Annotated in this window: 57 protein-coding genes (1 of these 57 running past the window's edge); 28 read left to right on the forward strand and 29 right to left on the reverse strand. The window is 63.9% G+C overall.

All coding sequences use genetic code 11. From position 1 onward, the window contains the following. From ACFQU1_RS14955 to ACFQU1_RS14990, 8 genes are all read left to right on the forward strand, one after another. Window positions 1–1566, forward strand: the 3' portion of a protein-coding gene (locus tag ACFQU1_RS14955) for a molybdopterin cofactor-binding domain-containing protein (RefSeq protein WP_378133861.1). The gene continues 603 nt to the left of window position 1, outside the view; 1566 of the gene's 2169 nt are visible here — the last part of the coding sequence; its start codon lies off the left edge, out of view; the stop codon is at window positions 1564–1566. Next, complete coding sequence (locus ACFQU1_RS14960) at window positions 1563–1922, forward strand: c-type cytochrome (protein ID WP_378133863.1); 360 nt, start codon at window positions 1563–1565, stop codon at window positions 1920–1922. Before ACFQU1_RS14955 ends, ACFQU1_RS14960 begins: the two co-directional genes overlap by 4 nt. After that, window positions 1849–3171, forward strand: coding sequence for an FAD-dependent oxidoreductase (locus ACFQU1_RS14965; RefSeq protein ID WP_378133865.1), 1323 nt, complete (start codon window positions 1849–1851; stop codon window positions 3169–3171). The genes ACFQU1_RS14960 and ACFQU1_RS14965 overlap by 74 nt, the downstream gene beginning before the upstream one ends. A gap of 20 nt (window positions 3172–3191) precedes the next feature. After that, complete coding sequence (soxX, locus tag ACFQU1_RS14970; protein ID WP_378134078.1) at window positions 3192–3617, forward strand: sulfur oxidation c-type cytochrome SoxX; 426 nt, start codon at window positions 3192–3194, stop codon at window positions 3615–3617. A gap of 60 nt (window positions 3618–3677) precedes the next feature. After that, entirely contained in the window at window positions 3678–4124 is a 447-nt protein-coding gene (locus ACFQU1_RS14975; protein WP_378134080.1) for a SoxY-related AACIE arm protein, read from the forward strand. Continuing rightward, window positions 4121–4441, forward strand: a complete 321-nt coding sequence (gene soxZ, locus ACFQU1_RS14980; protein ID WP_378133867.1) for a thiosulfate oxidation carrier complex protein SoxZ — start codon at window positions 4121–4123, stop codon at window positions 4439–4441. The genes ACFQU1_RS14975 and soxZ overlap by 4 nt, the downstream gene beginning before the upstream one ends. After that, a complete protein-coding gene (gene soxA, locus ACFQU1_RS14985; RefSeq protein ID WP_378133869.1) occupies window positions 4441–5226 on the forward strand; it encodes a sulfur oxidation c-type cytochrome SoxA in 786 nt (261 codons plus the stop codon). The genes soxZ and soxA overlap by 1 nt, the downstream gene beginning before the upstream one ends. Before the next feature lie 146 nt (window positions 5227–5372). Then, a complete protein-coding gene (locus ACFQU1_RS14990; protein ID WP_378133871.1) occupies window positions 5373–5717 on the forward strand; it encodes a hypothetical protein in 345 nt (114 codons plus the stop codon). A gap of 351 nt (window positions 5718–6068) precedes the next feature. Here ACFQU1_RS14990 and ACFQU1_RS14995 read toward each other — a convergent pair whose 3' ends face one another. The 5 genes from ACFQU1_RS14995 to ACFQU1_RS15015 form a co-directional block, all read right to left on the reverse strand. Then, window positions 6069–6767 (reverse strand): GntR family transcriptional regulator, encoded by a 699-nt coding sequence (locus ACFQU1_RS14995; RefSeq protein WP_378133873.1) that lies wholly within the window; start codon window positions 6765–6767, stop codon window positions 6069–6071. A gap of 105 nt (window positions 6768–6872) precedes the next feature. Further along, window positions 6873–7574: an RraA family protein gene (locus tag ACFQU1_RS15000; RefSeq protein ID WP_378133875.1), complete on the reverse strand. Its 702-nt coding sequence runs from the start codon at window positions 7572–7574 to the stop codon at window positions 6873–6875. A gap of 31 nt (window positions 7575–7605) precedes the next feature. After that, window positions 7606–8670, reverse strand: a complete 1065-nt coding sequence (gene leuB / locus ACFQU1_RS15005) for a 3-isopropylmalate dehydrogenase (protein WP_378133877.1) — start codon at window positions 8668–8670, stop codon at window positions 7606–7608. 242 nt (window positions 8671–8912) lie between these two features. After that, the gene (locus tag ACFQU1_RS15010) at window positions 8913–9557 is read right to left on the reverse strand and encodes a DUF1109 domain-containing protein (protein ID WP_378133879.1); all 645 of its coding nucleotides are present in this window, start codon (window positions 9555–9557) and stop codon (window positions 8913–8915) included. Next, complete coding sequence (locus tag ACFQU1_RS15015; protein ID WP_378133881.1) at window positions 9557–10141, reverse strand: sigma-70 family RNA polymerase sigma factor; 585 nt, start codon at window positions 10139–10141, stop codon at window positions 9557–9559. Before ACFQU1_RS15015 ends, ACFQU1_RS15010 begins: the two co-directional genes overlap by 1 nt. Window positions 10142–10303: 162 nt before the next feature. Between ACFQU1_RS15015 and ACFQU1_RS15020 the strand changes: the two genes are divergently transcribed. Further along, a complete protein-coding gene (locus ACFQU1_RS15020) occupies window positions 10304–11077 on the forward strand; it encodes an alpha/beta fold hydrolase (RefSeq protein ID WP_378133883.1) in 774 nt (257 codons plus the stop codon). 319 nt (window positions 11078–11396) lie between these two features. Here the strand turns inward: ACFQU1_RS15020 and ACFQU1_RS15025 are convergent, their stop codons facing one another. The 5 genes from ACFQU1_RS15025 to ACFQU1_RS15045 all read right to left on the reverse strand — a co-directional run bounded on the left by ACFQU1_RS15025 (window position 11397) and on the right by ACFQU1_RS15045 (window position 16271). Continuing rightward, window positions 11397–11624 (reverse strand): ArsR/SmtB family transcription factor, encoded by a 228-nt coding sequence (locus tag ACFQU1_RS15025; protein ID WP_378133885.1) that lies wholly within the window; start codon window positions 11622–11624, stop codon window positions 11397–11399. Further along, complete coding sequence (locus ACFQU1_RS15030) at window positions 11625–12350, reverse strand: FCD domain-containing protein (protein ID WP_378133887.1); 726 nt, start codon at window positions 12348–12350, stop codon at window positions 11625–11627. It lies immediately after the preceding gene. A gap of 122 nt (window positions 12351–12472) precedes the next feature. Next, window positions 12473–13498: an ABC transporter permease gene (locus tag ACFQU1_RS15035; protein WP_378133889.1), complete on the reverse strand. Its 1026-nt coding sequence runs from the start codon at window positions 13496–13498 to the stop codon at window positions 12473–12475. Further along, entirely contained in the window at window positions 13495–15027 is a 1533-nt protein-coding gene (locus ACFQU1_RS15040) for a sugar ABC transporter ATP-binding protein (protein ID WP_378133891.1), read from the reverse strand. The genes ACFQU1_RS15035 and ACFQU1_RS15040 overlap by 4 nt, the downstream gene beginning before the upstream one ends. Window positions 15028–15059: 32 nt before the next feature. Beyond that, window positions 15060–16271: a substrate-binding domain-containing protein gene (locus ACFQU1_RS15045; protein WP_378133893.1), complete on the reverse strand. Its 1212-nt coding sequence runs from the start codon at window positions 16269–16271 to the stop codon at window positions 15060–15062. 224 nt (window positions 16272–16495) lie between these two features. Here ACFQU1_RS15045 and ACFQU1_RS15050 point away from each other — a divergent pair, with 224 nt between their 5' ends. The 9 genes from ACFQU1_RS15050 to ACFQU1_RS15090 all read left to right on the forward strand — a co-directional run bounded on the left by ACFQU1_RS15050 (window position 16496) and on the right by ACFQU1_RS15090 (window position 25998). After that, window positions 16496–18073: a sugar ABC transporter ATP-binding protein gene (locus ACFQU1_RS15050; RefSeq protein ID WP_378133896.1), complete on the forward strand. Its 1578-nt coding sequence runs from the start codon at window positions 16496–16498 to the stop codon at window positions 18071–18073. Beyond that, the gene (locus tag ACFQU1_RS15055; RefSeq protein ID WP_378133898.1) at window positions 18070–19083 is read left to right on the forward strand and encodes an ABC transporter permease; all 1014 of its coding nucleotides are present in this window, start codon (window positions 18070–18072) and stop codon (window positions 19081–19083) included. The genes ACFQU1_RS15050 and ACFQU1_RS15055 overlap by 4 nt, the downstream gene beginning before the upstream one ends. Beyond that, window positions 19080–20129: an ABC transporter permease gene (locus ACFQU1_RS15060; protein ID WP_378133900.1), complete on the forward strand. Its 1050-nt coding sequence runs from the start codon at window positions 19080–19082 to the stop codon at window positions 20127–20129. Before ACFQU1_RS15055 ends, ACFQU1_RS15060 begins: the two co-directional genes overlap by 4 nt. 83 nt (window positions 20130–20212) lie before the next feature. Continuing rightward, window positions 20213–21436 (forward strand): sugar ABC transporter substrate-binding protein, encoded by a 1224-nt coding sequence (locus ACFQU1_RS15065; RefSeq protein WP_378133902.1) that lies wholly within the window; start codon window positions 20213–20215, stop codon window positions 21434–21436. 52 nt (window positions 21437–21488) lie between these two features. Then, window positions 21489–22778: a histidinol dehydrogenase gene (gene hisD, locus ACFQU1_RS15070; protein WP_378133904.1), complete on the forward strand. Its 1290-nt coding sequence runs from the start codon at window positions 21489–21491 to the stop codon at window positions 22776–22778. Between the two features lie 30 nt (window positions 22779–22808). Next, window positions 22809–23855: a LacI family DNA-binding transcriptional regulator gene (locus ACFQU1_RS15075; RefSeq protein WP_378133906.1), complete on the forward strand. Its 1047-nt coding sequence runs from the start codon at window positions 22809–22811 to the stop codon at window positions 23853–23855. 8 nt (window positions 23856–23863) lie between these two features. Further along, entirely contained in the window at window positions 23864–24508 is a 645-nt protein-coding gene (locus ACFQU1_RS15080; RefSeq protein ID WP_378133908.1) for a hypothetical protein, read from the forward strand. Further along, window positions 24466–25356: an N-acyl homoserine lactonase family protein gene (locus tag ACFQU1_RS15085; RefSeq protein WP_378133910.1), complete on the forward strand. Its 891-nt coding sequence runs from the start codon at window positions 24466–24468 to the stop codon at window positions 25354–25356. The genes ACFQU1_RS15080 and ACFQU1_RS15085 overlap by 43 nt, the downstream gene beginning before the upstream one ends. 168 nt (window positions 25357–25524) lie before the next feature. Continuing rightward, window positions 25525–25998, forward strand: coding sequence for a GMC oxidoreductase (locus ACFQU1_RS15090; protein ID WP_378133912.1), 474 nt, complete (start codon window positions 25525–25527; stop codon window positions 25996–25998). Window positions 25999–26122: 124 nt separating this feature from the next. On the opposite strand, the gene ACFQU1_RS15095 is transcribed toward ACFQU1_RS15090, so the two are convergent. From ACFQU1_RS15095 to ACFQU1_RS15145, 11 genes are all read right to left on the reverse strand, one after another. Next, window positions 26123–27436: an MFS transporter gene (locus tag ACFQU1_RS15095; protein WP_378133914.1), complete on the reverse strand. Its 1314-nt coding sequence runs from the start codon at window positions 27434–27436 to the stop codon at window positions 26123–26125. 82 nt (window positions 27437–27518) lie between these two features. Next, complete coding sequence (locus tag ACFQU1_RS15100) at window positions 27519–27821, reverse strand: TRAP transporter small permease subunit (protein WP_378134082.1); 303 nt, start codon at window positions 27819–27821, stop codon at window positions 27519–27521. 84 nt (window positions 27822–27905) lie between these two features. Continuing rightward, window positions 27906–28337 (reverse strand): cupin domain-containing protein, encoded by a 432-nt coding sequence (locus ACFQU1_RS15105; RefSeq protein ID WP_378133916.1) that lies wholly within the window; start codon window positions 28335–28337, stop codon window positions 27906–27908. Further along, complete coding sequence (locus tag ACFQU1_RS15110) at window positions 28324–29049, reverse strand: aspartate/glutamate racemase family protein (protein ID WP_378133918.1); 726 nt, start codon at window positions 29047–29049, stop codon at window positions 28324–28326. Before ACFQU1_RS15110 ends, ACFQU1_RS15105 begins: the two co-directional genes overlap by 14 nt. Beyond that, a complete protein-coding gene (locus ACFQU1_RS15115) occupies window positions 29046–29378 on the reverse strand; it encodes a hypothetical protein (RefSeq protein WP_378133920.1) in 333 nt (110 codons plus the stop codon). The genes ACFQU1_RS15110 and ACFQU1_RS15115 overlap by 4 nt, the downstream gene beginning before the upstream one ends. Next, a complete protein-coding gene (locus ACFQU1_RS15120; RefSeq protein ID WP_378133922.1) occupies window positions 29375–30754 on the reverse strand; it encodes an acyclic terpene utilization AtuA family protein in 1380 nt (459 codons plus the stop codon). The genes ACFQU1_RS15115 and ACFQU1_RS15120 overlap by 4 nt, the downstream gene beginning before the upstream one ends. Window positions 30755–30972: 218 nt before the next feature. Then, window positions 30973–32001: an ABC transporter substrate-binding protein gene (locus tag ACFQU1_RS15125; protein ID WP_378133924.1), complete on the reverse strand. Its 1029-nt coding sequence runs from the start codon at window positions 31999–32001 to the stop codon at window positions 30973–30975. 48 nt (window positions 32002–32049) lie between these two features. Then, complete coding sequence (locus ACFQU1_RS15130) at window positions 32050–33072, reverse strand: ABC transporter substrate-binding protein (protein ID WP_378133926.1); 1023 nt, start codon at window positions 33070–33072, stop codon at window positions 32050–32052. Window positions 33073–33106: 34 nt separating this feature from the next. Beyond that, a complete protein-coding gene (locus tag ACFQU1_RS15135) occupies window positions 33107–34012 on the reverse strand; it encodes an SMP-30/gluconolactonase/LRE family protein (protein WP_378133928.1) in 906 nt (301 codons plus the stop codon). A gap of 16 nt (window positions 34013–34028) precedes the next feature. Further along, on the reverse strand, window positions 34029–34838 hold the full coding sequence (locus ACFQU1_RS15140; protein WP_378133930.1) for an HpcH/HpaI aldolase/citrate lyase family protein: 810 nt from the start codon (window positions 34836–34838) through the stop codon (window positions 34029–34031). A gap of 30 nt (window positions 34839–34868) precedes the next feature. Continuing rightward, a complete protein-coding gene (locus ACFQU1_RS15145) occupies window positions 34869–35801 on the reverse strand; it encodes a hydroxyacid dehydrogenase (protein WP_378133932.1) in 933 nt (310 codons plus the stop codon). Between the two features lie 709 nt (window positions 35802–36510). On the opposite strand from ACFQU1_RS15145, the gene ACFQU1_RS15150 reads away from it, so the two are divergent. Together ACFQU1_RS15150 and ACFQU1_RS15155 are read left to right on the forward strand one after the other, a co-directional pair. Beyond that, on the forward strand, window positions 36511–37518 hold the full coding sequence (locus tag ACFQU1_RS15150; RefSeq protein WP_378133935.1) for an ABC transporter substrate-binding protein: 1008 nt from the start codon (window positions 36511–36513) through the stop codon (window positions 37516–37518). A 32-nt stretch (window positions 37519–37550) separates the two neighbouring features. After that, window positions 37551–38177: a glutathione S-transferase family protein gene (locus ACFQU1_RS15155; RefSeq protein WP_378133937.1), complete on the forward strand. Its 627-nt coding sequence runs from the start codon at window positions 37551–37553 to the stop codon at window positions 38175–38177. A 66-nt stretch (window positions 38178–38243) separates the two neighbouring features. On the opposite strand, the gene ACFQU1_RS15160 is transcribed toward ACFQU1_RS15155, so the two are convergent. The 4 genes from ACFQU1_RS15160 to ACFQU1_RS15175 all read right to left on the reverse strand — a co-directional run bounded on the left by ACFQU1_RS15160 (window position 38244) and on the right by ACFQU1_RS15175 (window position 41965). After that, window positions 38244–39149 (reverse strand): ABC transporter permease, encoded by a 906-nt coding sequence (locus ACFQU1_RS15160; protein ID WP_378133939.1) that lies wholly within the window; start codon window positions 39147–39149, stop codon window positions 38244–38246. Beyond that, entirely contained in the window at window positions 39103–39948 is an 846-nt protein-coding gene (locus tag ACFQU1_RS15165) for an ABC transporter ATP-binding protein (RefSeq protein WP_378133941.1), read from the reverse strand. Before ACFQU1_RS15165 ends, ACFQU1_RS15160 begins: the two co-directional genes overlap by 47 nt. 150 nt (window positions 39949–40098) lie before the next feature. Further along, entirely contained in the window at window positions 40099–41004 is a 906-nt protein-coding gene (locus ACFQU1_RS15170) for a LysR family transcriptional regulator (RefSeq protein ID WP_378133943.1), read from the reverse strand. A gap of 55 nt (window positions 41005–41059) precedes the next feature. After that, window positions 41060–41965: a LysR family transcriptional regulator gene (locus ACFQU1_RS15175; RefSeq protein WP_378133945.1), complete on the reverse strand. Its 906-nt coding sequence runs from the start codon at window positions 41963–41965 to the stop codon at window positions 41060–41062. Between the two features lie 224 nt (window positions 41966–42189). Here ACFQU1_RS15175 and ACFQU1_RS15180 point away from each other — a divergent pair, with 224 nt between their 5' ends. Beyond that, window positions 42190–43110, forward strand: coding sequence for an amidohydrolase family protein (locus tag ACFQU1_RS15180; protein WP_378133947.1), 921 nt, complete (start codon window positions 42190–42192; stop codon window positions 43108–43110). Window positions 43111–43370: 260 nt separating this feature from the next. Further along, a complete protein-coding gene (locus tag ACFQU1_RS15185) occupies window positions 43371–44282 on the forward strand; it encodes a LysR family transcriptional regulator (protein WP_378133949.1) in 912 nt (303 codons plus the stop codon). A gap of 61 nt (window positions 44283–44343) precedes the next feature. Here ACFQU1_RS15185 and ACFQU1_RS15190 read toward each other — a convergent pair whose 3' ends face one another. Genes ACFQU1_RS15190 through ACFQU1_RS15205 form a run of 4 tightly spaced genes read right to left on the reverse strand, consistent with a single transcriptional unit; the run spans window position 44344 to window position 48525 of the window. Next, a complete protein-coding gene (locus ACFQU1_RS15190) occupies window positions 44344–45780 on the reverse strand; it encodes an FAD-binding oxidoreductase (protein ID WP_378133951.1) in 1437 nt (478 codons plus the stop codon). A gap of 1 nt (window position 45781) precedes the next feature. After that, window positions 45782–47056, reverse strand: coding sequence for a TRAP transporter large permease (locus tag ACFQU1_RS15195; RefSeq protein WP_378133953.1), 1275 nt, complete (start codon window positions 47054–47056; stop codon window positions 45782–45784). Further along, window positions 47053–47565, reverse strand: coding sequence for a TRAP transporter small permease (locus ACFQU1_RS15200; protein ID WP_378133955.1), 513 nt, complete (start codon window positions 47563–47565; stop codon window positions 47053–47055). The genes ACFQU1_RS15195 and ACFQU1_RS15200 overlap by 4 nt, the downstream gene beginning before the upstream one ends. 6 nt (window positions 47566–47571) lie before the next feature. Continuing rightward, complete coding sequence (locus tag ACFQU1_RS15205; protein ID WP_378133957.1) at window positions 47572–48525, reverse strand: DctP family TRAP transporter solute-binding subunit; 954 nt, start codon at window positions 48523–48525, stop codon at window positions 47572–47574. Between the two features lie 425 nt (window positions 48526–48950). Between ACFQU1_RS15205 and ACFQU1_RS15210 the strand changes: the two genes are divergently transcribed. The 6 genes from ACFQU1_RS15210 (at window position 48951) to ACFQU1_RS15235 (ending at window position 54745) form a co-directional block, all read left to right on the forward strand. Beyond that, entirely contained in the window at window positions 48951–49778 is an 828-nt protein-coding gene (locus tag ACFQU1_RS15210; protein ID WP_378133959.1) for an SMP-30/gluconolactonase/LRE family protein, read from the forward strand. 113 nt (window positions 49779–49891) lie between these two features. Then, window positions 49892–50641, forward strand: a complete 750-nt coding sequence (locus tag ACFQU1_RS15215; protein ID WP_378133961.1) for an RraA family protein — start codon at window positions 49892–49894, stop codon at window positions 50639–50641. 725 nt (window positions 50642–51366) lie between these two features. Next, window positions 51367–52641, forward strand: coding sequence for a tyrosine-type recombinase/integrase (locus ACFQU1_RS15220; protein WP_378133963.1), 1275 nt, complete (start codon window positions 51367–51369; stop codon window positions 52639–52641). Between the two features lie 79 nt (window positions 52642–52720). After that, window positions 52721–53116, forward strand: coding sequence for a hypothetical protein (locus ACFQU1_RS15225; protein ID WP_378133965.1), 396 nt, complete (start codon window positions 52721–52723; stop codon window positions 53114–53116). 120 nt (window positions 53117–53236) lie between these two features. Then, window positions 53237–53458 carry a hypothetical protein gene (locus tag ACFQU1_RS15230; RefSeq protein ID WP_378133967.1) on the forward strand — a complete coding sequence of 74 codons (222 nt, stop codon included), beginning with the start codon at window positions 53237–53239 and terminating at the stop codon, window positions 53456–53458. Window positions 53459–53536: 78 nt separating this feature from the next. Then, window positions 53537–54745, forward strand: coding sequence for an integrase arm-type DNA-binding domain-containing protein (locus ACFQU1_RS15235; protein WP_378133969.1), 1209 nt, complete (start codon window positions 53537–53539; stop codon window positions 54743–54745). The last annotated feature ends 509 nt before the right edge of the window (window positions 54746–55254 follow it).

Here is a 55254-nt window from a genome sequence, read left to right on the forward strand (position 1 = left end):
GACACCGTCGACAAGCTCACGGGCAAACAGGTTTACGGCACGGATATCGTGCTTCCCGGCATGGTCAATGCCGCGATCAAGGCCTGCCCCGTCTTCGGCGGCAAGATCGCGAGCTTCGATTTCGCGGCCGTATCCGGCATGCCGGGCGTGCGCAAGGTCGTGCAGGTGGACGATGCGACGGTTGCCGTCGTCGCCGACACCTGGTGGCGAGCCAAGACGGCGCTCGATGCCCTGCCGGTCGTCTGGGACGAGGGGCCCAATAAGGATGTCTCGAGCGCCTCGATCGCCCAGATGCTCGAGGCGGGGTTCGACGCCGACGATGCTTTCGTCGGTAGCCAGCAAGGCGACGTGAAGGCGGCGCTCGCCGGGGCGGCCAAGACGGTGACGGCTGTCTACAGCTTCCCCTATCAGAACCACGCCACCATGGAGCCGATGAACGCCACCGCGCTCTATACGCCGGAGAAATTGGAGGTCTGGGTCCCGACGCAGAACGGCGAGGCGAGCCTGGCGGTCGCCGCCGAAGCCGCCGGCCTGCCGGTCACCCAATGCGACGTGCACAAGATCCATCTCGGCGGCGGATTTGGCCGGCGCGGCAATTTCCAGGACTATGTGCGCCAGGTGGTCGCGATCGCCAAGGAGCTTCCGGGCACCCCCGTCAAGCTCATCTGGTCGCGCGAGGAAGATATGCTGCACGGGGCCTATCACCCCACGACCCAGTGCAAGATGACCGGGGCGCTCGATGCCGACGGCAATCTAACGGCGCTGCATATGCGCATCTCCGGCCAGTCCATTCTGGCGGCGGTGCGGCCGGAAGGCATGCAGGGCGGCAAGGATCCGGTGGTCTTCCAGGGCCTCAATGCCGGCGGGGCCGAAGGCTCCCTGGGCTATTCGGTCGATAATCTCCTGATCGACCATGCCATGCGCAACCCGCCGATCCCGCCGGGCTTCTGGCGAGGCGTCAATCTCAACCAGAACGCGGTCTATGTGGAATCCTTCATCGACGAGCTCGCCCATGCCGCCGGACAGGATCCGCTCGCCTTCCGCCGCAAGCTGATGGCGAAGCATCCCAAGCACCTCGCGGTGCTCGAAGCCGTCGCGACCCGCATCGGCTGGGAGAACCCGCCGCCCCAGGGCGTGCATCGCGGGCTTGCCCAGATCATGGGCTTCGGCAGCTATGTGGCGGCCGCCGCCGAGGTCTCGGTCACCAACGGGCAGCTCAAGATCCATCGCATCGTTGCCGCCACCGATCCCGGCCACGCGGTCAATCCGGCGCAGATCGAGCGGCAGGTGGAAGGATCCTTCGTCTACGGCCTCTCCGCCTGCCTCTACGGCGAATGCACGGTGAACGGCGGCCGCATGGAACAGGAGAACTTCGACACCTACGAGGTGATGCGCATGGCGGAGATGCCTGCGGTGGAAACGGTCATCACGCCCTCCGGCGGTTTCTGGGGCGGCGTCGGCGAACCGACCATCGCAGTGGCGGCTCCTGCGGTGCTCAATGCCATCTTCGCGGCGACAGGCAAGCGCATCCGCACCCTGCCGCTGAAGAATCACGATCTCGCGTGAGCGAGGCCGTGAAGCATCGCCGGGCGGCGTTACGCGCCCGCCGCGCGGCGCGAGGGGGGCTTGCCCTCTTCGCCGCCCTCTGGGTCGCAGCGCCTCCAGCGGCCCGGGGGGCGCCCCCGGCGGGTGCGGCCGCCTGTTCCGGATGCCACGCGCCGGTGCCTGGAGGGGCCATCCCGAGCCTGCAAGGCCTTTCCGCCACCGACATCGAGACAGCCATGACGGCTTTTCGCTCTGGAGAGCGCGAGGCAACCGTCATGGATCGCATCGCCAAGGGCTTTTCCGATGAGGACATCCGCACCATCGCCGAATGGCTCGCCGCGAACAGGGAGCAAGCGCTCCGCCCCACCCAGCCGTAGGGCCGTTCTCAAAGGGCTGGCGGCCGGCAGCGCGACGATCCTCGCCGCTCCGCCGGTCGTTGCGCAGGCACGTCCGCCGGTGGTCGTCGTGGGCGGCGGCTTCGCAGGGGCGAGCTGCGCCCGGGCGCTGCAGCGCCAAGATAATGCGTTGGCCGTCACCCTGGTCGAGCCGAACCCGCGCTACACCGCCTGCCCCTTCAGCAATGAAGTCATTGCGGGCCTGAGGGAGCTCGAGGCGCAGCAGTTCGGTTACGACGGCCTGCGGCGGGACGGCATCACGGTCGTCCAGCGGTCCGTCACCGGCCTCGACGCGCAGGCCCGTCGCCTGAGGCTCGATGATGGCTCCGACCTAGACTATGCCCGGCTCGTCCTGGCGCCGGGGGTCGATTTCGACTTCGAAGCGATCCCGGGCTATGACGCCGCCGCCGAGGCCTTGCCGCATGCCTGGAAGGCCGGCGAACAGACGCTGCTGCTGCGCCGCCAGTTGGAGGCGATGGAGGATGGCGGCCTCGTCGTCATCGCCGCGCCAGCCAATCCCTTCCGCTGTCCGCCGGGTCCCTACGAGCGCGCCAGCCTGATCGCGCATTATCTCAAGGCGCACAAGCCGCGCTCCAAGCTCATCATCCTCGACGCCAAGGACGCATTTTCGAAGCAGCGGCTGTTCGAGGCCGCCTGGCAGGAGCTCTATCCCGGCCTCGTGGAATGGGTCTCCCTGTCCTTCGGCGGTCGTGTCACCGAGGTCGATGTCGCGACGAAAACGCTGGTCACCGAATTCGGCAGCCATAGTGCCGCCGTCGCCAATGTCATCCCGCCGCAGAGGGCCGGCGCGATCGCCCGGACGGCCGGCGTCGCCGATCGCACGGGATGGTGCCCGATCGATCCGGTCACCTTCGAGTCCCGTCTCGTACCCGGCGTCCATGTCATCGGCGATGCGGCAATTGCCGGCGCCATGCCGAAATCGGCCTTCGCGGCCAATGCCCAGGCCAAAGCCTGTGCCGCCGCCGTCGCGACCCTGCTCACGGGCGAACAGCCGGCGCCGCCCAAGCTGATCAACACCTGCTATAGCCTCGTGGCGCCGGATTACGGCATCTCGATTGCCGGCGTCTACCACCCGAGCAATGGCCTTTTGGCCGAGGTGGACGGCGCCGGCGGGGTCAGCCCACTCGACGCCCCGCCCGATTTTCGCGCGCGTGAAGCCACCTATGCCGCGGCGTGGTTCGAGACGATTACCGACGAAGCCTTCGGATGAGGCGGCTTGGTATGGGCCCGATGCTTCTTGCCCTCGCCGGCGCCCCGGCGGCCATGGCCGAGGAACCGCTCAGGACCTACGCGGTCACGGGCGATGCGATCCGGCTGTCGCTGACCGGCCGCCCAGGCGATGCCGAGCGTGGCAGAAGCCTTGTCATGGATCGGCACAAGAGCCTCTGTCTCCTCTGTCATTCCGGCCCCTTCCCGGAGCCGCATGCCCAGGGCACGCTCGCGCCGAGCCTCGCCGGGGTCGGCGGAAGGCTCTCGGAGGGCCAGATCAGGCTGAGGGTCGTGGACATGAAACGGCTCGATCCCGACAGCATCATGCCGGCCTATTACCGCGTCGATGGCGGCGAGCGCGTCGGCGAGGCCTGGCGGGGCCGGCCGGTGCTCGCGGCAGACGAGATCGAGGATATCGTCGCGTTTCTCGTTACGCTGAAGGAATGAGTCATGGGCGTGGAGAAGGGCGCAGAGTTGGGCGCAGTTTTGCCTGAGGATGCGGTGCCGATGCGGCGGCGGGATCTGCTCGCGGCGTCCGCCGCCTTCGTCGTCACGCTGACACTGCCGCGGGTGGCCCTCGCCCGGCCGTCGCTCGCCGATGCCATACACGGCTTCACCGGCGGGGCACCGATCAATGCCGGCAAGGTTCGCCTTGCCATCCCGCCGCTCGTCGAGAACGGCAATGCGGTCGGCGTGAAAGTGACGGTCGAAAGCCCCGTGACCGAAGCGGAGCACGTCAGGCGCATTGCCCTGTTTAACGACAAGAACCCGCAGGCGGACGTGGCCGTCTTCCGGCTGGGGCCGCGGTCCGGCCGGGCGGAGGTGTCGACCCGCATCCGGCTCGCCACGTCGCAGACGATTGCGGCTGTCGCCGAGCTCAGCGACGGCAGCTTCTGGTCGAGCGAGGCCGAGGTCATCGTCACGCTCGCCGCCTGTATCGAGGATCTGTCATGACCCGCGCTCTCATCAACGTACCGAAGACGGCCCGGCGCGGCGAGATCATCGAGATCAAGGCGATGGTCGCCCATCCCATGGAGACCGGCCACCGGGCCGACGCAAAGGGCGCGCCGATCCCACGCAATATCATCCACCGCTTCGTCTGCAGCTATGACGGGGAAGAGGTCTTCTCCGCCGATCTCTTCCCGGCTGTCTCGGCCAATCCCTTCATCGCCTTCACGACGGTCGCAACGCGAAGCGGTACGCTCACCTTCGCCTGGACCGGCGACGATGGCCAAACGCAGGTGGCGACCGCCACGATCACGGTGACCTGATGCCGAAGGCATCGCGGCTCCTGGCCGGCTTCGTCGTCTTCGGGCTCGGTGGGCTCGTGGCGATCGCCGGCGAGATCGCGCCCGCCGACAAGCGCTCCGGCTTCGATTTCATGACGCCGGAAAACCGCGCCATGCAGCAGGATGACATGAGCAATCCCGGCATGTTCTCGGTGCTCGAAGGCGAGCAGCTGTGGAACGAGCCGGCCGGTGGGGCGGGCCGCAGCTGTGCCAGCTGCCACGGTGATGCGACCCAAAGCATGCGCGGCGTCGCAGCCCGCTATCCTGCTTTCGAAACCCAGTCCGGCCGGCCGATCGACCTTGCCGGGCGTGTCGATCTCTGCCGGCGGACGCAGCAGCGGGCGGACCCCTTGCCCTTCGAGAGCCGCGAATTGCTGGCGCTGACCGCCTATGTCGCGCACCAGTCGCGCGGCATGCCGGTCTCGCCGCCACAGGACAAGCGCCTCGCCGCCTTTCGCGAGAATGGCCGGCGCCTTTATGAGCGCCGCATCGGCCAGCTCGATCTCTCCTGCGCGACCTGTCACGACCAGAACTGGGGACAGCGGCTCGGCGGCAGCGTCATCCCGCAAGCGCACCCGACCGCCTATCCGCTCTATCGCCTGGAGTGGCAAACGGTGGGGTCGCTGCAGCGGCGCCTGCGCAACTGCATGATCGGCGTGCGGGCAGAGCCGTTCTCCTACGGCGCGCCCGAACTCGTGGAGCTCGAGCTCTATCTGATGGAGCGGGCGAAAGGTCTTCCCATCGAGACGCCCGGCGTCCGCCCCTGAGGGCGGCGATCGCCCGGCCAATATGTCTCAAGATGTAGCATTCGCCCGACGTGAGACATCCTCCGACACTTTCGGGTGTGGCGCGGCACAGTTCTGCGACCTCTTTTGTGCAGAATGAGCCGATCCACAAATGGGGAGATCGAGCGATGAACCGACTGCCCAACGACTATTCCGCAAGAGGCCTTGCGGACGAATGGCGCGAACCGTCGATCCGCAGCGACGAAGCCTTCGCCAGCTGGACGGAGTGGACTGACCGGACAAGTGCCAAGCCTGCCGACGCCATCATGGACGCGCTCGTCATTCTCGGCGTTCTGGTGATCGTCGCGCTCGGCGCGATCTCCGGGGCGCCTGCGAGCGGTCCGGCCTTCGATGATGGGCAACTCACGCAACCCGCGGCGGTGGTGCCCGGTCATCACAAGGTGCATTTCATTTCCCTTCCCGGGGAGGGGAACGCTGCCGGCGACAAGGGCGAGGACTGCCTCGGCGCGTAGTGCCCGAAGCGGATCGGTCAACCAATGCTGGGTCGGCCCAAGTGGCGCAGCCCTGGCCGTTCGGCTTGTGGGGGAGGGCGATCGTCTCGACGCGACCCGTCCGGGCGGCTCGAAATCCTGTGGGCCGCAAGTATCGCAGCACGGGAATCTTAGTAGGGCGAAGAGGCCGCGACCCCGAAGAAGCCGCGATGTTCAAGGATCTTCGGGGCCTTCGCGAGTCCGGTCTGGTCGTTCAATACGACTATGGCAACCGTGCCGAGCTGATGCTACGCCGAGCGGATCTTGACGGGAGGTTTCCCGGACCGCTGGACCTTGTCGCGCATTGTGACAAATAGCCGTCGCCAACCGTGCTCACCGACGCATCGTCTCCGACTCCATCAACACTTCCAGGCGCTGCTTGCGCGCGGTGCGGATGTGGGTTCGCGCGGCGGTCTCCGCGGCGTCGGGATCGCGGTTGCGGATGGCCTTGACGATAGCCTGGTGTTGCTCATGCCATTCGCTCAAGCGGAGCTGATCACCCGTCAGTCGTGGCAGCAGCGAGATGGTCGAGGCGATGTTCTCAAGGCTGCGCAGAAGAAAACGGTTATGAGCTGCGAGATAGATGAGGCCATGAATCTTGTCGCTGATACGTGAGAACGACTTGGCGTCGTTCATCGCAGACGTGGCTTTGTCCATGAGCTCGGCGAGCGCTTCGATCTCCACCTCGGAGGCGTGCTGGGCGGCAAGCCTTGCTGCAGTCCCCTCCAACGCTTCGCGGATCGTGTAGAGCTCCATGATCATCTGGTGATCGAGCTCCATGACCGTGAGCCCGCTCCGCGGCACATGGGTCAACAGGCCCTCGGCTTCGAGCCGATAGATCGCCTCGCGCACGGGCGTGCGCGACATGTTCAGCCGTTCGCTCAGATCCGTTTCGGTGATGCGCGTGCCGGAGGTCAGGGTGCCGTCGCAGATCGCATCCCGGAGCCGCAGATAGGCCTCCCGCGCAAGATCGCGCGGCGCGAGATTGGCCTTGGCCGGTTTCGGGCGAGAGGTCGAGCGTGGCGTCTTCATTCGCGTGGGTGCCCCGAGCTTTCCACGGGAGTTAACTGTGGCCAGAGCGGAACACAACGGACGAGATGTCGCCGCTCCCGCGCTCTTGCGCGACGCATCGCCCCGTCAAGACCGTCTGGCGATCGCGTCGAAGGCTGGCCCCTTGCGGAGCTTCTTGCGGCGGCTGACATCCTGGATGGCGGCGAGCGGCGCTCGCTCGCGGATAAGGATCTCCTGCTCCCGTTCGAGCTCGATGATCTCCGCAACCTCTGGAATAAGGACGTCGGCGATCTCGTAGGGCGCGACGACGATCCCGTCGGCATCGCCGACGATGAGGTCGCCTGGCCTGAGATAGGCGCCGGCGCATTGCACGGCTGTGTCGACATCGATCACATCGAGCTCGGTATGAAAGGGCCTTGCCGTCGCGCCGCGGGCGAATACCGGAAAATCGAGGTCCCGGAGCTCGAGCACGTCGCGGATGCGGCCATCGGTGACGACCCCGGCAAGCCCGCGGTACATGCAGAAATGGGCGATATTTTCACCCATCAGCCAGCCGCGTCCGCCCGTCGTTGCGATGATGAGGACATCGCCGGGGGTGAGCTGTTCGGCAGCAGTGTAGATCGAGTGGCCCGAATGTTTCATTCCCGACTTCGGGGCAAGCTGCATGGTCCTGACACGCCCCGCCAGCCGCCAGGTCGGATTGACGGGATGAACATCGTCCATCCACGCGCCGAGGCCGAAGCGGTAAAGTCCATCGGTTACGAGGCTCGACGACGTGGTCCGATAGAAGGACATCGCCTCTTCGGATAGCGGCGGTAACGAGGCCATGGCATTCCTCCCTGTCTTATTATGGCTATGGCTAGAGCGCCGCGGCGACCGCATCGCCCATTTCGCGCGTTCCGACGACCGTCGTGCCGGGCTCGGCGATATCTGCCGTGCGCAGACCCGCGGCTAGCACGCGGCGCACCGCCTGCTCAATCTGGTCGGCTGCATCCGGCAAGTCGAAACTGTAACGGAGCATCATGGCCGCCGAGAGGATAGTCGCGAGCGGATTGGCGATATTGCGGCCGGCAATATCCGGCGCCGAGCCGTGGATCGGCTCGTATAAACCCTTTTTGCCTTCGCCGAGCGAAGCCGAGGGCAGCATGCCGATGGAACCTGTGAGCATCGCCGCCTCGTCGGACAAGATGTCGCCGAACATGTTTCCGGTCAGGATGACGTCGAAGTCTTTGGGCGCGCGCACCAGGGCCATGGCGGCCGCATCGACATACATATGTGTAAGCGCCACATCCGGATATTGCTTGCCGATTTCCGTCACCACCTGCCGCCACAGCACCATCGTCTCCAGCACATTGGCCTTGTCAACGGAGCAGAGCTTGCGACTGCGGCCCCGCGCCACCCGGAAGGCGACATGGGCGATGCGGGCGATCTCCGATTCCTTGTAGCGCATGGTGTTGATCGCTTCGCGCTCGGCCCCCTCCTGCTCGACGCGGCCGCGCGGCTCGCCGAAATAGATGTCGCCGTTCAATTCGCGCAGGATCAGCAGGTCGAGCCCGTCCACGACCTCCGGCTTCAGGGTAGTGGCATTGCGCAATTCCGGCAGAAGCTTGGCGGGGCGGTAATTGGCGAAGAGGGCGAGCTCCTTGCGCAGGCGCAGGAGCCCGAGCCCGGGACGTTTGGTGCGCGGCAACGCCTCATATTGCGGCGCGCCGGCTGCGCCGAACAGGATCGCATCAGATCGCCGGCAGAGCGCGAGCGTCTCGGGAGGCAGCGGATCGTCCGCCGCATCGACCCCCGCCCCGGCGATCGGCGCTTCCTCCATGTCGAAGGCAAGACCCGCCGATGAGAGCGCCTTGAGGATCTTTACGGCTTCGGGCACGATTTCCTTGCCGATGCCGTCGCCCGGGAGCAGTGCGATCTTCATCCGAGAATGCCCTCTGGAACATTTGAGGATCGGGCCGGCACCGACGACGCCCGCCCGGTTGATCAGCAGCGCTGAGTGGATACGGCTGCATACGCCAGAGTAGTATCGCTTTTCACGCGAAGTCCAGTCGCCGGGCAGCCGCGATCCGGCAGAACAAGGCTTCAGCCCCTCCGCGTGATCCTACCGGCGTCAGCCGGTCTGTCATTCGGTCGTGAAATTCGATTTCGGCAGTCTTGCCAAGTCTACCATCGCAGGTATCGCCGGCCAGCCGCCGCACCCAAGAGGCAGACCGTGCCGATGGCAAGGCCGTACCAGACAAGAACGAACAGCGCGCCGTCGTTTTTGCATGCCACGGCATAGGCGCAGGCGCCCAGCGCTCCCGCCAAAAGGCCCGACGAAACGCCCGCCAAAGTGGGCCTTGTGACGACGGCGCCTTTCAGCGTCCTTAACATGATCGCGAGAGCCGGGAGGGAGAGTGCCAAGATCGACAAAAAGCAGATGGGAACAGAAGCGGCGTCTCTTCCAAAGAGGGGAAATCCGCTCGTATCCACAATGGCGCCGACAAGCAGCGCGGCCATGCCTGGCAGCAGTGCTAGCGCAGCCCAGCGGCTCGATCCGGGCACGCCCTCATGCCGGACGACGACGAACGCGCCGCTCGCGAGCAGGATCATGACCCCTGCCTTGTAGTGGAACGGATCGGAACGGAGAACCGTGTCCCAATCCACATCTCGTCCGCCGACCAGGAGAACGAGGCCAAGGGCGAGCACAAAGGCGATGAGCGACGCTCCAAGAAGCGTTCTTCCAAATTCTGTGCCTGCGCACCTGGACTCAGACCTTGCTCCGGCTTCGCGTGCAAGACATCGGATCATGGCGTTCGTGTCAGTCATCAGCATTCTCCGGCCGATTGTGGGTCCGGTCCGGCAGCCAGTTTCGAGAGTTTTTTCAAAGCCCGGTGCATGGTCATGCGGATCGTGCCCTCGCTTGCATTCAGCCGGGCAGCGGTTTCCTTGATCGACGCACCGTCCACGGCGAGTGCCTCGACGACCCGACGCTGCCCCGCCGGCAAGGCCGCCAGAGCCCGGTCGATGTCGCGGTCGATGAGTCCGCTTTCGTCCGGCGCGTATTGGTCGATGACCTCGATCCAATCATCAAAGGCGAGATCGACTCTTGTGCGGCGCTCACGCAAGCGGCGCCTGACGGCGTCGGTCAGCTTGTAGCGGACGATGGCGTGAAGCCACGGCAGAAAAGGCCTCTGATCATTCCATCGCCGTCGCATCGTGTGAAGGCCGATGAGGATTTCCTGCACGACGTCTTCCGTCTCGGAAGGCGGCAGGCCCAGATGCGAGGCGCGGCCTCTTACCGTCGTGCGCAACACACGGGCGACATCTTGCAGGAGCCGCTCATAGGCCACCGTGTCACCCTTGCGCTCGGCCCGCATGGCCGCCGACCATCTGTCTTCCTTCGAATCCATAGACGTCTATTCGCTCACACGCGGGTTTCGTCACACCTCGACTAATTTTTTCTGCGGATTGGTCAAGGCATCACGATACAGTGATGGCGTTGCGATAGCAGGCGCCGCGACGAAAAAACTCCTGAATCCCGCAGCCGATTACAGCATTTCAGGAGCAGTTACATGATGAATAGGCGTGTTTTCTCTGCGGCCCTTGCGGGCGGCGTCGCCGCTTCGCTGGTGTCGACCCGCAGCATGGCTGCCGCCACACCGGCAAAGGTCCGCAATGTCGTTCTGGTACACGGCCTGTTTGCCGACGGCTCTTCCTGGAGTGCGGTCATCGCGCGATTGCAAACGGCGGGGCTCAACGTCACGTCAGTCCAGAATCCCTTGACCAGCCTGCCCGAGGCGGTCGCAGCCGCGCAGCGCGTGCTCGACCGGCAGGATGGCCCGACCGTCTTCGCCGGGCATTCCTTCTCGGGCATGATCGTCACCGAGGCCGGCGTGCATCCGAATGTATCGGCTTTGGTCTATGTCGCGGCGCGGGCGCCCGACGCCGGCGAGGATTACGGCGCCCTGGCCAAGACTTATCCGACGCCGCCGGCTAGTGCCGGTATCGTCTTCGACGGGGAGTGGGGGCGGCTCAGCGAGGCGGCGTTCCTGCGCGACTTCGCCGGCGATCTGCCGGCGGACGAGGCGAAGGTGCTTTACGCTGTTCAGCAGCCCTTCCGCAAGGAACTGCTCATGGGCAGGACCGCGCAGGCTGCCTGGCGTTCGAAGCCGAGCTTCTATGCCGTCTCGACCGAAGACCGGACGATCAACCCCGACCTCGAACGCTTCATGGCCAAGCGCATGGGTGCGAAGACCATCGAGGTCAAATCGAGCCACGTCTCGATGATCTCCCATCCAGACACGATCGCAAACCTCATCCTTGAGGCCGCGGGGCATCGGAAATGAAGCACTCCGATGTCACCCGATGCCAGCGATATCTGCCATCAGCGCGCCCCGGCCCTGGCCTGCCCCTATTGAGTGGTCCGGTTTGAGCCTAATGCATTGTTAGCCTTGCGGCCGCTTTTGATGCCGGCGGTGCCGGCGGCATAGGCGCGGCCGGCGCCGGGCGGCTTGTGTGTGAAGCGCTGCACAATCGCCGGCCAAAGCTTTGCCTACTGGGCCGCTTCGGAGGCGCACCTGAACACCCGGAACGCTGTTGCGGGCGTGCAGCGTACGGTCGCCGTCTTCACGATCGGCGGTATGGGAAACGCTCTAATCGTGGCGCTCATCGTTCCTCGCCGTGCTTGTCAGCGGCATCGGAAAAGGAACCGAGCGCCGACCGCCACATCTCGTCGACATACGCCCTGAGCTCACCCAGCGCCGCGCTCTCCGCATGATAGATCCGGCGGGTCCCCGCGCGCTCCTCGCGAACGAGTTCGGCTTCCTTCAGCACCTTCAGATGCTGCGAGACAGCGGGCCGACTAATCGGCAGGACACATGAGCGCCCAGCCATTCACGTCCCGGTGCGATCCTGCCGCACGGACCAGTAGAAGCGCTCGACATCGCTGAGATGGCGCCGCATCTCCCGCTCGGCCCCATCCGGATCCCGGGCAACGACCGCCTCGAAGATGCGCTCATGGCAGCCGATGGCGGCGGCGAGCGCCTCGGGATGGCGCAGCGACGTGTGGCGTTGGTCCTGGAGCACCTCGAGCACGCTGTTGTAAAGCGCGGTCACGAGCGGATTTCTGGAGAGGCTCGCGATCCCGAAATGGAACGCATCATCCGTACGGGCGAAAGCCTCCAGGTCGCGCGCGGTCGCCCGGTTCTCATCCAACAGCTGCTTCAGCATCGCGAGCGCGTCCGGGGTCGCGGCATTGGCGGCCTCCCGCGCGAGCGCCACCTCCGTAAAGAGGCGGGTCCGCTGGAAGAGCTGCATCCCCTCGGGCCGCCGCACCAGGAGCGTGGCGGCGGTTCGCAGATGCTCCAAAAGGTCGGTGGGATCGGGTTCCGTCACCCGCGCCCGTTCTCCGCTACTGACGGAGATCAAGCCCTTCTTGTTGAGCCAGAGCAGCGCTTCACGGACGGCCGGCCGGCCGACGGCGAAGCGTTCCATCAACTCACGTTCGGACGGTAAGGCCTCGCCGACCGCGAACTCGCCGGACAGGATCATCTGCTCGAGATGCTGTGCCACCTGATCGAAGAGTCTGTGCCTTTTGATCGCGAGCTTGGTCGGTGCCACCGGTCATTCCCATTGTTGAACCCGTATTCTACCGGCCGCATTCGTTGAATACACGTCCTTTTGGCCGCGACGGGGCTGTGGGGTGCCGATAGATCCTCGGCGTGCGTTGGATGGATGCTAGGTTAGCGCGAGGCCTCGACCGCGGCACGCCGCCGGCGGACGGCCGCATAGACCGACAGGGTGACGGCGATGATGAGGATCCCGCCGTTGAAGAAATACTCCACGTAGAAGGCGGCCCCGAGCTGCTGCACGCCGGAGAAGGAGAAGGCGAGGATGAGGACAGCGAACAGCGTTCCCCCCACATTGACGCGTCCGGGACGGATCGAGGTCGCACCGAGCAGCGCTCCGGCGAAGGCCGGCAGCAGATATTCCTGGCCGACCGAGGGCGTGCCCGAGCGCAGGATGCTGGCGAGCAGCACGCCGCTGAGCGCCGACAAGAGCCCCGAGGCCATGAAGGCGCCGGTGACGCAGCCCGCCACATTGATGCCGGACAATTCCGCCGCCTTGGCGTTGGAGCCGATGACATAGAGGCTGCGGCCGATCGGCATGCGTTCGAGCAGAAGCCACAGCGCCAGTGCGACAATGGCCACATAGATCGCCGGCAGCGGCACGCCGGCGACGATCGCCGACAGGTTGGCGAAGCCGTCCGGCAGGTCGAAGCCGGGGATCTGCTGGCCGTCCGTGTACCAGTTCGACACGCCGTAGAGCAGCGAGCCGACGCCCATGGTGGCGATGAAGGAATCGATCTTGAAGCGCGTCACCAGAATGCCGTTGACGAGCCCGACGATTAGCCCGATCGCGATCACGGCGAGCGCTGCGACCGGCCAGGGCAGATGGTTGTTCACCTGTAGCCCGACGATCAGCACCTGGGCCATGCCGACGTGGTAGCCGACCGACAGATCGAAGCGGCCGGTGGCAAGCGGCATCATGACGGCAAAGGCCAGCAGCGCCGTCACCGCCTGGCTCGTCAGGAGATTGCCGATATTGCCGCTCGACAGGAAGGTCGTCGGCCGCAGTGCCGAGAAGACGACGAGCACGAGCAGGAAAACCACCGCAAGGCCGTAACTCGCGACGAACTCGGACAGGCGCTTGGCGGCGTTGGACTTCACCGAGCCGCGATCTGCGGCGACGGGAGCGGGACTGGTCATGGGCGGCGCTCGGTCGAGGCGGTTGCGGTGGAACGGGAGGCGCCGAGCGAGGAGCGGGCGACAAGCTCGTCCATGGTGATCTCGGCGCCGCTGAGCTCGCTTGCCACGCGCCCACGATCGATGATCAGGGCCCGGGTGGCGAGAGCGGCGACCTCGTCGAGGTCGGAGGAGACGACGATGACGGCCGCGCCGTCGCTCGCGGCCCGGCGCAACATGGCGTGGATCGACAGCTTCGCGCCTATGTCGACGCCGGCCGTCGGCTCTTCGAGGATCACGACGCGCGCCTTGGCCTCGAGCCAGCGGGCCATGCAGATCTTCTGCTGGTTGCCGCCGCTGAGCCAGTCGATCAGCGAGGTCTCGTTGCGCGGCCGCACATCGAAGGTTTCCAGCAGTTGCCGGGCGCGGCGCCGTTCGGCCGCCGGCGAATAGAGGCGCCACGGCGTGCCATGGCCGAGGCGCGGATTCACGAAGAGATTTTCCGTGAGCGACATGCCGGAGAAGGCGCTCTCCTGCGTGCGGTCGCCGGCCAGCAGAACGATACCGGCCTCGATCCGTGCGGCGATGCCGCCATCCGGCGCAAGTTCACGCCCGTCGAGGTGGATGCGGCCCGCATCGGCGCGTTTGGCGCCGAAGATGCACCGCCCGATCGCCTCCTGGCCACCGCCCCGGAGCCCGACGAGCCCCAGGATCTCGCCGGCCGACGCCGAGAAGCTGATGGGCCCGCGTCGCTCGACCACCAGGTCTTCGACAGCGATCACCGGCTCGCGGCGCGCCACATTTGCCGGGCGCTGGCGCGCGAGTTCCACCGCCCGGCCGAGCATTTCGGCAACGAGCCGTTCTGGCGCGGTCTCGGCGATTGGCGCCGTATGGACATGCCGGCCGTCGCGAAACACGGTGACGCGGTCAGCAAGGCCGAAGAGCTCGTTGAGCCGGTGCGACACATAGATGATGCTGGTGCCCGCCGCTTTCAGGCGGCGCATGGCTTCGAACAGATTGACCGCATCATGTTCGGGAAGCGACGCCGTCGGCTCATCGAGAACGAGGACGCGCGGCGTGTGCGCGAGCGCTCGGACGATGCCGAGGATCGCCTTCTCCGGTGTGCTGAGCGTGACCACGAGGCGGTTGGGGTCGATGGGCTCGACCTGCATGATGCCGTAGATCCGCTTGGCCTGGGCCATCACGGCGGACCAGTCGATGAGGCCGCGGCGGCGGGGATAGCCGGCGACGAGGGCGATGTTCTCACCGACGCTGAGATCGTCCACGAGGGCGAGGTCCTGGTGGACGAAGGCGATGGGCAGCGCCTGCTGGCGCGGATCGACGGGCTCGCCGTCGAGCAGGATCTCGCCGCCGTCGAGGTCGTAGACGCCCGCGAGCACCTTGATGAAGGTCGACTTCCCGGCGCCGTTCTCGCCGATGAGGGCGTGGATCTCGCCCCCAGCGAGAGAGAAGGACGCGCCATCGAGCGCAAGCGCGCCGAAGAAGCGCTTGGTCAGGTCCTTCGCCTCGAGCACCGGCACGGTGGTCGTCATCCAGGAATACTCGCTCGCCGGGGTGCCTGGCCCTACTGGGCCGAGCAATCCTTGCTCGTGCCGCGCCAGATGTTCAGATAGTGGCAGGCAAAGCCGTTGCTCGGTATGAACTCGTTGTTCTTGCCGCCCTCGATATCGGCGTTCTCGCGGGTTACGAGATAGGTCGGCTGCACGAATTTGGACGGCTCCTCGCCGGCCATGGCGCGCACCACGGCGTCGACCGCCTGGTAGCCGAAAAGCGTGCTCGGCTCGGGCACGGTCGCCACTTCGTAGGTGCCCTTGCGGATCATGTCATAGGCCGAGGGCGGGCCATCCGAGCCGACGAGGTGCACATCCTCCGGCCCGACGCCGGAGGCCCTCAGAGCAGACGCCATATAGGGATAGAAGTTGTCGCAGCAGGTGGTGCCCCACCAGTCCTTGCCCTGATTGGCAATAATGCCCGAGATGATCGAGGGAATGCGTCTCGTCTGGTCGGCGAGCGGGATGTTCACCATCTCGACGAAGGTGCAGCCCGAGCAGTTCTTGATCGGGTCGGTGGCCGCTTTCGCCTTGAACCGAGCTATGGCGAAGCTCGAATCGAGGAAGTGGAAGACCTTCGCCTTGCCGTCGGACTGCGCGATGACATAGGCGGCCTGCGTCTCGCCGATCTCGGCGGGATTCGAGGTGATATTGTCGAAGAGGTTGGTCTGCGGATCCGGTCCTGGGAACGCGGTGGCATGGATGCCGATGACCGGGATGTTCTGCGCGACCGCTTGCTTGATCGGCTCCTGGAGCGCGCTCGCATCGGCGGAGGTGATGATCGCGGCGGGCTTCATCGAGACCGCCTGCTGCATGGCCGCCAGCGTGCCGGTGACCGTGCCCTTGCCGTTCAGGACCACCGACTTCCAGCCGAGGGCCTTGGCGGCCTCCTCGACGCCGCGGCCCCAGTTGACGAACGAGACATAGGACTGATCACCCGAGACATAGACGACCGTGACGGCTTCCGTCGTGGCCTTGGGGCCTGAGGTCGGCCCATTCCACGTGGTCTGCGGCTTGGTGCGTTCCGCGACGATCGCCTTGGCTTCGTCCACGCTGATCGTCTCGTGAATTTTTGGCTCCGGCCAGGCATCGAAAGGCTTCGCCCTGGTTTCGGCCAGCGCCGGTCCGGCCGCCGACAGCCCGGTTGCGAGGACGAGCGTTCCGAGCATCATCCTCGGCGCGACAGGCCAGGCGGATAACCGCAAGCAGATCGATGGCTGAGACATGCTTCTTCCTCCCCCAAGTGTTCATTAACGTGTTCTCTGTGACCTGTATGACAGGTCGACAGGTCGACGGTCAAGCTTGCCTGATCATAGGGATGGATGGCTGCTGTGGCTGTGCCCGGGAGACGGCCCACGGGGGGCGCGGCAGCCGTCCATGCCGCCAAACGCTGTCGCAAATTTTCGCCGCTTTTCCGCATTGACAACGTCCTCAATCGGTGAAATCTCTCGTGAGAACGTTCTCATTCGGGAAAGAACGTCTGGGGGAGATCGTGCTCAGGGCAGGACAAGCGCCGCAACTGGCCGTGACCGAGGTCGCCAAGAGCTATGGCGCCACAGTTGCGCTCGAGCGCGTCTCACTCGGTTTGCGGGCCGGCGAAGTCCATGCGCTGCTCGGCGAGAATGGTGCCGGCAAGTCGACGCTCGTGAAGATCCTGAGCGGCGTCGTCCGCCCGAACACCGGCGCCATGCAGCTCGAAGGTGCGTCCTATGCGCCCGGCTCTATCCGCGATGCCTGGCGCGCCGGCGTCGCAACCGCCTTCCAGGAACTAAGCCTCGCACCCAATCTCTCGGTCGCGAAAGCCCTGATGTTGCCGACCATGCAGCGCGACCGTCTCGGATTGGTCTCCCCGCGTCGCACCGCCGAGGCGGCCGCTGCCATCCTCGCGCGCTATCGTCTGACCGAGATTTCACCGATCGCCGACATCGCCAGCCTGTCGCTCGCCGAACGGCAGCGGCTCGAGATCGTGCGTGCGCTCGACCGGGCGGACAAGGTGCTGGTGCTCGACGAGCCGACGGCGGCGCTGCCCGACGTCGACTGGCTGTTCGAGCTGATCCATGAAGCGACTGCCGCCGGCACGGCGGTGCTCTACATTTCCCATCGGTTGGGCGAGGTGCGCTCCTTGTGCCAGCGCGCGACGGTGCTGAGGAACGGCCGCTCCGTTGCACAGGTCGATTTGGCGGACGCGAGCGATTCCGACATTTTCGAATTGATGGTCGGCCGCTCGGAGACCATTGCCGAACGCAGGCGAAGCGGACGCATCGAAGCCCGAACCGCGCTGGCGGTCCGCGGCCTATCCGGCAGCAAGGTCCGGGACGTTTCCTTCGAGGTGAAGCAGGGGGAAATCCTCGGCATCGCCGCCCTCGACGGACAGGGCCAGCGCGAGCTCTTCCGCACACTCGTGGGGCTGGAGCGCATGAAGGCGGGAGAAATCCGGGTCGACGGCCAGCCCGTCCATCCGAAAAGCCCGCGGGCCGCCATCGCGCAGGGGCTCGGCTTCCTCCCGGAGGAGCGCAAGACGGAGGGCATTTTCCCGACGCTAGCCACGGCCGCCAATATCGTCCTGCCCATCCTGCAGCGCATGAGCCGGGCGGGCTTCGTCTCGCCGGCCTCCGAAGGGGCTGCCGCAGCCCGCTCCGCTGATGCTGTCGAGCTCAGCACCCGTTATCTCGGCTTTCGCATCGCCGAGCTATCGGGCGGCAACCAGCAAAAGGCGCTTCTGGCGCGCGTGCTCGCGACGGGTGCCCGGATCCTCCTTCTCTACGACCCGACGCGCGGGGTCGACGTCGGCACCAAGCAAGCGATCTATACGGCGATCGAAGGCTTTGCGGCCGGCGGCGGCGCGGTCGTGCTCTATTCCTCGGAGTTGCCGGAGCTGACCCGGCTCGCCGATCGCTGCCTCGTGCTCTATGGCGCGCAGGTTTTCGCCGAGTTCGCGGGTGAGGACATCGAGGAACGCGCACTCGTGGCCGCCTTGACGGGTCACGCGAGCGCCGCGGATGCGGCACTTTCGGGGAGCCTCCAATGAGCACCGGGCTTGCCCTGGACGCGCCGCGCCAGCGGCTGACCCATCCGTTGGCCGAGCGGATCCGTCGCGGTCTGGCGAGCGGCACGGGGATCATAGCTGCGCTCTACGTCGTCCTCTATGCCGTCTATTCTTTCTGGGATTCGACGGCCCTGACAGTCGACACGGCGCTCAATCTGAGCAACAACGCAACACCGCTCGCCATCGCCGCAGCCGGCGAGACGCTGGTGGTTTTGGCCCGCGGCTTCGACCTCTCGATTGCCGGCGTCATTTCCCTGACCAATGTTGTGATGGCCGTCTATCCGCTCGACGGCCCCTGGGGGGCGTTCGCGAGCCTGCTGATCTGCCTGGCGATCGGCGGTCTCGTCGGCACCGTCAACGGCTATCTCGTGGGTGTTCTGCGCCTGCAGTCGATTGCCGCGACGCTCGCGACCATGATCATCTGCCAGGGGCTAGCGCTCGTCATTCTCGACGCGCCGGGCGGCACCGTCGCCGATTTCGTCAGCTACGAGCTGACGGACCTCGCCTTCGGCGTCGTGCCGATCTCAGGCTTGATCGTTCTCGCCGTCGTCCTGCTCTGGCTCGTCTTCACGCGGACCAATGTCGGCGTCGCACTTTATGCGGTCGGCGCCGACGAGACGGCTGCCGGGCTCTCCGGTGTATCGGTCGTGCGAACCCGCTTCGTCAGTTTCATTGGCGCCGGCATGTTGTTCGGTCTCGCCGGCTTCATGTTGAGCGCGCAGACGGCAACCGGCAATCCGAACGGCGGGACATCCTTCCTGCTGCTCACCTTCGCGGCTGTCGCTCTCGGCGGCACCTCCCTGTCGGGCGGGCGCGGCGGCCTCGTCGGCAGCATTATCGGCGCAGCGACCCTCATGCTTCTGCAGAAGGTGCTGTTCGCCGGCGGGGTCTCGTCCTTCTACACCGGGATCTTCCAGGGCGCCGTCCTCATCCTCGCCGTTATCTTCGGCGGGTTGGTGACGCGCCTCGTCAGCGGGGGGAGGGGGGCATGATCGAAACTCCCCTGCAGCAGGACCAGGCGATGCCCACCGCCGACGTGAACCGCCACCAGACAGCGGCCGCGGCGGACAATCGCGGTACGGCCAAATGGCGCCCGGAGACTATCACCACCCTGTCCGTCTTCGCGATCAGTCTCCTTCTTCTGCTCTGTTCGCGCTTCGTCAGTCCTGCCCTCGGCTCCTGGGACCATCTCAACACGATCATGATGCTGGCATCCTTCCTGATCGTGGTCGCCTTCGGCCAGGGCATCGTCATCCTGACCGGCGGACTCGACCTATCCGCTCCAGCGCTGATCACGCTCGGTGGCGTGTTGACGACCACATGGATCGGGGCCGCGGAGGGATCGAGCGAGCTCCTCATTCCGGCGGTCCTGCTGATTTGCGCCGCCATCGGCGGCATCAGCGGCCTCGGCGTGGTTCTGCTGCGCATTCCGCCCTTCATCATGACGATGGCGACCGGCATCATCACCGCGTCGGCGGCGCTCGGCTATACGAGCGGCACGCCGCGCGGCGCAGCGCCTCCGCTGCTGGTCGAACTCATGAAAGGTGAGCTCGTCGGCCTGCCCCTCATTCTCCTCTTCGTCCTCCTGTTCGCGATCGCAGGTTCTGCCGTTCAGAGCCGCACGTCCTTCGGCCGCCGGCTGACGGCGATCGGCGCCAATCCGGCGGCGGCCCGCGTCGCCGGCATTCCCGTCGGCCTGTCGACCGTCGCGGCCTATATGACGAGCGCCGGAGCGGCCGCCTTCGCCGGCATGATGCTGGTCGGCTATGCCAATGGCGCCACCTTGCGCATGGGCGACGACTATCTGCTGCCGTCGATCGCGGCGGTGGTTGTCGGCGGCTCGTCGATTCTCGGCGGCAGCGGCAGCTTCGTCGCGACGATAGGCGGCGCCATTCTGCTCACAACGCTCAGCACGGTCATTGCCGCGCTCGGCATTCCCCAAGGATGGCGGACGGTCATCGAGGGCTCGATCATCCTGATCGCGCTGCTGCTTCTGCGGGAAAACACCTTCGCCTGGTTGAAACGCAGGGCGCGCTGAGGACCGCGCGCGCCCGGCTCATTGGACGTCTGCATGAGAATGTTCTCACGAGGGAAACGGCGGTCGACGCTAGGGAGAGACGCATGATTAGCTGGAAGAAGACGATGAGGGTGGGCGCCGCGGCTCTATGCACGGCAGCGCTCGGCCTTTCGCTGCTTGCGCAGGACGCCGCAGCTCAGGAGAAGAAGTACAAGATCTATCTCAGCCTCAGCTACAGCGGTAATTCCTGGCAGTCGGAGGCTGCGAATATCGTCAAGGCGCTGGCCAAGACGCCGCCCTACGACAAGATGGTCGAGCTGACGGAGGTGATTTCCGGCACCGATCCACAGGCCCAGATCGCCGCCTACGAGAGCATGATCTCAGCGAAGGCGGACGGCATCATCGGCTTTCCCATCTCGTCGACCGCGCTTAACCGCGTCATCCATCGCGGCTGCGAAAAGGGCGTCAAATTCTTCATGTACGACGCCACGGTCACCGAGCCCTGCGCCTATAACGTCAGCTACATCACTGCGGGATTCGGCGAGAACACGGCGCAGGCGCTCGTCAATGCACTCGGCGGCAAGGGCAAGATCTTCTTGAGCCGCGGCGTGCCCGGCAATTCCGTCGACAAGCGCCATACCGACGGCGCCATGTCTGTCTTCAAGAAATATCCGGGCATTCAGGTGGTCGCCGAATACTATTCCTATTGGGACGACCGCACGACCCAGCAAGAAACCGCGAAAGCGCTCGCTGCCCATCCGGATGTCGACGGCATCTGGGCCCAAGCCGGCGAATACGGCGCGATCCAAGCGCTGCTCGACAAGGGCAACAAGCTCGTGCCGATGACCGGCGAGAACTCCAACGGCTTTCGCCTTGCGCTCGCCAATCCCGACTACCAGAAGCGCGGCCTCAAGGGCGTCTCCGCCGGTTCTCCGCCTGCGACCGCCGGCTATGCGTTCAAGCTGATGATGGAAATCCTCACCGGCCAACGCACGCTCGAGCCCGGAAACATCGAATTTCCGCTGCCCTGGGTTCCGGCCGATCAGGTCAAGCTCTGCAAGGGGCAGACCTTCGAAGACGGCTGCAACACCTTTCCCGACGGCGTCGTGCCGTCGTCCTTCGTGACGGAAGTTTTCAGCCCGACGCTGCTTCCGGAACTCTCGATCCAGTCGGCCCTCGAAGGCAAGCCCACCCCGGGCGCGACCATCAAGCCGCTGCCGAGCGATGTTCCGAAGGCCTCGAACGAGCCGGGCATCAACTGCCAGAAATGCGAACCGCCGGCTGATCTCTACAAGCTGACCAAGGTTCAGCCGACCGTCACCCCCTGATAGCCATCGGCGGGCGGCCGCTGGCCGCCCGCCTCTCAACTGAGGTTCCAGAATGCCGAGATATCTCAAGCGTGGTCAGGACGCGGGTGCAGTCGCCGCGGCGGACGCAAAGGTCCGCGCGACCGTCGAAGCCATCCTCGCGGATGTGGAAGCGCGGGGCGATGCCGCCGTCCGCGAACTGTCGGAAAAATTCGACAACTGGTCGCCGCAGAATTTCCGCCTGTCCCCGCAAGAGATCGAGTCGGCATTGTCGAAGCTCGATGCACGCGACCTCGACGACATCCGCTTTGCGCAGGCCCAGGTGCGCAATTTCGCGGAGAAGCAGCGGGCCACCATCACGGACCTCGAAGTGGAGACGCTGCCGGGCGTCGTGCTCGGTCACCGCAACATTCCAGTCAATGCGGTCGGCTGCTACGTGCCGGGTGGCAAATATCCGATGGTCGCATCGGCCCATATGAGCATCGTCACGGCGAAGGTCGCCGGCGTCTCGCGGGTGATCGCCTGCGCGCCGCCCTTCAAGGGCGGTCCGCATCCGGCGATCGTGGCGGCGATGCATTTCGCCGGGGCGGACGACATCTATGTGCTCGGCGGCGTGCAGGCGGTGGCGGCGATGGCGCTGGGCACCGAGACGATCGCGCCCGTCGACATGATCGTCGGCCCGGGCAATGCCTTCGTCGCCGAGGCCAAACGTCAGCTCTACGGCCGTGTCGGCATCGATCTCTTCGCGGGGCCCACCGAGACGCTGGTCATCGCCGACGACAGCGTCGATGCGGAGATCTGCGCGACCGATCTCCTCGGCCAGGCCGAGCACGGGCCGACCTCGCCGGCAGTTCTCCTCACCAATTCCGAGAAGCTTGCGCGCGAGACCGTGGCCGAAGTGGAGCGCCAGCTCCAGGTGCTGCCGACCGCCGAACTCGCCCGCAAGGCCTGGACCGATTTCGGCGAGGTCATCGTCTGCGACACCTACGAAGAGATGGTGCAGGAGGCCGATCGCATCGCCTCGGAACATGTCCAGGTCATGACGCGCGACCCGGACTATTTCCTCGAAAAAATGACGAATTACGGTGCCCTGTTCCTCGGCAGCCGCACGAATGTCGCCTTCGGCGACAAGGTGATCGGCACCAATCACACGCTGCCGACCAAGAAGGCGGCTCGCTACACCGGCGGCCTGTGGGTGGGGAAATTCCTCAAGACCTGCACCTATCAGCGGGTGCTGACGGACGAGGCGAGCGCGCTCGTCGGCGAATATTGCGCGCGGCTGTGCGAGCTCGAAGGGTTCTCCGGCCATGCCGAGCAAGCCAAGATTCGCGTTCGTCGATTCGGCGGCCGCAACGCCGCCTAGAACGGCGGTTGCGTCTGGCGGAGGTGAGGCATGGCACCGGTTGGCGGCAAGAAGACGCGTAAGCCGCGTGTCACTGTGAAGGATCTGGCGCGGGAACTCGGCATGTCCGTCTCCACAGTCTCGCGGGCCTTTCATCCGCACGCCATCATCGCCAAGGACACGCGCGATCAGGTGCTCGCGCGCGCTCGCGAAATCGGCTACCGGCCCAACCCCTTCGCCAGAAGCCTGATCACTAAACGCACACGCATTGTCGGACTCGTGGTCTCGGACATCACTAATCCCTTCTATCCGGAGGTGGTGACACGGCTCAGCGAGGACCTCGCGGCGATCGACATGAACGTCATGCTGGTCGCCTCTTCCGCCAGTGGCGATATCGATGATGCCCTGCACGTACTGCTGACCTACCAGCCGGATCTGGTCATTATACTCGCCACGAAGATCTCGACCGATGCGCAGCGCGCCTGCGGCGAAGCCGGCACGCCCGTCATCTTCTTCAACCGCCTCTCGAAGGATGACGATGCCTTCGGCGTCTCCTGCGACAACGAAGCAGGCGGCGCCCTGGTGGCCGATTATCTGATCGACCGTGGGCATCGCAGCCTCCTCTATGTCGCCGGACGGCCAGATGCCTCGACCAATCTCGAACGGCGCGCAGGCTTCGTCGCGCGTGCGCTGCAACGGGGCCTGCCGGCGCCGCAATGCATCGAGGCGGGGCTCTTCTCCTATGAGGCCGGCTATGCCGCGGCTTCCGCCTTTGCCGAGCTCTCGCCGCGGCCGGACGGCGCCTTCTGCGCCAATGACATCCTGGCGATCGGCTTCATGGACGGCATCCGCCGGGAAGTGTGGCTGCGCATTCCCGACGACCTGTCCGTGGTCGGTTTCGACGATATCGCGATGGCCGCTTGGCCGTCGCATGGGCTCACCACGGTCCGGCAGCCGGTGGACCAGATGCTGTCCGCCACCGTCGCTCTGGTCGACAAGCTCGCCAATCACGCGCCGGAGGGCCCTTACGTGCATCGCATACCGCCGGCCGGGCTCATCGAGCGCGAGACCACGACCGATCGCCGCAGAACAGAGTGACGTCGCAGATGATGAGCCGTAACCGCACGAGCGATCTCTTCCTGCGGGCAGTGACCATCCACCGCAGCGATTGCACGGCGGTCGCGGCGGCGGTGGCTCCGGCCTTCGAAGCTGCCGCGGTCGACGACGCGCCCCGCGTAGAACCGGTGAACGATGAGCAGGTTGCCGCCTATCGCGCCGGAGCAGCAGAGGTCTTCGAGGCTGGCCGACGGCTCGTCGGGCAACTCGCCGGGCTCCTCATCCTCGTGCGGTTGAGCCGCAGCCGCGACGTGCTCGACCTGCCGGACCTCCCCCTTGCCCGCGAGCGGCTCGCCGCGGCCAAAGAAGTGCTTGGCGCGCTCGCTGCACCGGGCGGTCTCGGCCGGCATCGGCAGGCGCTCGCCGCCACGCTGGACCGGCTCGATCTCTGCCTCACCGAATTCAGCCGCTTCGGCGAAGCGGGCGGTGGCGAGGCAGCCCTCGACCGGGCGAGCGACGCGGTCGCTGCGGCCCATCGCGCGCTCGTCGCGGCCAGCGATGTCGATGCCGGCCTTACCATGGTCGATTTTCGTCAGGCCTGCGGCTGCTGCGCGCCGGCCGTCAATATCAGGATGAACAGGGAAGAAACGTCATGGGAAACTATTCGATCTGGATTCTCGAATACAGCTTCGTGAAAGATTACCACAAGAGTGGTGTTCTCTACGGCGCTCATAACCAGGGCTACGTCAAGCTGCCCTACTGTTATGCGCTGATCAAAGGCGAAGACCATATCGCCATGGTCGATGTCGGCTATAACGACAAGGACTATGGCAAGGTTCTGGGCGACCGCTTCGCCGTCGAGAACTGGCGCTCGCCAGAGGCTGTTCTCGCCGGTGTCGGGCTCAGCCCGGCGGACGTGGACACGGTCTTCGTGACCCACGCGCATTTCGACCATTTCGGCAATGTCGAAGCTTTCCCGAAGGCGACCTTCTATATCCAGGAGCGCGAAATCGCGAAATGGACCTGGGCGATGTCGCTGCCCGACCGGATGCGGTGGATGATGACGGCCGTCGATCCCGGCGACATCGTGCGCGGCCTCGACCTTGCCCGCCAGCGCCGTCTCGTGACCGTCGACGGCGCGCAATCGGACGTTCTGCCGGGCATCGACCTCCATCCCGCCTTCGACAGCCACACCTTCGGCTCGATGTGGGTGACCGTGCGCAACGACGGCAAGAGCGCCTCGACCGACAGCTGGGTGCTGGCCGGCGACCTCGTCTATGTCTTCGACAATGTCGAGGGACCGGGAGCCGCCGTCGATGCAGCAGGGCCGATCTATGTGCCGGTCGGGCTCGCGGTCGGAAGCCAGACCAACCTGGTGCTCGCGACCGAAGAGATGATGAAGCAGGTGGACTACGATTCCCACCGCATCATCCCCGTGCATGAGGAGCGCCTGCGCGATCGCTTCCCGTCTCGCATCACTGCGGACGGCTTGCGCATTACCGAAGTCTGCCTCGCAGAGGGCGAGACCTCGAAAGTGGCTTGAGCCTCGTCTCGAGACGCGGAGCTACCCGAGCGGCATGTCTCACCAGCGCTGGTGGCGTCGATGAAGGTTTCGATCGGCCGCTGGCGGAAGATGTTGAAGATGATCTGGACGCTGATGGCGCCCGGATATTCGATCGCCCTGAGCGCCTCCTCGACGTTGACGCCATAGTTGCGGAGCTTATCCCGGCGACGAGACAGTCCAGGGTGTCGAATACTTCGGGGCGATAATAGAGATCGGTGGGCGGGCAGTGAAGCTGCCCAAAATCGAGCATCTCGACTGCCACATTCTGGAGGCTCCGTTCGATCCCGCCCTTCAGATTCGCATGGCTGTAGCCTGCTACGCACTGCTGCGGAAGCCGCTGGTTCACGGTGGTATCGAACGCACGGCCGACGGCGTCATGATGCGCCGCGAGATCCTGTCCCAGAGCGGGTTCACGTCCTACATAGCCCGCGAGCACCTGCCGGGAAGCGCCGTCCACACCCGTGCCGAGCTCGCAACTTTCGCACGGCGGCGCGCACCGCCTATCATCCGGTCGGGAGCTGCCGCATGGGTATTGGCGCCGATGCGGTGGCCGATCCGCAGCTCAGGGTCTGCGGCATCAATGGCCTGCGCGTCTGCGACAGCTCGATCATGCCGCCCTGATCTCGTCCAACACCGATGCCGCGACCATCATGATCGGCGAAAAGGTGTCCGGCACGATGCGCTGGCAGCAGCCGACCGCGGCGCCGGCTCTCCCCTAGGCATTCGCCTCAGCTGCGCGGCCGCTCTAGGGCGCGATCTTGGCCGAGCGGCTCGCAGCCGCCGCTGCGGCCGCCCCTCCGAGCATCTTGAAACAGAGGATTGCAGCGCTCGCGAGGAAGAGCGAGAGCCCAAGCCCGCCGATCGCCATTTCGAAGCCGCCTGTCGCTTCCCTGCTCAGGCCGATGAACCAGGGCACCGCGATGCCGCTGAGCTGCGCCGCCGAGTTGATGAAGGCGATGGCCACCGCCGCAGCCGTGCCCGTCAGAAAAGTCGACGGATTGGTCCAGAACACCGGCAGGGCCGAGAAGGTGCCCATGCAGGCGATGGCGAGGCCAGTGATGGCGATCATCGGCGAATCGAAATGGCTCATGCACAGCAGAAAGCCGATGCCGCCCACCGCCGTCGAGATCGCGACGGGGGCAACGCGCTGGCCGGTCGCGTCGGAATAGCGGGTGAGCCCGATCATGCCGAGGACAGACAGGAGGTAGATGCCGGAGGTTATCCAGCCGACTGCCATATTCGATGTGGTAAAGAGCTTGATGATCTGCGGCATCCAGAATCCGACCCCATAAGATCCGGAGACTGTCAACAGCAGCACTAATGCGAGAATGACGACCCGTGGATGAGTGAAGACTTCGAGGAAATGATATTTGCGCTGCGCCTCGGTTTCCGCCTTCTCCCGGTCGAGCACATCCTGGAGGCTTCGTGCCTCTTGGGGCGTGAGCCATTTGGCCTCGGCAGGCCGGTCGACCAGATACCACAGGCAGGAGATGCCGATCAGAACGGCCGGCAAGCCCTCGAGCAGGAACATCCATTGCCAGCCCTGTAGCCCGCCAAAGCCGTGGGTGTAATCCAGGAGTGCGGTCGAAACCGGCGCGCCGAGAACGCTCGAAAGAGGAACGGCGATGAAGAACAGGCCGGTGACCCTGGCGCGGTTGGCGCGCGGAAACCAATGGCTGAGGTGCACGATGACCGCAGGGAAGAAGCCCGCCTCCGCCACGCCGAGCAAAAAGCGGATGGCGTAAAGGCTCTTCTCGCCGACAACGAACATCATGGCAACCGAGGCGAGGCCCCAGGTGATCATGATGCGCGCCAGCCACCGCCGCGCGCCAACCTTTTCCATCACCAGATTGCTTGGCACCTCGAACAGGAGATAGCCGACGAAGAACATGCTCGCGCCGAGGCCGTAGGCGGCGGCCGAAATGCCGACGTCCGCGTTCATCTGTAATGCGGCAAAGCCGATATTCACGCGGTCGAGATAAGAGATGAAATACAACAGGCACAGAAACGGCACGAGCCGGACCGATGCTTTCCTGATTGCGCTTTCTTGAGCCGACATCAGACCCTCCCTCGGGCTTATCGTTGTGGGCGCGGGCCGCTGTCGGTGGCCCGTTCGATTTCCCTGATCAGCGTGGACGCCTTTATCGGCGCGTCACGGCTTTGTCCGAAACCACCCGACGCCGCGCGCCAACTCGGCCAAGGCCTCGATGGCTGAGCGTGTACTTCCTGGTTTGCAGCAACGCGATCACGAGCATCAGGCCGAAGCCCACCGGCATCGCCAGAACGCGCCACGTCATGGAGATGCCGAGTGTGGCTGTGATGGTCGTGGATTCGAGCAAAAAGTAGTTCTCGAGGAATAACAGGAAGGCAAGAAATGCAAGGCAGACGATAAGGACAAAGGCTCCGCGTATGAGTGTCCAGGACGACGGCAGACGCGGGACGATTGCTCTCGCCGTTTGCCTCGCCCCGCAGCGGCAAGTTCAATTTTCAATCTGTCGAAGTCATTCGAGGTGTTCGTATCGGACCCCTCAGACGGTCCGGGCCTTGTGCTCCTCGTCGATCGAGCGGGTATCGCCGGTCTCTATGATGGTGCGGGTCGCATCGATAGAGGCATAGATCCAAAGGATCTTCATAGCCTCGGTCGAAGATCGATTGATGAAGCGGTGGGGCAGATTTGCAGGAATGAAGGTGGTGTCTCCCGGCTGCAGTTCGTGCTGCACGCCATCAATCTCGGCAAAGGCCCGACCTTCCAACAGCATGACGCTCTCGTCGCAGTTATGGCTGTGGAGCGGAATGGCAGCGTTCGGTGCAAAGATCGTAATGCCGTTGATGAAGGCCGTGGCTCCGGTCTTGCGCGTCACGAGCGGGATCGTCTTGGCACCACCGCCGCGATCGCGCGCCGGGATCTCTTCGGGGCGAAGGATTGCGGCTTTCCTCGCCGAGGATTCAAGCTGCGTCATAGGGCTGTCCTGTTGATGATATGGACGGGGCCAGCAGGCTGCGCAGCAAAGACACGGCACTGTCCGGCGTTGTGATGACCGGCGCCGCTGTCGCGCCGGACGCCGCCCCGGCGGCGCGGGCCATGGAGAAATGTCCGAGCACGACGGCGTCCACCGGTGGCAAGCGGCGCACCGCATCGGCAATGAGTGCATCATGGCGGCCGGCATCCCCGGCCTTCAGCGCGTCGAGAGCGCCTTCCACGATGCAGCCTTCGAGCTTGAGGTCGCTGCCGGTGGTGTCAGCCAACTGACGCATGTCCGTCGCCATAGCGGGCAGAGCGGGCGGAAAGGTGACGATGAGGGCGATCCTCGGACCGCGATCGAGGGCCTGCCGGAACGCCGCTTCGTTCGGCTTCAGCACGGGAATGGCGAGGTCGGCCTTCACCGCGTCGATTGCCGCGCCAAAGGCAGAGCAGGTGAACAGGACGGCATCTGTTCCGCCGGCGGGAGAGCCGGCGCCCGCGGCGTAGCTCCCGAGCGACCGGAACCGCTCGATCATGCCCGGCGTGATGCTGCCGTCGGCGGCGAGATCGTCTGATAAGGACGTGTCCAGCACGTCGTAGATTCGTGCCGCCGGCCAGTTGGCGTTGAAGGCAGCATGGATAGGCGCCACGGCCTCTCGCAAGGCGTGGATCAACATGATCCGCGGATTGAGACGCAATGGCGCGTTCATGCAAATTCCCTCGACGGCGGGTCTGGCAGTTCGATCGCCAGCATCACATTGCAGAGGCTTTTGCCGTGGATGTCCAGAGCGAGGGAGCGCGTGACGCCGCCGCCAAGCGCGTTATCAATCACGAAGTTGAAAGCCTTCAGGTTGGGGATCTCATAACGCCGCACGGGTCCCTGCGCGATATGCCGAAATGCGTGGAGCACGCGCTCAGTGGTCAATTCCCGGCGCAGGAAGTCCCAGTTGTTCTCGTCATAGCAGATGACCGAGATGTTCGAGGTGTTCCCTTTGTCGCCGGTACGTGAATGGGCGAGATCATAGACGCGAACGCTCATAAATTGCCCTCCACTGCGATCTGTGGGTTTACGAACTGTCTCGGCAGCAGCACGGATTTCACGGCGAGGACGTCGCGCACCCGTGGCTCGCAGGCTCCGCCCGCCCCACCGGGGCCATGGATGTGCATGGCACGGGTTTCGAAGCCGATGGCATGGGCCGCCTTATGGTCACTCGTCCGGCCGGCAAGGCGCAGGCGCACCTCGTAGGGTTCGGGACGGGAATCAGGGTCGCCGTGTAGGCTCGACATGCCGATGAGGTCCACCCGGAAGTCCTCATAGGTGAAGCCGCGGCGGCGCAGGCGCTCTTGTACGATCTCCGCCGCCCATTTGGCACGGGCCACCGCATCGATGCCCCCGTAGGAGACTTCCCCCTCACCGATATAGCCTTCGGCATAGCCGATCGTGACCTTCAGCGTATCCGTTCGCGGCCGTCCCCGGGCGCCGGTCACGCGCACCTGGTCGGGGCCCTCGTCAGTGAGGCTCAGTCCGGTGATGTCGAGCACGCAGTCCGGCGTGATATAGGCGGTCGGGTCGTGCATCTCGTAAATGAGCTGCTCGGTGCAGGTCATGACGTCCACGCGCCCGCCCGAGCCCGGGGTCTTCGTCACTACAACCGAGCCGTCATCACCGACGACCGCGAGCGGATAACCGACATTGGCAAGGTCTGGCACGTCCTTCTTGCCGGGCCAGCCGAAACATCCGCCAGTAACCGAGGCCGTGCATTCCAGGAGATGGCCTGCGGCGGTGCCCTGCGCCAACAGAGCATAGTCGTCGTAAGACCAGCCGAACTCGTGCAGCATTGGGGCGAGAAACAGGGAAGGATCGGCGACGCGCCCGGTCAGCACGATGGGAGCACCCGTGCCGAGCGCTTCGCGGATCACATCGGCGCCTAGATAGGCATTGGCGGATTCCACTTTGGGCATGATCGCCTCGAGCGGCTCACCCGTCTCCAGGATCATCAGCTCGGGACGATGGCGAATGACGGAAATGACATCGTCGCCCAGCACCACCGCCACGGGTACGTCTCCGAGCCCGAGGTCTCGCGCCTCCCGCCGCGCGGCACGCGCACCGCCCAGCGGATTGGCCGCCCCCATATTGCTGACGATACGGATGTTCTTCTCGATGCAGGTAGGCAGCACCATCCGCAGCCGTTCGTGCAAAGACGGCGTGTAGCCCTTGTCCGGATCCCTCGTGCGCGACAGGTTCTCGCGCGCGACCGTACGCTCGGCCAGACATTCGAATACCAGATAATCGAGATGCCCGCGTTCCGCGAGTTCAAGAGCCGGCACCATGCGATCGTCCGATGTTCCCGCGCCTGATCCGATGCGTATCGACTTTCGCTCTCCCATGGATTGACCTCTGTGTGGGCTTGTCATTGCTCTGAGACATCAGTGTAAAGAAAACGATGTTTCGGATGTGCATGTGTTCATGATTAGATGTTTCGAGAAGATGCTCTTGCTGGGGCAGCACGCGCTTTTCATAACGCTCCTAAATCGTCCAGTTGTCTTTCCCGCCGAGGATATAACGGGCATTCTTGGTGGCTGCCGGCAACAGATGGCTCAGTTTTTCAAAAAGCCTTCTGCGACGCCGCAGGTCAGTTGCCGGGCAGGTCCGCTGCGGTCGCGTGGAACATGTTCGTCCAGGCCTTGGGCTCGTGCTTGATGGCGCCGATCCTGTACATGAAGGTCGCGAAGTCCATGGCGCCCGCAGGCACGGTCGTGTACTCGACCTCGGGATCTGCGACCATCTTGGTGAGGTCGTCCACCGTGGCCTTGTCGTTGTTCATCGCGAGATAGATCTCGGCGGCCGCGCGCGGATTGGCCTTGATGAAGGCATTCGCCTCCTCCTGAGCGGCGCGGACGATGGCGACCGCCTTGGGATTGGCGGTGACGAAGCTCGTCATGGCGATCATTACGCCGTTGGTGTGGGGATGCCCCAGTACCTCGTAGGAGGTCAGCACCTTGTGGATCCCGGGCGTTGCCAGCTCGTAATAGTAATAGGGCGAGGAGGCGAAATGGCTGCTCACGTCGCCGCTGTTGCTGATGAGGGCCACCGTGGCGTCGGGATGCGTGCGGCTGATGGTCAGTGGATCGAGCTTGGCGAAGTTCTCTTGCCCCCATTCCTTTGCAGCTGCCATTTGCAGCACCATCGCGTGGACCGAGACTTTTACCGCCGGAACCGCAATTTTGTCTTTTTCCGTGAAATCTTTAATGGATTTGACGGAGTCGTTGCGAGTTACGAGATAGAGCGGCATCGACTGGAGCGACCACAGCCCCTTTACTTCCCGCGGCGTGCCCACCGTCCTGTCCCATAAGGTGAACAGCGAGGGCATGCCGTTGCCGAACATATCGAGGCGGCCGCCCAGCATCGCGTCGTTGAGCTGGCTCGGCCCGGCGAGCGTGATATAGGTCGCCTTCAGACCGGGCATTCCCGCGGCGGCCGCGTGCTTCTCCACCAGATGATCGTGTTCCATGATCATCAGGGGCAGGAACGGCAAGCCCGGCTGGCGGCCGATCCGCACCTCCTGCACCTCCGCTTTCGCAGGAAAGCCGGCGGCGACTGTGCAAAGCATCGCCGCACAGAATGCGGACAATCCGCGCCGGATCGAATTGGCGTTCCTCATGGCCGTCCTCCCCATTCTTGTGATCATTTGTCCAGCACGGGCCGTCCGTCAGCTTCCGGATAGCCCCTGCGCGGAGGCGTGAAACAGATCCTGCCACTGCTTCGCCTGGTTCTTGTACGAGCCGGTCCGGTACATGAAGCTTACAATCTTCATGATGTTCAAAGGCGTGGTGGTGTAGTTGACCTCCGGGTCAGCGATCATCTTGGCGACATCGTCGAGCTGCTGTGTCTTGTCGTTCGTGGCCTTCATATAGATTTCCGCGGCCTCGCGCGGATGGGCCTTGATGAACGCATTGGCCTCTTCCTCCGCGGCGCGTACCACGGCGCAGACCTCCGGATTGGCTTTGTAGAATGCACTCGTGGCGAGGAGGACCCCGTTCGTGTGCTCGCCCCCGGTGATCTCATAGGAGGTCAGGACCTTGTGGATCTTGGGATCGGCCAGTTCAAAATAATAGAAGGGCGAGGAGGCGAAATGTGCTGTGATCTCGCCGCTGCCGCTCATGAGTGCAGTCGCTGCATCGGGATGGCCTCGTGAGATCGTCAGCGCGTCGAGCTTGGCGTAGTTCTCCGGCCCCCAGACCTGCGCGGCCGCCATCTGCAGGGCAATCGCCTGGCTCGACACCTTCACCGAGGGGACGGCGATCTTGTCCTTCTCGGTAAAATCGCGGAGCGTCTTCACCTGGGGATTGTTGGTGACGAGGTAGAATGGCATGGATTGCAAGGCCCAGAGCGCCTTGACCTCGCGGCTGGTGCCGGCAGTCTTGTCGTAGAGCGTCGCCAGCGAGGGTACGCCGGCGCCGATCATGTCGAGCCGACCGCCGAGCATGGCATCGATCAGCTCGGCGGGGCCCGCCCGCGTGATCCAGCTCGCCTTGAGCTCGCCCAGCTTCGAGGCAGCGGCATGTTTCTCGATGAGCTTGAAATGCTCCATTACGAGGAAGGGCAGATAGGGCAGGCCAGGCTGGCCGCCGATGCGCAGTTCTTTGACCTCCGCGCGGGCGGGGGCGGTAGCGCCGAAGGTGGCGAGCCCCACGCAGAAAGCGGCAAAGGCCGCCTTGCCGAGATGCCTCATGATCGATCCTCCCTCTTGTGTCCCCCTTCGGGGTTTATTGGTGCGAATAGAGCGGCAGCCCCGCGACCGGCAGTTCGGCCGTCAGGATGTGTCCGGTCTCGGATTCGGTGATGTAGAGCGTGCGGCCTTCGCGACCGCCGAAGGCGACATTCGTGGTCAGCAGGCCGCGACAGGAACGAATGCAGGCGATAGGCTCCCCGAGTTTGCTGAACAGCCAGACGGTGCCCATGCCCACATGAGCCACGGCGAGGCTTCCGTCGGTCGCCATGGCCATGCCATCCGGCCCGGTTCCGCCGGACATCTGGATGAAGACGCCGACCCGCGACACGGCGCCGTTGTCGAGAAGATTGAGCGGCACCCGCCACACGTTGTTGGCGCGCGTGACGGCGAGATAGAGCGTCTGCTCAGCGGCGTCGAGCACAAGGCCGTTCGGGCTCGGCACATTGTCGAGAAGCCGGTCGAGCTGTCCGGTTGCGCACAGGCGGTAAAGGCACCCGGCGGGGTTCTGCAGGCCGGTCTGACCCTGGTCGGTGAAGTAGAGGTCGCCATCGCGGCTGAAGATCAGATCATTCGTGCCGCGGAAGCGCTCGTGCAGCCCGCTTTCGAGATAGGGCTCGATGCGGCCGGATCCGGGATCGAGCAGCATGATGCCGTTCTTGTTGCAGGTGATGAAGATCCGCCCGTCCTTGTGGATCTTCAGCCCGTTCGGCGTGCCGTCATATTCGCACACCACGTCGAATTCGCCGCCCGGCGAGATGCGGAAGATGCGGCCATAGGGAATATCCACGCAATAGAGATTGCCCGCGCGGTCGAAGGACGGCCCCTCCAGGAAGCAGTCGCGGGCATGGCCCCCGCGAATGACGGGATTATCGGTGCGGCGCAGGTGGTCGGGCACACGGGCAAAGACCTGTGTTTCGACGAGCGGCGGAGCAGCATACATGATCGCGGCTCCGAGCTCAGGCAGCCTTGGCCGCGAGCGCCTCGCGCAGCCCACCCGTGACGCGGTTCGCCTCGGCCATCAGAAAACCGATATCGGTCTGGGTGGTCAGGAAGCGCGCGCCGCGGCGGATCAGCTGGACCTGACGTTCGAGGTTGCGGTCGCCGCCGAAACCGGAATAGCGGCCGTGAGCGGCCGCCACGTCGATCACCCGCTCTATGGCGGCCATGATCTCGGGATCGCCGAAACGGCCGGGCTTGCCCATGGAGACCAGGAGATCATTGCTGCCCACATGGACCACGTCCACGCCGTCCACGGCGGCAATCGCCTCGACGTTCTCGAGGCCCTTCACCGTTTCGATCATGCACACCACGAGGGTCGCCTCGTTCATGGCGGAAATCGCCTGATCGAGGGGCGTCGGGGCGTAGTTGAAATAGGGATAGCCACCGCAGACCGAGCGTTGCCCGACGGGCGCGAATTTGGCTGCGTTCACCGCGCGGCGCGCGTCATCGGCCGTCTCGACGTCAGGGAAGATGATGCCGGTGACCCCGTTGTCGAGCAACAGCGGAACATTGGGGTCGTCCGGCGCCCGCACACGCACCATCGGCGCTATTCCGCAGCCGAGCGCTGCCTGTGCCATGTGTCCGACGGTCTCCGTGGTGAACAGCGAATGCTGCATGTCGATGAAGATGAAGTCGTGCCCGGTTGCCTTGGCGATGCGGGCGATGTCGCCGTTGTGCCCGAGGCGCACGTTCATGCCGAGGGCGATCTCACCGGCCGCCATGCGGTCTCTGGCGGGATTGGGAACGGCAACAGATGCTGAAGACATGGGATCGCTTCCTCAATTGTGCTTTTTAGGTCAGGCGACGCGGCTGAGCGGTTCCTTGCCCGCCATCACGTCGAGCAACTGTTCGGCGACGAGCTGCGAGCTGCGTGCCTGGGTTTCTTCGGTGGAGCCAGCGGCATGCGGCGTCGCGACCACATTAGGCAGGGAGACGAGCCGGTTGGCCAAGGTCGGCGGCTCGACCTCGAACACGTCGAGGCCGGCGCCGAAAAGCCGGCCCGCCTTCAGGATCTCATAGAGCGCGTCTTCATCCACGATGCCGCCGCGCGAGACGTTCACCAGAACGGCCTGCGGCTTCATCACGGCAAGCTCGGCGGCCCCGATGAGATGTCGTGTCTGAGCGGTGAGCGGCAGATGAAGCGTGACCACGTCGGCCCGCTTCAGCAGTGTCGACAAGTCGCCGACGCGCTCGTGGGGGATGTCCGCCCAGGCGTCGCGGGGGGCGAAGGGATCGTAGGCCAGAAGGGGAGTCTCGAAGGCGCCGCGCCATTTGCGCGCCACACGCGTCCCGATATTGCCCATGCCGACCACGCCGACGGTGCGGCCCCAGAGCTCGAGGCCGAGCGCGTCGGCTCGCTCGACCACCTCGCCGGCACGGATACGGGCGGCAAAATCCGCCACTCGCCGTGACACGGCAAGGGTGAGCGCCATTGCCATCTCGGCCACAGCCTCACTGTTCACGCCCGGCGTGTTGCAGACGGTGACGCCACGGCGACGCGCCGCATCGAGATCGATGGTGTTGACGCCGACCCCCTGCTTCGCCACGACTTTCAAACGGGTGGCCTTGTCGAAATCGTCCGCGGTCAAGGGCCACATGCGCACCATGATGGCATCGGCGTCCCGGTGCCAGCCGACCGCATCGGGGTCGTCCCACAGCACGACGTCGGCGTGTTGCTTCATGAGTTCGACGCCGGCCGGATGAAATTTGTCGAGGATATAAACCTTCATTGCCATCTCCTGCGGGCGCAAGGCCTGCGTCCGCGCCGCAGCCACCGCGGCGGCCGTCGGATGGGCGCCACGGTCCCGAGGCCGTCGCACCGCCAAGGCCAGGTAACGCTCCCGGCCCGAACTGGACGCTACGGTGCGTTGGGCTGCCCATTTGCGCCAATATTATATTCGGCTGTATCCATAAGCTGAATTTATTCGCCTTACTGGCCAAAGCGCCTGTCGCCGCGTGCCAGGTGGCGGCAGGTCACGGGCCAGCAATCCGTGATCATCGAGGCCGTGCCCCACGCATTATCAGGGCTTATGGGGGGAACGACTATTTTGATTTTCCCGCCATGGGGACCTGTCCTATCGTTTCGCGGCAAGATCCGGGCGTTCGACGTCTGGGCGTCTCGGAATATCCGGGGCGTCCGGCCGGTGCTCGTATAAAAGCAAGATGTAAGCGGAGGAGAACGGCATTGCGCATGATCCGTCTTGATCACCTATCGCTGATTCGATTTTGGTCCCTTTATCGTCGCGTGTAAGCTGCGAAACGAGCCGTCCGGAGAGACGATAAACTTCCGGACATTTCCAAAGCTTTCTAATAAACCCGCTAAGCCGCCCGCCAGCGGCTGAGGCTCTGCTCGCCGGACAGATCAGCGGCGAACTGACCGAGCCGAACGAGGACCATCAGCTTCCAGAGCCTTTCGCGTGTACGTAACAGGAGGACGACGTGGGACGATCGACCTATTACAGAATCATCGCCGTTTTTGTGGCGAGCCTTTCCGCCGCGCCCGCCTCGGCGGAAGCCACCAAGCTCCGGCTCGGCGTGCAATACGGTCTGACCTATCTCGTGCCGACCGTCATGGAGAAAGAAAAGCTCATCGAGGCGGAGGCTAAGAAAGAGGGATTGGGCGAGATCGAGACCGTGTGGATCCGCACGGCTGGCGGCCCGCAGCTCAACGACGCCATTCTTTCCGGCAATCTCGATCTGGCCTTCACCGGCGCCACGTCCTTCCTGAACCTGTGGGACAAGAGCAGAGGCAAGCTCGTTCGGGCCCTGTTCGGCTATGGTCATATGTCCTTCGTGCTGGCGACCAACAATCCGAATGTGAAGACGGTCGCCGATTTCACCGAGAAGGACCGCATCGCCGTTCCGGCGGTCGGCTCCTCGACCCCGGCGATGTTCCTGCAGATGGCCGCTGAAAAAGCATTCGGGCCGGAGGGCATGCGCAAGCTCGACCCGCTCACCGTCTCCCGCTCCCACCCGGACGCCATGACCGCGCTGTTCTCCAATACCGAGATCACCGCCCATTTCGCCTCGCCCCCCTTCGTGCAGATGGAGGCGGCGCGCCCCGGCATCCACAAGGTGCTCCAGACCGAGGACGTGGTGGGTCAGCCAGTTTCCAATGGCATCATCTATGCCACGCAGACATTCTATGCCGACAATCCCAAACTGATGCAGGTCTTCCGCAATGCGCTCCAACGAGCGGTCGATCTCATCAACAATGACGCCGAACGCGCGGCCGGAATCTATCTGAAGGCCAATCCTGGCAGCACGATCACCGCCAAGGAGATCATCGATATCATAAAGGATCCCAGCACGGGATGGGAGATAACTCCGCTCGGAACCATGGTGATCGCGCAGCACATGAAGAAGACTGGACAGATCAATTCCGAGCTTCCCGAAGACTGGAAGGAGCTCTTCTTTCCCATCGCCTATGACCTGCCGGGCAATTGAGCATCACACAACAGACAAGAGGGAGGAACCGGATGCGCCGCATATGGGGCCGGGCCAATTCGAGCAATGTGATGAAGCTGGTCTGGCTTCTGGAACTCTTGGGCATCCCTTATGAGCGCATCGACGTGGGTGGCCCCTTCGGCGGGACCGATACCGGCGCCTACCGCACCATGAACCCGAACCAGAAGGTGCCGACGCTGGAGGAGGAGGACGGTTTTATCCTGTGGGAGAGCAACGCCATTCTGCGGTATCTCGCCTCCACCTGCGCCGGCGGCGAGGCCTTCTGGCCGGTCAATATCCGCGAGCGGGCAAATGTCGATCGCTGGATGGACTGGCAACAGTGCACGGTGGACGCGCCGCAGCGTGTTCTGCTGCAAGGGCTGGTACGCACGCCGCCGGCCCAACGCGACCAGGTCGCACTGGATCGCGCGTCTGCCGAACTGCGGCGCTGGTGGGCGCTCCTCAACGATGAAGTGTCACGCAAGCCTTTCGTGGCGGGGGAGGCGTTCACATTGGCCGACATTGCGTTGGGCGTGCATGTGCATCGCTGGTTCGCTTACGACATCGAGAAGCCGGAGATGCCCGCGCTGAAGGCCTGGTATGCGCGTCTCCTCGCCTCGCCAGTCTATCGGTCGAAGGTCGCGCTGCCGGTGGTGTAGCTCCACGATAGTTCCTGGCTCAGGTCGACCCCTGAGCCAGGCGAGGGCCGGATTGCGGTTCGAACCTCAGGACTGCATGCCCCAGCGCTGCACCGTCCGCTCTTCGAGAATGCGGAAGATGAGGTTTTCCACGAATAGCCCGATCAGGATAATGGTGAGCAGGCCCGCGAAGACATCGGGAATATTGAGCTGGTTCTTGCTTTCGAAAATAAACCAGCCAAGCCCGCCCGATCCGGAAGAGACCCCGAACACGAGTTCCGCTGCGATCAGCGTCCGCCAGGCGAAAGCCCAGCCGATCTTGAGACCCGCCAGGATGCTGGGGAAGGCCGCAGGGATCAGGATCTGCAACACGAACCGCAGCCCACCCAGCCCATAGTTGCGCCCCACCATGCGCATCGTGGTGGAGACGCTGCGGAAGCCCGCATGGGTGTTGAGTGCGACGGCCCAAAGCACGGAATGGACCAGCACGAAGACGAGGCTGCCATTGCCCAGGCCGAACCAGATCAATGCCAGCGGTAGCAACGCGATCGCCGGCAGCGGGTTGAACATGGCCGTCATCGTTTCCAGGAAGTCCGTGCCGAGCCGGGAATGAATGGCGAGCATCGTGAGCAAGGCGGCGCAGACGATGCCGGTCGCGTAGCCCATCAGGAGAACCTCGATGGAGGTGATCGCGCGGCGCAAGATCGTTCCCTCGGTGATGCCCGAGATCAGCGCCTGCATGGTGTCGCTGAAAGTCGGGAACAACAGGGGGTTGTCCAGCCAGCGCCCATAGATCTCCCAGACCGCCGCCAGCAGCGCGAGCAGGAAGAGCTTACGGACCCAGGCACGCCCGTAGAGCTGCTCGAAGGAAGTGAGCGGCTTCTCGATGATGCCGAATTGCTCGACCCCGAGCGGGGTGCGGTGGATTTCCGGACGGTAAGGGATATCAGCCACGGTCAATCTCCTCGATCCGGTCGGCGAACAGCATGTCATGGATGGAGTTGGCGAGGGCCTCGACCTCTGCAGCGGACGCTTGGCCCTCCTGGACGCTGTTGAGCTCCGCCTTCACCTGACCGGGATGGGGTGAGAGCAGCAGGATTCGACTGCCGATCTTGATGGCTTCGGGAATCGAATGCGTCACGAAAAGGACCGTGAAGCGCGTCTCGTCCCACAACGCGAGCAATTCATCCTGCATGCGCCGACGGGTGAGGGCGTCCAGGGCGGCAAAGGGCTCGTCCATAAGCAGGATGTCGGGCTCCATCGCCATGCCGCGGGCGATCGCCACACGCTGCTTCATGCCGCCCGACAGCATATGGGGGAAACCGTCGGCGAATTTGGTCAGATTGACCTTGTCGAGATAATACATCGCCTTCTCGTCGGCTTCCTTCCGACTGAGCTTGCCGGTGGCCGCGAGCGGGAAAGCGACGTTCTGGCGAACGGTCTTCCAGGGCAGAAGCTGGTCGAACTCCTGAAACACCATCATCCGGTCCGGCCCCGGCTTGACGACCAACTCGCCCTTGAGACGGATTTCGCCTTCGGTCGGCTGGAGATAGCCGCCCACCGCCTTGAGAATGGTGGATTTGCCGCATCCGGAGGGGCCGAGAAGGATGAAACGGTCCGAGCGCAATACGTCAAAATCTACACGGTAGGTGGCCGTTACCAGATGCGCAGGGGTCTTGTACTGCAGCGTGAGGTCGCGAACCTGGAGCAGCGGTTTGGCGGGGAGCGGAGCGCTCTGGCCGGCAATATCCGCCTCAGAGCGTCCGGTGTGAGGCGTGTCCGATTGGCGCATGGCGGCCTGCTGCGCATCGGGCAAACTTGACTTGCTGGACCTCGCCGTCAAATGCAGTGCGGTCAATGAGTCCTCCCGTCTCGGGTTCTTCTGGTTGACACGAGTGTCGGTGCCCAAATCATAACTGTCCAATAAGAATACAGTCCGCCCCTATAAGGTGGGTTGATGGCCTTCCTCCTCGCCGACGGTGCGCTTCAGATGCGCGACGAACTGCGAGGTGATCGCGGAGACAGGCGCCGATTTCTGCCGTACCAACACCATGGTGAGCGGTGTCGCGGGCCGAAGCGGCCGGGCGACGACGCTGGGAATGCGGATGGTGTTGAGCAGATTGGGCTCCACCAGCGCCACCGACTGGCTCCAGCGGGCGATCATGATTGCCACCAAGGAGAGATTGACCTGGGCCGAAAGCGAGGGGGCGATCCCCGCACCTGCGAGAACCTCCTCGATGACGGGCCGCAGCATGGCCTGGGGCAGGTAGGAGATGATGGGATAAGGCGCGAGGTCGGCCACGTCGATGACCTCACGCTTCGCCAACACGTGATCTTCGCTGAGCGCGCAGGTCAGGTGCGAGCGCAGCAGCACCTCCGTTTCGAGCGTGACATTCGTTACCGGGGCGAAGGAGATGCCGAGCTCCGCCTCGCCGTTCATCACCGCCTCCTGCACGCGCGGCGACGTGAGCGCGATCACCTCGACCTGCACCTGCGGACGGTTTGCTATGAATGATGCGATCGCCTTCGGGATCTGGCCGTTTGCGATGGCCATGGAGGCGGCGACGGTCAGCGTGCCGATCCGGCCACCGAGGAGGTCCTCCGTGAGGCGGGCCACGTCATCGAGGCGGGCAAAAATGGCCGATACATCCGGAAAGATCGCCTCAGCCTCTGGTGTCGGCTGCAGTCGCCCGCCGATGCGTTCGAACAGTTTGAGCTGAAGTTGTCGCTCGCAATTCTTCAGCATGGTGCTAACAGCGGGCTGGGTAACGTTCAGAATCCGTGCAGCGCCGGTAACAGATCCCGTCCGCATGATGGCGTGGAACACCTCCATGTGGCGGAGCTTCATCGGATCCATTACAGCGTTCCCCCGAGACCTCGCGGCCCATGTCTTGCAATGTTCTTTACGCGCTCGTCGCGCATGCCCGGTCAGATATGGTCTTTTTCAGATGCGCGATGAAATCCTCCATGACGACGGAACGCGGCGCCGAGCGATGACGGATGAGCACCGTCCTCAGCTCGACCGCCGGCACGAGCGGTCGCGCGACCATGTCAGGGATCTTCAGATCCTCCAGGAGGAACGGCTCGACGATCGCGATACCCGCGCCGAAATGAGCCAACATCATGCCGGTGAGCGACACGCCGAACCGCACCGCGATACGCGGCGCAACGCCGGCTTGGCTGAAGGCCCGCTCGATAGCGAACCAGAGATTTGCATCGCGGCGGTAGGTGAGCAGCGGATAGGGTTCGAGGTCGCGGATCCCGATCGTCTCCTGCTGCGCAAGTGGGTGATCGGCACGCAGAACGCAGGCGATGCTCGCGGTTGCGAGCGTCTCGGTCTGCACCTCGGGACTGACGACGGGCTCATAGGCTGCCCCTAGCTCGACTTCCCGGTTGATCACCCGGTCGAGCACCTCGCGCGAGGTGAGCGACTGGAGAGCGATGCGCATATGGGGGTAGGTGCCGAGGAAGTTTGCGGCGGCCTTGGCGAGTGCGCCATTGGCGATGGGAAAGGCCGCCGCCACCGACAAGGTGCCGAGACGCCCCCCGACAAGGTCTTGGGTGAGCCGTTTGATGGCGTCGAGCCGGTTGAACACGGCGGCGACGTCGGGGAAGATGGCGGCGGCCTCCGGCGTCGGCTGCAGTCGCCCTGCGACGCGCACGAACAGCCGCATCTTCAGTTGACTTTCGCAATGCTTGAGGATCGCGCTGACGGCGGGTTGGGTTACATTCAACATTCGCGCCGCTCCGCTCACCGAGCCGGAGCGCATGATGGCGTAAAACACCTCCATCTGCCGAAGATTCATCATCACAGAACTCGCGCTACAGTGCTGAGACCATAAAGTTCATTTATGGAGAGCGTCAACGAATTGATTAGGCGTTTATTCCTCCCCAGCGGAAAGTGCCGTCGCAGCACGCCGCCGATAGGGACAAACTGGGCGTGGGTAATTGTCGGCGTGCCGACTGGAGCCGACCTCGCGCACCTGCTCGGCGCAGTGATCAGAGGCCAACGAGATCAGGAGATTGAGCGCCCATGACGCTTGCGGGAACCGGCACCCTCGACGGTGCTCCTCTGCTGGGCGTGACGCATACCGCGCCCGCCTTTGTGGTGCCACCCCAGTCCTGCGACTGCCATGTGCATGTTTTCGGACCCGCGGACCAGTTTCCCTTCGCAGCGGGACGGCTCTACACGCCGGGACCGGCCCTGGTGCAGGATCTGGAGGTCCACCAGGCGCTGCTGCGCATGGACCGGGTGGTGATCGTCCAGCCGAGCCCTTATGGATTTGACAACTCCTGCACGATCACCGCGGCGCGCAGCATGGGTAATCGGGCGCGCGCGGTCGCCGTCGTAAGACCTGGGATCGGAGAAGCGGAACTGGAGGCGCTCGATAAGGCCGGCGTCCGCGGCCTGCGCGTCAATCTGGAATCCCGCGGCGAAACCGACCTGTCGGTCGCTCGCGCAGCAATGGAGCAGGCGGCGCAGATCGCCAGCCGTTTCGGATGGCACGTCCAAACCTATGCCAATTTGACGGTACTGGCTGGCCTTGCCGACGTGATCGGGCGGCTGCAGGCAACCCTCGTGGTGGACCATTTCGGGCGGGCGAGCGCGCGGGATGTGGAGGCAGGCGATCCGCGGCTCCAGAAGCTCCTCGAACTCGTCTCGAACGGCAAGGTTTACGTCAAGCTGTCGGCACCTCACCGCAGCGCGGCGAAGGCGGACGGCTCCGATATGGAGAGTGTCGCCCGTGCCTTCATCGACGCCAATCCCGACCGGATGCTGTGGGGATCGGACTGGCCCCATCCAGGTGGCAAGCCGGGTGCCTTTCGCGGTGCGGGAATCGAGCCTTTCCGCCCCGTGGATGACGGCGAAACGCTCAACCGTCTCGCCCGATGGGCAGGTGCGGCGCTCGACAAGATCTTGGTAGACAATCCGGCGCGGCTCTACGGGTTCTGAGCGGTCGACCTCGTATCACGCAGATGATCGAAGTCTTTGGAGCGTCCAGGGCGGGGCGGCGCCTGTGACGCCCATTGCGCCGAGTGGGGCGATGGGAGCCAGCGGGCTGATGAACCTGGGGCCCAGGCGAAACTTCGGCGGCTCCCCCGCGCTTCGGCTTCGGCCTTCATCCATGCGACGCTGGAAGAACTCGCCCCGGCGGCTTAACGTGAGCCGAATCGGCCCGGTAACCCCGGAGCCGCTCAAGGTTTTGCCCGTCCATGACCCTTTCCACTCGGCAGCTCGAAGTCATTCACGCGGTGATCAGGGCGGGTTCTGTGACGGACGCAGCCGCCGCGCTCGGCATTTCTCAGCCGGCCGTGAGCATGATCCTGCGCGAATGCAATGAGATTGCCGGTTTTCCGCTCTTCTTGCGGCGCCAGGGACGGTTGCAACCCACGAATGAAACCTACGTGCTGCTGCCGGAGCTCGAACGCGTCTTCGAGGGAATGCGGCGGGTCCAGCGACTCCTGAGCGATCTCAAAGATGCCACCGTTGGTGTCGTCAACATAGGTTCGCCGCCGCTGGTAACAGACGTGGTCATGCCCCGGCTCCTGAGCACTTTTCACAAGAGCCATCCGAAGATTCAGGTCAATCTCTTCGGGATGGACAATGACGACGTCATCGACCACATCGAGAGCGATCGGGTCGACTTCGGCTTGACGATCTCGCCCTATCCCAGCCTGATGGGTCATATCCTCGACCTGATCACCACGCCGCTGGTCTTCATTGCGCATGAGAGCCACCCGCTCGCCCAGAAGGCCCGCATCGTGCCAGACGATCTAGTCGACTCCCAACTGATCACCTTCAATCGTACGCTACCGATTGGCATCGTAATCGAAAATGCCTTCCGGCAAACCTCCGTACGGCGTACGGCGGCGGTCGAGATTACGCACACATCGACCGCCTGCATCCTGGTGCGGCACAGGGTGGGCGTTGCTCTGGTGCCGGAAATCGGATTGCGTCAGGCCAATCTGGCGGGTCTCGTTCAGCGCCCGTTCTTTCCCGAGGCGCATATCATCGTCCAGCTCTGGCTGCCTCAACACAAGCCGATGTCGCGTTCGGCGAAGCTCGCGGTCGCAGCCCTGAAAAAGGTTTCAACGGAATTCAAGTGGCCTGCCGAAGCCCCATAGAGTGCGTGAGGCCGCACATATCGCGGCTGCTCCCTACCGGGACAACAGCTGCTTTCGATGGCTAGGGCGCCTCACCTAAAAGAATCTTGCCGGGATTGAAGATGTTGTGGGGATCAAGCGCCCGCTTGAGAGTGTGCATCACGGCGATTGCCGCGGAGCCGTGCTCCTCCAGCATGTATTTGATCTTTCCTTGCCCGATTCCATGCTCGCCTGTGCATGTTCCTCCGATCGCGAGAGCGTCGTGCGTCATGTCGGCGATCAATGCGAAGGTGCGCTCGCGCTCATCACTGTCGTAATCGACCATGAACTGGACGTGGAAATTGCCGTCGCCGACATGCGCGACGATCATTCCAACCAGACCGGATTTGATGATCTTGTGTTTGGTGCGCTGAATGATGCCCGAAAGCCTGGAGATCGGAACGCAAAGATCTGTCGTGATCGGCTTAGTCCCCGGTCGATAGGAGGCGTTCGCCCAGTACACATTGTGCCGGGCCGTCCAGAGCGCGTTGCGCTCCTCCGTCCGGGTGGCCCAAGAGTACCCTTTGCCGCCGAATTCGGATGCAGCCTCCTCGAATTGCCGGCGCTGCAATTGGACCCCGTCGGCAGTGCCGTTGAACTCGATGAACAGATGCGGAGCCAGGTCGAGCTCGAGCTTCGAATAGGCATTCGCTGCCTCGATCTGCCTCTCATCCAGTAGTTCGACCCTGGCGAGCGGAATGCCGAGTTGCAGCGCGTAGACGGCGGCGTCGCAGGCACTCTCGATCGTCTCGAAATGGCAATAGCCTGCCAGGATGGCCTCGGGCGCCGGAAAGACGCGCAGTGACACCTCGCTGATGACGCCGAGCGTTCCCTCCGAGCCGACGAACAGATGAGAGAGGTCATAGCCCGACGACGATTTGCGCACGGCGCGGCCAGCCTCGACGACTGAGCCGTCGGCAACCACCGCCTTCAGCGCCAGGACGTTCTCCCGCATCGTGCCATAGCGAACGGCCGCCGTTCCCGACGCCCGCGTCGCGACCATACCGCCGATCGTGGCATTTGCCCCCGGATCTACGGGAAAGAACAATCCGTAACTACGCAAATGATCATTCAGCTCTATCCGCGTGATCCCTGGTTCGACTACGCAAGTCCCATCCTCCGGACTGACCGCCAGGACTCCGTTCATCTGTGAGAGATCAAGAGAGATGCCGCCAAAGGGGGCGTTCACGTGCCCCTCGACGGAGGTGCCCGCGCCAAAGGGGACGATCGGTACGCGATGCGCTGCGCAGATCTTGACCGTTTCCGAGATGTCTTCGGCTGTCCGCGCAAAGATCACCCCATCGGGAAGCTGCGCCTCGTGATACGTCAAGTTGTGCGCGTGCTGCCGCCGCAGTGCCTCCGAGGTGACGCAGCGCTCGCCAAAGCGCGCCGCAAGCTCGGCGATCGCTGCGGCAAGGGATTGTGCGGACGGGTTCTGCCGACTGCCGGCTGCTGCCCTCGGCAGCGCGACCGATGCCATTTCACGACCTCAATAGATGGAGAATGCCGACCGAAAGGGCCGGCACATAGGTGATGAGCGCGAGGCAAACAATCACCACTGCGATGAAGGGCAGCAGATAGGGAACGAGCGTTTGAAGCGGAATGCGCGCCACAGCGCAGGCGGCGAAGAGATTGACGCCAACCGGCGGCGTGATCATGCCCAACGCCAGGTTCACGATCATGATAAGCCCGAAATGGACGGGGTCGATTCCCATGCCCACAGCGATCGGAGCGAAGAGAGGGCCCAGCACCAGGATCGCCACCGAGGTTTCCACGATCATGCCGACGAAGAACAAGGCGATGTTCACCGCCAGGAGGAAACTCCATGACGAGGTGAAGGTGCTGTTGATCCAGTTTGTCAGGGCGACCCCGCCGCCGGAAATGTTGAGCAGATAGCTGAACAGGCCGGCCGCCGCGATGGTGAACATGATGAACGACGTCGAGATCGCCGACTTTCGGACAATTCCGAAAAGCTGTCTGAAGCCGAGCTCGCGGTAGACGGGGCCTGCAAGCAGCAAGGCGTAGAATACTGCCGATACCGCTGCCTCGGTCGGCGTGAAAACGCCGCCATAGATGCCGCCCATGATGATGACCGGAAGGAGCAGCGCCAGGATACCATCGAGCGCTGCGCGGCCGAAGCTGACCCGGTCTTCGTCGGGTTTGTAGTTCCGCAGAAGCGACCAGATCACGACCGTAGCCAGCAGGGCGCCCGCAATCAGGAAGCCGGGGCCGATCCCTGCGATGAAGAGATCACCGATCGATGTGCCCGTCGCGACGCCATAGAGGATCATCGGGACCGACGGCGGGATGATCACTGCAAGCTCGGCCGAGGTGGCCTGCAAGGCGGCGGCGAAACCGATCGGATATTTCTGGCTCACCATCGCCGGGATGATGATCGAGCCGATGGCGAAGGTGGTCGCGACGCTCGAGCCGGACACTGCGCCGAAGATCAGGCAGGTGAGCACGCAGGTCGCCGCCAAGCCGCCGGGCAGGTGACCGACCATCGACTTTGCAACATTGAGCAGCCGGCGCGACACGCCGCCGGTCTCCATGATGTTCCCTGCAAGGATGAAGAGCGGAATGGCAACCAGTGGGAAGCTGTCGATCGAGACGAAAAACTGCTGAATGACGATGAGGGGCGGCGTGCTCGTGAAAAGGAGCAGCCCGACAATTGCTGCGAACGCGATCGACACCGCGACGGGTACACCGAGAAACAGCAACACGACGAGGCTGCCGACCATGGCCAGCGACATCATAGCCCGAGCTCCAGGCTCTTATCGCTGATCTTGGAACGGTGTGCGGCGATGGCGTTTGCGAGCACCGACAGGATGGACAGCGTCGTGCCGACCGGGATCGCGAGATAGACCCAGGCGATTGAGCTGCCGAGGCCCGCAACCGTCTGGAAGCGGACCCGGGGCAGGATCGCCCAACCATACCATGAGACGAAGGCAAGAAGGGTGATGGTCAGGCCGGCGAGCGCTCCGACCACGATCGCTCTTTTCTCGCCGACCAGCTTGGGAAGGATGTCGACCGATACCATCGCCCCTTCGCGGAAGGCTGCAGGCATGGCCATGAACACGGCCCAGATCATCAACGAGCGTATGAGCGCCTCGGACCAGTCGAGCGGCTCCTCGAGCACAAAGCGCGAGACTACCTGATAAAGGCAGCAACATGAGAGCAGGAGGAGGCACAGAACAGCGATGACGAGACAGACGCCCGTCGTCCAACGTTCCAGTCGCTCGAGAACAAGGACGGCGAAGCGCATCGCGGGTTACTGAACGGCCCTGATGCGCTCTATCAGGTTCTTTCCGAACTGCTTCTCGTAATAGGTGCCGTACAGTGGCTCCAGGACGTTGCGGAAGGCCTCCACATCCACGTCGTCGACCACCTGCAGCCCGCTATCCTTCATGAGTTTCAAGCCCTCGGCCTGCTCCTTGTCGATCCGCGCGCGTTCGGCCTCCACACCGGCGCGAGCAGCCTGCTTGAACCAGCCTTTCTCCTCGTCGGTCAGGTCGTTCCATATCGAAGGGGAGAGAACCATCACGATATTCGTGAGCACGTGCTGGGTTGGGCTGAGGTATTTCTGTACCTCATAGAGTCGGCCCGGAACCATCACGGCGATCGCATTTTCCTGGCCATCGAGCGTTCCGGTCTGCAGCGCGGTATAGAGCTCGGCAAAGGCCATGGGCGTCGGCAGCGCACCAAGGGCCCGGAACGCCCGCAGGTGCACGTCCGACTGCATCGTGCGCAGCTTCAGGCCCTTCATGTCCTCCGGTTTTCTGATCGGCTTGTTCGACGTGGTGATCCCCCGGAAACCGGCTTCGCCGAAAGCCAATCCAATCAGGCCGTGCTGCTCATATTTCGCCAGGATCTCCTGGCCGATCTCCCCGTCCTGGACCTTCCGCGCATGTGCGGAGTCGCGGAAGAGATAGGGCAGGTCGAGAACCGCGGTTTCGGGAACGAAGTTCTCCATCGTGGCCGTCGAGGTCTGGGTTGCGGAGATAGTCCCGAGTTGCACGGCCTCGATCGCGGCCCGCTCATTCCCGCCGAGATAATTGGCGAGTTCCTCCACAACGAACTTGCCGCCGCTGACCTTCTGCAGCTCTTTCTTGAACGCCTTGGTGAAATCCCCGAAGTGCGAATTCTCCGGCAGGCCGTATGCCACCTGGATCTTGGTCTGCGCGAAGGCCGTCGTCGCGGCAAAACAGGCGAACGCTATAGACAAGAAACTACGCCGAAAAACCATAATCTCCCTCCCATCGGCAGTGAAGATAGCTGCCGTTAAACGTATTCTTGCGAACCAGAAGCCTATTCCGCAGAGGCCCCGAACTCTATAGGCCCGTGTTTATTTCTTCATCAGCAGAGCTTATGTTGCCGCGGTCGCGCAGCTCAGCCGGGCCGAAAAGGGGCAACGTGTCGTGAGCTCGGCGGCCAGAGGCCAAAGCGTTATAATTTCAGCTTATGTAGATATAATTGCATAGCAATAGCGAAGTGCGCTGTGGACCGATATCCTTGGGCTTCATCCATTAATACCCGAAGCAGGCTCCGCTTGCACGGAGGACGGAATTGTACGGAACACTGGCGAAATTCTCGGTCAGACCGTCGGATCTAAGCTGGACGGGGCACGATTTGAGCCGACCAGAATGTATCTTGGCTGAACCCGACGGGACGCTCTGGGTGGCGGACAACCGGGCGATCGTGACCAAGATCGGCCCTGATGGTAGCCAAGTGCGCCTGGGTGAGATGCCGCCTATGCCGAATGGCATAGCGCTCGACCGGGATGGCTCGCTGCTCGTCGCCAATCTCGAGACGGGCGAACTGTTCCGCATGCTCCCGGACGGGCAGAAACAGCTTCTTCTCGACAGCTTCGAAGGCAAGCCACTCGGCTCGCTGAACTTCGTCTACATCGATGATCTCGGTGATACCTGGCTCACGATCTCGACCCGTACTGTACCGCGCAGGAAAGCGCTCGACGAGCCCATCGATGACGGCCTTTTGCTGCGGCTCGACGAGCACGGCGCGCCGCGGTTGATGGGCCGCGGCTTCTGGTTCACCAACGAGGTCCGGATCGACCGCGAACGAACCTATGTCTATGTCGCGGAGACGACCGCCGGGCGTGTATCGCGCGCGCTCCTCGGCAAGGACGGGCGTGTGGCGGAGTTCGAACGCTTCGGTCCCGATCCGCTGTATCCAGGCGCGAGGGTCGATGGCATCACCTTCGACGCTGCGGGCAACCTGTGGGTGACGGAGCTGTCGCGCAATGCAATCGTCGTGATTGCGCCGGACGGATCGAGCACCACGATCTTCGAAGATCCGCCAGGCGAACAGGTGCGCCTGCCAACCAGCATTACTTTCGGAGGAGAGGATCTCAGGACCGTCTATGTCGGCTCCCTGGTGCTCGACAAGCTGCCGACCTTCCGTTCACCGATCCCGGGGGAGCCATTGTATCACTGGCGCCGGAAAAGCGGCGCATCATAGGCGCCATCAGCCGCATCACGAAGCGACCAGGAATCTCGCCGGGCTCAGCCCGACAGCCGTGCGACGGAACGATCCCGTCGGCCAACAGCTCACCGCCCAGGAGGACACCGCACATGGCTTCCGTCTCCGCCCTGCACCTGCACTCGCGCGACCCGATCATTCCCTCACAGATCAGGCGACGGTTTCCGCGGCCCGCAGCCGAACATGTCGCGACGATAGCGCGCTTTCCGGCCACGGACGTCAGCGATCTCGTTGGACGTTTCTACACGACGCAGGGAATCAAGCCGCTCTACCAGACCGCGCCCGCTTTGTGCGCCACGGCCGTCACCGTGAAATGCCCGCCCGGCGACAATCTGGGCGTGGTCAAAGCGATCTCCTCCGCGTTGCCCGGCGACGTGCTCGTCATCGACGCCCAGGGCTTCACCACCTGGTGTCTCGGCGGGTTTCAACTTCTGCGCGCGGCTGTCGAGGATTACGGCCTCGCCGGTTTCGTGATGAACGGCGCCTATCGCGATATCGAGGACGCAGAGCAGGCCGGCTTTGCGCTTTATGGCGTTGGCGTGTCGGCCTGGTCGGGCCCAAAGGCCGGCCCCTTCGAAATTAACGTCCCCGTCTGCTGTGGAGGCGTCATCGTTCATCCAGGTGATATCATCAGCGCCAGCGCGGAAGGGGTCGTTGTCGTGCCACGTGCCTACAGCGGGGCCGTCGCGGACAAGCTCGTCGAGACGCTCGAGGCGGGAAAATCGTCGGCTGACAAGAAGAGCGAGGCGACGGCCGTCTCGGAGTTCATCCGAAAGGTCGATGCTCACATCAACGACGTTTTCGAGCAAGGCGGCGGGGTCTATATCGAGGAAGACCTCTGAGCCTCAGCCGGCCGCGCTGGTGGTGTCACGCAAGCGGCTCGTGGCGGCTCTCCCCCCTGCCTTTGTGTGGCACGCCGGACCTGGTCCGGGAGGGGCCTCTCATGCATCCCTCAGGTTCGAGATCGTCGACGTAGGCCTCAAGAGGGTGGCCGGCCGCCGGACGAATTCGTGGATGTCAGTCCTGGTCGACCTCTCCAGCCGGCTCGGATCGATCCGATCCTGGTATTTGCGCCACTGTGCCCAGTGCCGACTTATGACGGGGCGTTCCTGCTTCGAGGCGGCGTGTTGTGAGCTGGCCACATCAGAGCGGATCTCGATCCGCCAACGGGAAGAAGCTCGTGTTCATGGAGAACGGCTGCGGGGTTGACGCGAGCCGATCGGCTATCTGTCGCCGAAAATAGGTCTTCTCGTGCTTACTCTCGCTTACCCACGATCCAACCAAAGCCGGGTAAGCAAAGCCGGCTCCGTGGAGCCGCCTTTATCGCGCTGATTTTTCGAGAAATTTTGGAGCGGGCGAAGGGATTCGAACCCTCGACCCCAACCTTGGCAAAGCCGGCCGGGCGGGTTACGGCGACTTGCGGCGCATAACGTAGAATAACACTAACTATTTGATTTCCTTATCAAATTACTGTTTTTCTTGAGGCAGAGGCAACCCGCTGCCGAACGCTGAATAACGCCGATTTACATCCGCGTGGCGACCCGGTGGCGACCCAGAACACCGGAAAATGGCCCGCGCCAAGATCACCAAAAGGCTCGTCGACAGCCTGCAGCCCCAAGCCAGCCGCTATGTCGTCTACGACACGGAGGTGAAGGGTTTTGGTGTTCGGGTGACACCTTCGGGAGCCGCCACCTACATATTGGAATACCGACCCGACGGCGGCGGGCGGAACGTCACCAAGAAGCGCATGAGCCTCGGCCGCGTCGGGGAGATCACGCCCGAGGAAGCCCGCAACCTCGCGCGCAACCGGCTGGGCGAGGTCCGCCACGGTCATGATCCTCTGGAGGATCGCCAGACCAAGCGCCGCGAAATGACGGTCGGCGGCTTGATCGATCAATGGGATGAGGAGAACCCGCCCGGCCGACGCACCGGCAAGCCGATGGAGCCCCGCACCAAAGCCTACACGCTCTCGCGGCTCCGACACCATGCCGTGCCGATCCTCGGCCGCAAGCGCGTCAGCGAAGTGACCGTGGACGACATCAACGATTTCATTCGCCGCGTGTCGAAAGGCGAAACCGCGAAGAATGCCGTGGGGCCGCGCAAGCGCGGCCGGATCAAGGTGCGCGGCGGAGAGGGAGCGGCCCGCAAGGTCGCCGCCGACCTCTCGCTGGTTTTCGGCTATGCGGTCGAGAAAGGTATCGTCACCGCCAATCCGGTTTCGGCCGCCCGCAAGCCCCGGCCCGGCAAACGGTACGACTTCCTCAGCGAGGACGAATTCGCCGCGATGGCGGAAGCGCTCACCGCTTTGGAGGCCGAAGGCGTCAATCCTCTCGGCATCGCCGTCCTGCGCCTTCTCTTGCTGACCGGGGCGCGGCCGTCCGAGATCGAGCAGCTTCGCTGGTCCGAAGTGGACCAGAAAGGCCGCTGCCTGCGCCTCGAAAAGAGCAAGACCGGCTATTCGGTGCGCCCGCTCGCGCCGGCCGCGCTCGACCTTATCAACGCGCAGCCGAGAAGGCCGAAATCACCCTTCGTCTTTCCCGCCTCGCGCGGTGACGGACATTTCGTCGGTTCGAAGAAGATTTGGGCAGAGGCCCGCGAGCGCGCCGGCCTGCCGAACCGCGTCCGCTATCACGCGCGACACGCCATCGCGTCCATTGCCTTGTCGGAAGGGATCGATGTCGCATCGGTCGCCGCGTTGATGGGGCACAAGGGACCGCGCACGACGCTCGCCATCTACGCCCATGTCATCGACAGCCGCGCCGCCGAGGCCGCCGACAGCATCGGCGCGAAGATCGCAGCAGCGATGGCGGGAAAAGCAAAATCCCGAACCAGTGGGGAATGAAATCCCGTCTCTGTTAGCCGGCCTATACGCGGCTCTTATTGATATGGGGACTGTTTCCCACCAACAGGAGACGATCGACATGCAAGAACTTCTGACTCGCGCTCAAGCTGCCCGCTTCCTGCAAAGCTATGGCATGCGCACTACGGCCGCTAGCTTAGCGACTTCGGCAACCAGAGGGGGCGGCCCCGTCTTCATACATGTCGGACGCTATGCGTACTACAGAAAGAGCGATCTTCTGGACTGGATGCGCCTTCGGTGCTCCGGCTTTCTCGATTCCACCTCAACGCCATCGAACGGCAATACCGGCGGCCTTTTCGCCTACGAGCCGGATAACGGCGACCTTGAGGACGAATGGGATTACCGCAACACCGGGGATCGCAATTTCGATGAGGTCACGCGACTGGAAGAAGCCGGAGAACTCGACGCCATGATTCAGGCGGCCGGCGAGAGATATCATCACTTCGAGATTCGGTAAGCGCGGAATCAAAATAGATTTTGCAAAACAATCGCTTAGTTGACACCCGCAATAGGTCTGGTTTGTAATGGAGGGGCGGAGTTTCCGCCCTTTCACCGCAAGCTGAAAGGACTTGAGACTATGCGTGAAGACATCGACCTCAACGACAACTTCATCCTGATCCCGGCCGCCTCCGGCGGCGGTGCGCTGGTGCGCCGCAGCCAGATCGCCGGAGGCCGCGCCAACGGAGCGGACGGCGCGATCATCTATCTGGCGGCGGGACCGAGCGTCTACACCACCGCCACCATTCCGCAGATCGCCCGCTATCTCGGCGCGGAGGTCGCCGACATCCGCCGCGAGTGATCGGACCTTCGCCGCGCTCATCGATGCCGCCGGTGACCCCGGCGGCATTTTCATATCCGAACGCCGAAAGGATCACGCATGGCCACCATCGCCGGACTTCCCTATGAAAATCTCGATCCGCCCGCCCTTGTCGCGCATCTGGACGAGGAACAGCCGAGACGCCGACGCGGCCAGCGGGACTATGTGCAAGTTCGCCTCACCGACGAACTTGTCCGAGCGGTGCAGGTGCCCGCTCGCGAGGAATGGGTTCGCGACGGCAGCGTTCCCTATCTCGCACTGCGCATCCAGCCAGGCGGCAGCAAGAGCTGGTACTACCTCTACGCCGATCGCGACGAGCAGCATTCCGAGCGTGAGCACTTGGGCGGTGCATCGGATTACACCGTGGACGAAGCGCGCCGGAAGGCGGAATGGCGGCATGCCGGTCACTACGGTATTGCCCGGCGAGCGCCGAGGCTCCGCCGTGACATGCCGTTGAAGGAGGTCGTGACGCTCTATTTCTTCGAGCGCAGCCCGGCCGATTCCGATTGGTTCAGGGTGATGGAGCGCTTGTTCGCTCGCTACCTGACACCGAGGTTCGGCAGCCAACCGCTCTCCGCCCTCGACCGCGACCGCTGGCTATTGTTGGCGGAGAAGGTCGCCGCCGACCGTCCGACGCGTGGCGTCAATTTCCTCAAAGGTGCGAAGGCTTTCCTCGCTTGGGCGGTTGAGCGCGGCTTGCTGCAAGCGAATCCGCTGGCGAAAGCCAAGCTCGACCTGCCGCCCGTTCGCCAAACCACCTTTCTGTCGGTGGAGGAAATCCACGCCATCTTTGAGGCCGCTGCACGCCTCGGCCATCCATGGGCCGCGATGATCGGCCTCGTGATCCTCACCGGCGAACACATCGAGGATGTACGCGAGATACGAGGCGAAGCCGTCTTTTGGGACGAGAGCGCCTGGGCCGTCGAATATGATCGCTGGCGCGGCCCCCATCTGGATAGCTCGCGCCGGATCGACCTTGCGCCGGAAGCGATGGCGCTGCTCGTACCCTACCGAGGCAGGCGGGGGTATCTCTTCGCCTCGCCATATTCGCTCCTGAAACCGAAGCCCATCAACTTCTATAGGGAGATCAACGAACGCTTGCGGCAGGAAAGCGGCATCGCCAAGCCGTGGACGGCGCGCGACCTCTGGCTGTCCGTTCAACGCGAGGCAGGACGGTTGAAGAAGGGCACGGAGACATGGGCGGTTTGGGCCGGGTGGATCGCCTCGGGGCGGCATCCGAACGCCGAGGATTTCGAGGTGGAGCTTTGAGCCGGATGCCATCGGCAGGCCGGAACCGAGGCGGAGAAAGTCCGTGTCGAATTGTGAAACGAGCATTCCATGCGAGCGGAATCCGGCGCGGACAGGAGGCGCAACGAGCGGCCCGGCGGGCGAGTCCGCCTCATGAAAACTGAAACAAGCCGCTCGGCTTACCTATTAGGGCGTGGCCGGTGAATTCCACATCAGGAGATGCGACAGGCGAAACACCGATGAGCCGCGGCGCGATACGCACTTGAAAATGCCAAAACGTCTAGCCAAGTCGTCCGAAGCGGGGCGCTCAAAAGTCCACCTGCCGGAAAATCGCGCCAGAAATTTTGAAGCGAGCACGTAGTGCGGAGGCTTCCTGTGAAGCCCGGCAGGAACAGCCCGCGCGGCGCGTGGAGCGGGAATGCCGGATGAATGTGACAGCCGCCGCGGAATCGCCTTTTGCATGCCTGCTATCGAGTCTGTCAGGCCGTATCTCGAAAGCTGAAAGCTCTTCGGATCGATCAGCCTTCCTC

Origin of the sequence: Chelatococcus sp. GCM10030263 (assembly GCF_042666455.1) — a bacterium.
GTDB lineage: Bacteria > Pseudomonadota > Alphaproteobacteria > Rhizobiales > Beijerinckiaceae > Chelatococcus.

Bases quoted from the DNA above. Each gene is read 5' to 3' on its own strand.
- soxA (WP_378133869.1), top strand. From the start codon at position 4,441: ATGCCGAAGGCATCGCGGCTCCTGGCCGGCTTCGTCGTCTTCGGGCTC.
- ACFQU1_RS14965 (WP_378133865.1), top strand. From the start codon at position 1,849: ATGAGGACATCCGCACCATCGCCGAATGGCTCGCCGCGAACAGGGAGC.
- ACFQU1_RS15040 (WP_378133891.1), bottom strand. From the start codon at position 15,027: ATGACGACCACCGTGCCGGTGCTCGAGGCGAAGGACCTGACCAAGCGC.
- ACFQU1_RS15115 (WP_378133920.1), bottom strand. From the start codon at position 29,378: ATGAGCGTTCGCGTCTATGATCTCGCCCATTCACGTACCGGCGACAAA.
- ACFQU1_RS15165 (WP_378133941.1), bottom strand. From the start codon at position 39,948: ATGCGCCAATCGGACACGCCTCACACCGGACGCTCTGAGGCGGATATT.
- ACFQU1_RS15080 (WP_378133908.1), top strand. From the start codon at position 23,864: ATGATGAGCCGTAACCGCACGAGCGATCTCTTCCTGCGGGCAGTGACC.
- ACFQU1_RS14975 (WP_378134080.1), top strand. From the start codon at position 3,678: ATGCGGCGGCGGGATCTGCTCGCGGCGTCCGCCGCCTTCGTCGTCACG.
- ACFQU1_RS15000 (WP_378133875.1), bottom strand. From the start codon at position 7,574: ATGGCCTCGTTACCGCCGCTATCCGAAGAGGCGATGTCCTTCTATCGG.
- ACFQU1_RS15195 (WP_378133953.1), bottom strand. From the start codon at position 47,056: ATGATGTCGCTGGCCATGGTCGGCAGCCTCGTCGTGTTGCTGTTTCTC.
- ACFQU1_RS15125 (WP_378133924.1), bottom strand. From the start codon at position 32,001: ATGAGGAACGCCAATTCGATCCGGCGCGGATTGTCCGCATTCTGTGCG.
- ACFQU1_RS15225 (WP_378133965.1), top strand. From the start codon at position 52,721: ATGCAAGAACTTCTGACTCGCGCTCAAGCTGCCCGCTTCCTGCAAAGC.
- ACFQU1_RS15230 (WP_378133967.1), top strand. From the start codon at position 53,237: ATGCGTGAAGACATCGACCTCAACGACAACTTCATCCTGATCCCGGCC.
- ACFQU1_RS15120 (WP_378133922.1), bottom strand. From the start codon at position 30,754: ATGACAAGCCCACACAGAGGTCAATCCATGGGAGAGCGAAAGTCGATA.
- ACFQU1_RS15015 (WP_378133881.1), bottom strand. From the start codon at position 10,141: ATGGATTCGAAGGAAGACAGATGGTCGGCGGCCATGCGGGCCGAGCGC.
- ACFQU1_RS15055 (WP_378133898.1), top strand. From the start codon at position 18,070: ATGAGCACCGGGCTTGCCCTGGACGCGCCGCGCCAGCGGCTGACCCAT.
- ACFQU1_RS15155 (WP_378133937.1), top strand. From the start codon at position 37,551: ATGCGCCGCATATGGGGCCGGGCCAATTCGAGCAATGTGATGAAGCTG.
- ACFQU1_RS15170 (WP_378133943.1), bottom strand. From the start codon at position 41,004: ATGAAGCTCCGCCACATGGAGGTGTTCCACGCCATCATGCGGACGGGA.
- ACFQU1_RS15175 (WP_378133945.1), bottom strand. From the start codon at position 41,965: ATGATGAATCTTCGGCAGATGGAGGTGTTTTACGCCATCATGCGCTCC.
- hisD (WP_378133904.1), top strand. From the start codon at position 21,489: ATGCCGAGATATCTCAAGCGTGGTCAGGACGCGGGTGCAGTCGCCGCG.
- ACFQU1_RS15020 (WP_378133883.1), top strand. From the start codon at position 10,304: ATGATGAATAGGCGTGTTTTCTCTGCGGCCCTTGCGGGCGGCGTCGCC.
- ACFQU1_RS15190 (WP_378133951.1), bottom strand. From the start codon at position 45,780: ATGGCATCGGTCGCGCTGCCGAGGGCAGCAGCCGGCAGTCGGCAGAAC.
- ACFQU1_RS15235 (WP_378133969.1), top strand. From the start codon at position 53,537: ATGGCCACCATCGCCGGACTTCCCTATGAAAATCTCGATCCGCCCGCC.
- soxZ (WP_378133867.1), top strand. From the start codon at position 4,121: ATGACCCGCGCTCTCATCAACGTACCGAAGACGGCCCGGCGCGGCGAG.
- leuB (WP_378133877.1), bottom strand. From the start codon at position 8,670: ATGAAGATCGCACTGCTCCCGGGCGACGGCATCGGCAAGGAAATCGTG.
- ACFQU1_RS15215 (WP_378133961.1), top strand. From the start codon at position 49,892: ATGGCTTCCGTCTCCGCCCTGCACCTGCACTCGCGCGACCCGATCATT.
- ACFQU1_RS15085 (WP_378133910.1), top strand. From the start codon at position 24,466: ATGGGAAACTATTCGATCTGGATTCTCGAATACAGCTTCGTGAAAGAT.
- ACFQU1_RS15010 (WP_378133879.1), bottom strand. From the start codon at position 9,557: ATGACTGACACGAACGCCATGATCCGATGTCTTGCACGCGAAGCCGGA.
- ACFQU1_RS15105 (WP_378133916.1), bottom strand. From the start codon at position 28,337: ATGACGCAGCTTGAATCCTCGGCGAGGAAAGCCGCAATCCTTCGCCCC.
- ACFQU1_RS15160 (WP_378133939.1), bottom strand. From the start codon at position 39,149: ATGACATGCTGTTCGCCGACCGGATCGAGGAGATTGACCGTGGCTGAT.
- ACFQU1_RS15035 (WP_378133889.1), bottom strand. From the start codon at position 13,498: ATGACCAGTCCCGCTCCCGTCGCCGCAGATCGCGGCTCGGTGAAGTCC.
- ACFQU1_RS15045 (WP_378133893.1), bottom strand. From the start codon at position 16,271: ATGTCTCAGCCATCGATCTGCTTGCGGTTATCCGCCTGGCCTGTCGCG.
- ACFQU1_RS15180 (WP_378133947.1), top strand. From the start codon at position 42,190: ATGACGCTTGCGGGAACCGGCACCCTCGACGGTGCTCCTCTGCTGGGC.
- ACFQU1_RS15220 (WP_378133963.1), top strand. From the start codon at position 51,367: ATGGCCCGCGCCAAGATCACCAAAAGGCTCGTCGACAGCCTGCAGCCC.
- ACFQU1_RS15185 (WP_378133949.1), top strand. From the start codon at position 43,371: ATGACCCTTTCCACTCGGCAGCTCGAAGTCATTCACGCGGTGATCAGG.
- ACFQU1_RS15110 (WP_378133918.1), bottom strand. From the start codon at position 29,049: ATGAACGCGCCATTGCGTCTCAATCCGCGGATCATGTTGATCCACGCC.
- ACFQU1_RS15025 (WP_378133885.1), bottom strand. From the start codon at position 11,624: ATGGCTGGGCGCTCATGTGTCCTGCCGATTAGTCGGCCCGCTGTCTCG.
- ACFQU1_RS15140 (WP_378133930.1), bottom strand. From the start codon at position 34,838: ATGTCTTCAGCATCTGTTGCCGTTCCCAATCCCGCCAGAGACCGCATG.
- ACFQU1_RS15095 (WP_378133914.1), bottom strand. From the start codon at position 27,436: ATGTCGGCTCAAGAAAGCGCAATCAGGAAAGCATCGGTCCGGCTCGTG.
- ACFQU1_RS15200 (WP_378133955.1), bottom strand. From the start codon at position 47,565: ATGCGCTTCGCCGTCCTTGTTCTCGAGCGACTGGAACGTTGGACGACG.
- ACFQU1_RS15065 (WP_378133902.1), top strand. From the start codon at position 20,213: ATGATTAGCTGGAAGAAGACGATGAGGGTGGGCGCCGCGGCTCTATGC.
- ACFQU1_RS14995 (WP_378133873.1), bottom strand. From the start codon at position 6,767: ATGAAGACGCCACGCTCGACCTCTCGCCCGAAACCGGCCAAGGCCAAT.
- ACFQU1_RS15130 (WP_378133926.1), bottom strand. From the start codon at position 33,072: ATGAGGCATCTCGGCAAGGCGGCCTTTGCCGCTTTCTGCGTGGGGCTC.
- ACFQU1_RS15060 (WP_378133900.1), top strand. From the start codon at position 19,080: ATGATCGAAACTCCCCTGCAGCAGGACCAGGCGATGCCCACCGCCGAC.
- soxX (WP_378134078.1), top strand. From the start codon at position 3,192: ATGCTTCTTGCCCTCGCCGGCGCCCCGGCGGCCATGGCCGAGGAACCG.
- ACFQU1_RS15135 (WP_378133928.1), bottom strand. From the start codon at position 34,012: ATGTATGCTGCTCCGCCGCTCGTCGAAACACAGGTCTTTGCCCGTGTG.
- ACFQU1_RS14990 (WP_378133871.1), top strand. From the start codon at position 5,373: ATGAACCGACTGCCCAACGACTATTCCGCAAGAGGCCTTGCGGACGAA.
- ACFQU1_RS15145 (WP_378133932.1), bottom strand. From the start codon at position 35,801: ATGAAGGTTTATATCCTCGACAAATTTCATCCGGCCGGCGTCGAACTC.
- ACFQU1_RS15075 (WP_378133906.1), top strand. From the start codon at position 22,809: ATGGCACCGGTTGGCGGCAAGAAGACGCGTAAGCCGCGTGTCACTGTG.